Annotated in this window: 48 protein-coding genes and 1 pseudogene (1 of these 49 running past the window's edge); 35 read left to right on the top strand and 14 right to left on the bottom strand. The window is 71.9% G+C overall.

Annotation, left to right across the window (positions count from 1 at the left end; translation table 11 throughout):
• A protein-coding gene (locus tag AB0P17_RS34095) for a polysaccharide deacetylase family protein (protein ID WP_365817186.1) crosses the window boundary here: on the top strand, positions 1-692 show its 3' portion. It extends 82 nt beyond the left edge of the window; the window shows 692 of its 774 coding nt (coding positions 83-774); its start codon lies off the left edge, out of view; it ends in the stop codon at positions 690-692.
• Between the two features lie 115 nt (positions 693-807).
• Here the strand turns inward: AB0P17_RS34095 and AB0P17_RS34090 are convergent, their stop codons facing one another.
• The gene (locus tag AB0P17_RS34090) at positions 808-1407 is read right to left on the bottom strand and encodes a hypothetical protein (protein WP_365817184.1); all 600 of its coding nucleotides are present in this window, start codon (positions 1405-1407) and stop codon (positions 808-810) included.
• A gap of 623 nt (positions 1408-2030) precedes the next feature.
• On the opposite strand from AB0P17_RS34090, the gene AB0P17_RS34085 reads away from it, so the two are divergent.
• The 7 genes from AB0P17_RS34085 to AB0P17_RS34055 are packed head-to-tail and all read left to right on the top strand — an operon-like array spanning position 2031 to position 17038.
• The gene (locus AB0P17_RS34085) at positions 2031-2516 is read left to right on the top strand and encodes a hypothetical protein (protein ID WP_365817182.1); all 486 of its coding nucleotides are present in this window, start codon (positions 2031-2033) and stop codon (positions 2514-2516) included.
• 9 nt (positions 2517-2525) lie between these two features.
• Positions 2526-5843 carry a tetratricopeptide repeat protein gene (locus AB0P17_RS34080; RefSeq protein ID WP_365817180.1) on the top strand — a complete coding sequence of 1106 codons (3318 nt, stop codon included), beginning with the start codon at positions 2526-2528 and terminating at the stop codon, positions 5841-5843.
• Positions 5840-11731, top strand: a complete 5892-nt coding sequence (locus AB0P17_RS34075) for a CHAT domain-containing protein (RefSeq protein WP_365817178.1) — start codon at positions 5840-5842, stop codon at positions 11729-11731. Before AB0P17_RS34080 ends, AB0P17_RS34075 begins: the two co-directional genes overlap by 4 nt.
• Positions 11728-12189 (top strand): hypothetical protein, encoded by a 462-nt coding sequence (locus AB0P17_RS34070; RefSeq protein WP_365817176.1) that lies wholly within the window; start codon positions 11728-11730, stop codon positions 12187-12189. The genes AB0P17_RS34075 and AB0P17_RS34070 overlap by 4 nt, the downstream gene beginning before the upstream one ends.
• 38 nt (positions 12190-12227) lie before the next feature.
• Positions 12228-13109 carry a nucleotide exchange factor GrpE gene (gene grpE, locus AB0P17_RS34065; protein ID WP_365817174.1) on the top strand — a complete coding sequence of 294 codons (882 nt, stop codon included), beginning with the start codon at positions 12228-12230 and terminating at the stop codon, positions 13107-13109.
• The gene (locus tag AB0P17_RS34060) at positions 13106-15241 is read left to right on the top strand and encodes an Hsp70 family protein (RefSeq protein ID WP_365817171.1); all 2136 of its coding nucleotides are present in this window, start codon (positions 13106-13108) and stop codon (positions 15239-15241) included. The genes grpE and AB0P17_RS34060 overlap by 4 nt, the downstream gene beginning before the upstream one ends.
• A gap of 9 nt (positions 15242-15250) precedes the next feature.
• The gene (locus AB0P17_RS34055; RefSeq protein WP_365817170.1) at positions 15251-17038 is read left to right on the top strand and encodes an Hsp70 family protein; all 1788 of its coding nucleotides are present in this window, start codon (positions 15251-15253) and stop codon (positions 17036-17038) included.
• A gap of 323 nt (positions 17039-17361) precedes the next feature.
• On the opposite strand, the gene AB0P17_RS34050 is transcribed toward AB0P17_RS34055, so the two are convergent.
• Entirely contained in the window at positions 17362-17520 is a 159-nt protein-coding gene (locus tag AB0P17_RS34050) for a hypothetical protein (RefSeq protein ID WP_365817194.1), read from the bottom strand.
• Positions 17521-17586: 66 nt separating this feature from the next.
• Here AB0P17_RS34050 and AB0P17_RS34045 point away from each other — a divergent pair, with 66 nt between their 5' ends.
• Complete coding sequence (locus tag AB0P17_RS34045) at positions 17587-18360, top strand: glycosyltransferase (RefSeq protein WP_365817168.1); 774 nt, start codon at positions 17587-17589, stop codon at positions 18358-18360.
• A gap of 291 nt (positions 18361-18651) precedes the next feature.
• Here AB0P17_RS34045 and AB0P17_RS34040 read toward each other — a convergent pair.
• A pseudogene (locus AB0P17_RS34040) lies at positions 18652-18885 on the bottom strand (recombinase family protein); the annotation flags it as partial.
• A gap of 395 nt (positions 18886-19280) precedes the next feature.
• Here AB0P17_RS34040 and AB0P17_RS34035 point away from each other — a divergent pair.
• Together AB0P17_RS34035 and AB0P17_RS34030 are read left to right on the top strand one after the other, a co-directional pair.
• Entirely contained in the window at positions 19281-20183 is a 903-nt protein-coding gene (locus AB0P17_RS34035) for an MBL fold metallo-hydrolase (protein ID WP_365817165.1), read from the top strand.
• Between the two features lie 22 nt (positions 20184-20205).
• Positions 20206-21087, top strand: coding sequence for an AraC family transcriptional regulator (locus AB0P17_RS34030; protein WP_365817163.1), 882 nt, complete (start codon positions 20206-20208; stop codon positions 21085-21087).
• Between the two features lie 706 nt (positions 21088-21793).
• Here AB0P17_RS34030 and AB0P17_RS34025 read toward each other — a convergent pair.
• From AB0P17_RS34025 to AB0P17_RS34015, 3 genes are all read right to left on the bottom strand, one after another.
• The gene (locus tag AB0P17_RS34025; protein ID WP_365817161.1) at positions 21794-22084 is read right to left on the bottom strand and encodes a Tn3 family transposase; all 291 of its coding nucleotides are present in this window, start codon (positions 22082-22084) and stop codon (positions 21794-21796) included.
• 323 nt (positions 22085-22407) lie between these two features.
• Positions 22408-22617 carry a DUF397 domain-containing protein gene (locus AB0P17_RS34020; protein ID WP_365817159.1) on the bottom strand — a complete coding sequence of 70 codons (210 nt, stop codon included), beginning with the start codon at positions 22615-22617 and terminating at the stop codon, positions 22408-22410.
• The gene (locus tag AB0P17_RS34015; RefSeq protein WP_365817157.1) at positions 22614-23489 is read right to left on the bottom strand and encodes a helix-turn-helix transcriptional regulator; all 876 of its coding nucleotides are present in this window, start codon (positions 23487-23489) and stop codon (positions 22614-22616) included. Before AB0P17_RS34015 ends, AB0P17_RS34020 begins: the two co-directional genes overlap by 4 nt.
• A gap of 161 nt (positions 23490-23650) precedes the next feature.
• Here AB0P17_RS34015 and AB0P17_RS34010 point away from each other — a divergent pair, with 161 nt between their 5' ends.
• From AB0P17_RS34010 to AB0P17_RS34000, 3 genes are all read left to right on the top strand, one after another.
• Positions 23651-24133 carry an ATP-binding protein gene (locus tag AB0P17_RS34010; protein WP_365817155.1) on the top strand — a complete coding sequence of 161 codons (483 nt, stop codon included), beginning with the start codon at positions 23651-23653 and terminating at the stop codon, positions 24131-24133.
• A 211-nt stretch (positions 24134-24344) separates the two neighbouring features.
• Positions 24345-25406 (top strand): helix-turn-helix domain-containing protein, encoded by a 1062-nt coding sequence (locus tag AB0P17_RS34005; protein ID WP_365817153.1) that lies wholly within the window; start codon positions 24345-24347, stop codon positions 25404-25406.
• On the top strand, positions 25406-25957 hold the full coding sequence (locus AB0P17_RS34000) for a hypothetical protein (RefSeq protein ID WP_365817151.1): 552 nt from the start codon (positions 25406-25408) through the stop codon (positions 25955-25957). The genes AB0P17_RS34005 and AB0P17_RS34000 overlap by 1 nt, the downstream gene beginning before the upstream one ends.
• Positions 25958-26467: 510 nt before the next feature.
• On the opposite strand, the gene AB0P17_RS33995 is transcribed toward AB0P17_RS34000, so the two are convergent.
• Positions 26468-27619, bottom strand: a complete 1152-nt coding sequence (locus AB0P17_RS33995) for a pyridoxal phosphate-dependent aminotransferase (protein ID WP_365817149.1) — start codon at positions 27617-27619, stop codon at positions 26468-26470.
• 920 nt (positions 27620-28539) lie between these two features.
• Between AB0P17_RS33995 and AB0P17_RS33990 the strand changes: the two genes are divergently transcribed.
• The 14 genes from AB0P17_RS33990 to AB0P17_RS33925 all read left to right on the top strand — a co-directional run bounded on the left by AB0P17_RS33990 (position 28540) and on the right by AB0P17_RS33925 (position 43512).
• The gene (locus tag AB0P17_RS33990; protein WP_365817147.1) at positions 28540-29076 is read left to right on the top strand and encodes a DUF2617 family protein; all 537 of its coding nucleotides are present in this window, start codon (positions 28540-28542) and stop codon (positions 29074-29076) included.
• Between the two features lie 36 nt (positions 29077-29112).
• Entirely contained in the window at positions 29113-30726 is a 1614-nt protein-coding gene (locus AB0P17_RS33985; RefSeq protein WP_365817145.1) for a polyamine aminopropyltransferase, read from the top strand.
• Positions 30727-30839: 113 nt separating this feature from the next.
• Positions 30840-31784 (top strand): SRPBCC domain-containing protein, encoded by a 945-nt coding sequence (locus tag AB0P17_RS33980; protein WP_365817143.1) that lies wholly within the window; start codon positions 30840-30842, stop codon positions 31782-31784.
• Positions 31785-31793: 9 nt separating this feature from the next.
• Positions 31794-32615: an aldose 1-epimerase gene (locus AB0P17_RS33975; RefSeq protein ID WP_365817141.1), complete on the top strand. Its 822-nt coding sequence runs from the start codon at positions 31794-31796 to the stop codon at positions 32613-32615.
• A gap of 43 nt (positions 32616-32658) precedes the next feature.
• Positions 32659-33195 carry an orotate phosphoribosyltransferase gene (gene pyrE / locus AB0P17_RS33970; protein WP_365817139.1) on the top strand — a complete coding sequence of 179 codons (537 nt, stop codon included), beginning with the start codon at positions 32659-32661 and terminating at the stop codon, positions 33193-33195.
• 226 nt (positions 33196-33421) lie between these two features.
• Positions 33422-34453, top strand: coding sequence for a class II fructose-bisphosphate aldolase (gene fbaA / locus AB0P17_RS33965; RefSeq protein WP_365817137.1), 1032 nt, complete (start codon positions 33422-33424; stop codon positions 34451-34453).
• Positions 34454-34631: 178 nt separating this feature from the next.
• Entirely contained in the window at positions 34632-36104 is a 1473-nt protein-coding gene (locus AB0P17_RS33960; protein ID WP_365817135.1) for an MFS transporter, read from the top strand.
• 145 nt (positions 36105-36249) lie between these two features.
• Positions 36250-36663, top strand: coding sequence for a DUF3151 domain-containing protein (locus AB0P17_RS33955; RefSeq protein WP_365817133.1), 414 nt, complete (start codon positions 36250-36252; stop codon positions 36661-36663).
• A gap of 455 nt (positions 36664-37118) precedes the next feature.
• Complete coding sequence (locus tag AB0P17_RS33950; protein WP_365817131.1) at positions 37119-37952, top strand: DUF3152 domain-containing protein; 834 nt, start codon at positions 37119-37121, stop codon at positions 37950-37952.
• Between the two features lie 219 nt (positions 37953-38171).
• Complete coding sequence (locus AB0P17_RS33945; protein ID WP_365817128.1) at positions 38172-39017, top strand: tryptophan 2,3-dioxygenase family protein; 846 nt, start codon at positions 38172-38174, stop codon at positions 39015-39017.
• The gene (gene kynU, locus AB0P17_RS33940; protein ID WP_365817126.1) at positions 39010-40317 is read left to right on the top strand and encodes a kynureninase; all 1308 of its coding nucleotides are present in this window, start codon (positions 39010-39012) and stop codon (positions 40315-40317) included. Before AB0P17_RS33945 ends, kynU begins: the two co-directional genes overlap by 8 nt.
• A 77-nt stretch (positions 40318-40394) precedes the next feature.
• Positions 40395-41303: an alpha/beta hydrolase gene (locus tag AB0P17_RS33935; protein WP_365817124.1), complete on the top strand. Its 909-nt coding sequence runs from the start codon at positions 40395-40397 to the stop codon at positions 41301-41303.
• 296 nt (positions 41304-41599) lie between these two features.
• A complete protein-coding gene (locus AB0P17_RS33930) occupies positions 41600-42844 on the top strand; it encodes a histidine kinase (protein ID WP_365817192.1) in 1245 nt (414 codons plus the stop codon).
• A complete protein-coding gene (locus tag AB0P17_RS33925; RefSeq protein WP_365817122.1) occupies positions 42841-43512 on the top strand; it encodes a response regulator transcription factor in 672 nt (223 codons plus the stop codon). Before AB0P17_RS33930 ends, AB0P17_RS33925 begins: the two co-directional genes overlap by 4 nt.
• Before the next feature lie 406 nt (positions 43513-43918).
• Here the strand turns inward: AB0P17_RS33925 and AB0P17_RS33920 are convergent, their stop codons facing one another.
• On the bottom strand, positions 43919-45553 hold the full coding sequence (locus tag AB0P17_RS33920; protein WP_365817120.1) for an ABC transporter permease: 1635 nt from the start codon (positions 45551-45553) through the stop codon (positions 43919-43921).
• Positions 45550-46524, bottom strand: a complete 975-nt coding sequence (locus AB0P17_RS33915) for an ABC transporter ATP-binding protein (RefSeq protein ID WP_365817118.1) — start codon at positions 46522-46524, stop codon at positions 45550-45552. Before AB0P17_RS33915 ends, AB0P17_RS33920 begins: the two co-directional genes overlap by 4 nt.
• Positions 46525-46655: 131 nt before the next feature.
• Here AB0P17_RS33915 and AB0P17_RS33910 point away from each other — a divergent pair, with 131 nt between their 5' ends.
• Positions 46656-47186 carry a MarR family transcriptional regulator gene (locus AB0P17_RS33910; RefSeq protein ID WP_365817116.1) on the top strand — a complete coding sequence of 177 codons (531 nt, stop codon included), beginning with the start codon at positions 46656-46658 and terminating at the stop codon, positions 47184-47186.
• Here the strand turns inward: AB0P17_RS33910 and AB0P17_RS33905 are convergent.
• A complete protein-coding gene (locus tag AB0P17_RS33905) occupies positions 47183-49198 on the bottom strand; it encodes a hypothetical protein (RefSeq protein ID WP_365817114.1) in 2016 nt (671 codons plus the stop codon). The two genes, AB0P17_RS33910 and AB0P17_RS33905, sit on opposite strands and share 4 nt — an antisense overlap.
• An 89-nt stretch (positions 49199-49287) precedes the next feature.
• Positions 49288-50220: a diacylglycerol kinase gene (locus AB0P17_RS33900; protein WP_365817112.1), complete on the bottom strand. Its 933-nt coding sequence runs from the start codon at positions 50218-50220 to the stop codon at positions 49288-49290.
• A 227-nt stretch (positions 50221-50447) separates the two neighbouring features.
• On the opposite strand from AB0P17_RS33900, the gene AB0P17_RS33895 reads away from it, so the two are divergent.
• The 5 genes from AB0P17_RS33895 to AB0P17_RS33875 all read left to right on the top strand — a co-directional run bounded on the left by AB0P17_RS33895 (position 50448) and on the right by AB0P17_RS33875 (position 55178).
• Positions 50448-51731 carry an adenylosuccinate synthase gene (locus AB0P17_RS33895; protein ID WP_365817110.1) on the top strand — a complete coding sequence of 428 codons (1284 nt, stop codon included), beginning with the start codon at positions 50448-50450 and terminating at the stop codon, positions 51729-51731.
• A gap of 199 nt (positions 51732-51930) precedes the next feature.
• Positions 51931-53118 carry a serpin family protein gene (locus tag AB0P17_RS33890; protein ID WP_365817108.1) on the top strand — a complete coding sequence of 396 codons (1188 nt, stop codon included), beginning with the start codon at positions 51931-51933 and terminating at the stop codon, positions 53116-53118.
• A 783-nt stretch (positions 53119-53901) separates the two neighbouring features.
• The gene (locus AB0P17_RS33885) at positions 53902-54366 is read left to right on the top strand and encodes a hypothetical protein (protein ID WP_365817106.1); all 465 of its coding nucleotides are present in this window, start codon (positions 53902-53904) and stop codon (positions 54364-54366) included.
• Positions 54367-54492: 126 nt separating this feature from the next.
• On the top strand, positions 54493-54762 hold the full coding sequence (locus AB0P17_RS33880; RefSeq protein ID WP_365817104.1) for a hypothetical protein: 270 nt from the start codon (positions 54493-54495) through the stop codon (positions 54760-54762).
• Positions 54759-55178, top strand: a complete 420-nt coding sequence (locus AB0P17_RS33875; protein ID WP_365817101.1) for a hypothetical protein — start codon at positions 54759-54761, stop codon at positions 55176-55178. Before AB0P17_RS33880 ends, AB0P17_RS33875 begins: the two co-directional genes overlap by 4 nt.
• A 175-nt stretch (positions 55179-55353) precedes the next feature.
• Here the strand turns inward: AB0P17_RS33875 and AB0P17_RS33870 are convergent, their stop codons facing one another.
• A complete protein-coding gene (locus AB0P17_RS33870) occupies positions 55354-55611 on the bottom strand; it encodes a hypothetical protein (protein WP_365817099.1) in 258 nt (85 codons plus the stop codon).
• A 199-nt stretch (positions 55612-55810) separates the two neighbouring features.
• On the opposite strand from AB0P17_RS33870, the gene AB0P17_RS33865 reads away from it, so the two are divergent.
• Positions 55811-56887, top strand: a complete 1077-nt coding sequence (locus AB0P17_RS33865; protein WP_365817190.1) for a protein kinase family protein — start codon at positions 55811-55813, stop codon at positions 56885-56887.
• On the opposite strand, the gene AB0P17_RS33860 is transcribed toward AB0P17_RS33865, so the two are convergent.
• Together AB0P17_RS33860 and AB0P17_RS33855 are read right to left on the bottom strand one after the other, a co-directional pair.
• Positions 56821-57030 (bottom strand): Scr1 family TA system antitoxin-like transcriptional regulator, encoded by a 210-nt coding sequence (locus tag AB0P17_RS33860; RefSeq protein ID WP_365817097.1) that lies wholly within the window; start codon positions 57028-57030, stop codon positions 56821-56823. The genes AB0P17_RS33865 and AB0P17_RS33860 overlap by 67 nt on opposite strands.
• A 108-nt stretch (positions 57031-57138) precedes the next feature.
• Entirely contained in the window at positions 57139-57558 is a 420-nt protein-coding gene (locus AB0P17_RS33855; RefSeq protein ID WP_365817095.1) for a hypothetical protein, read from the bottom strand.
• Between the last annotated feature and the right edge of the window lie 113 nt (positions 57559-57671).

Below are 57671 nucleotides of genomic sequence, written 5' to 3'. Positions count from 1 at the left end.
CCTCGGTGTGGACCGCGCAGGCCGGTGCCGTGGATGACGCGGCACCGAAGCCGACCGCGTCGGCCTCGCCGAGCACGGACGTCAAGCCCGTCTCGAAGGAGATCGTGCACGCCTCGGACAAGGGGGCGCGCGGCGTCAACATCACCATCGACGACGGCCCGGACCCCGTGTGGACCCCTCCGATGCTGGACCTGCTGGAGAAGTACGAGGTGAAGGCCACGTTCTGCATGGTGGGGACGCAGGCGCAGGCCCACCCGGACCTGGTGAAGAAGGTGGTCGCGGCCGGGCACCGGCTGTGCGACCACTCGGTGTCGCACGACACCGGCATGGACAAGAAGTCCGAGGCCTACCAGTCGCAGCAGATCCTCGACACCGAACGCATGATCACCGAGGCGTCCGGGGGTGTACGGCCGATGTACTACCGGGCGCCCGGCGGGGCCTTCACCCCGTACAGCCGGGAGCTCGCCGCCTCCCGGGGCATGCGACCGCTGGGCTGGAACGTGGACACCAAGGACTTCGAGCGGCCGGGCGCGGACGCCATCGTCGCCACCGTCCAGCGGGAGCTGTCGAACGGCCCGACGCTCCTCTTCCACGACGCGGGCGGCGACCGCTCCCAGACCGTCGAGGCCCTGCGCCGGGTCCTCCCCTGGCTCACGGAGCAGGGCTATTCCTTCGGCTTCCCGGTGCGCTGACCCGGAGCCGTCTCCACCGGCCGGGCCACGCCCGCCCCTCGCGCGGGACGCGAGGCCTATGGGAAAACGCCGCACGGGGAACCCCGTGCGGCGTCCACACGTCTGCGGCGTGCCGTCAGATCGTCGGTGTGTCGTCCACGATCTCCTTGTGCGGCTCGACGATGAACTTCCAGCCCTCGCTGGGCTCCAGGAACCGCACCCGGGTCGGGTAGATGTCCAGGGCGCGGCGGTCGCGGTTCTGGCCGTTCGCGCTCTTCCGCCCGCGGACCGGCTCCTCGTACAGGTCGACCTTGACGTCCGGCACCTCGGCGACCTCCTCGCTCCAGCGCTGGACGATCCCCACGCCGAAGGCGTCCCGCGCCGCGGAGTAGAGCGCCTCCAGGGATTCCTTGTTCCCGTTGGGCACGAAGAGGGCGAGGTTCAGGAGGACGCCGGCGCTCTGGAGGACCTCGATCTCCTCCCCCTGCTTGTCGGCGATCCAGATCCCGCTCTCCTCGGCATTGTCCGGGAGGACATGGATTTCCTCGCCGAAGGCCGTCCTCGCGACGAAGGACCCTCCCTCGAAGTTCTTACCCGGCCCCGTGAGGAAAGCCGGGGCATAGCAGTCGAGAGGAAGGCCGTCCGTCCCTGCCGAGACGAAGATGCCGTCCTGGGGGCCCAACTCCGCAACCTCCACGGCCGTAAGACGCCGAGCCGTAACCTTCTCGGTATTCACGCCATTCCCCTTTTTTCGTGGCGTCCTGTGAATTCATCAAGACTCTATCATGAGAACGGCCAACCAGTTCCCGTTACGGGGGACTTGGCGCTCGCGCGAGTAAGGCCGACCGGCCGGATAATTTCATTCGGCGAACAATGGACGAATCCCCTCACGGGCAACAGAAATCGGTCCCCGGATGGAATTCGAGCGCCGATCTCGCGGGCGTCCGGCCACTGCGGCGCGCATCGGTGCCGGGGGCTGCTCGGCGGCCACCGCGCGGCGGCGGACAGGGCGCCGCCGCCGGGGGCGGGTGCCGTGCCGACGCCTGAGGGCTTTCGCGGCGCGCCGCCTCGACAAGCCGCGGCGGGCGTGCCGGAGATATCGATCTTCATTCTTTCTCCGTCGCGCCTCCATTCCGCCACCCCCTCGCAACGAACGCGTCAACATCACCGGGCCGCAGGCAACCCTTCGAAGACGCGGCCGCACGCCGGGGCTCCGAAGGCCTCGTACCGAGCGCGGGGAAGTCTCCGCGAACTCATGGTGGAACCAGGCGCCCGGTCTTATGGTCCTTATCAGTGCCAGTGTGTCGGGAGTTCGGCGGTACACCGGTTCAGAAGCGGTTGTTACGGGGGAGTCATCGGATGATCGGCAATTCTTTGCCTGCCGAGTTATTGCTCGACCGGGATGTCACCGACGCGCAGAAAGATCAGCTCGTCTCCATGCTGGGCGACCTGGGGGTACGGGCGGACGCGCGCCGGGCGCTGGCGCATCGGGGGCCCGCGGAGCTCGGGTGGGTGGTGCTGCTCGCGCTGCCGCTGCACTCGTTCCTCAGCGGGCTGGGGGCGGAGGCGGTCAAGGACGTCTACACCGGTGTCAAGTCGCTGCTGCGGCGCGGGCCCCGGGGCGACGGGGCCGGGAGCGGGGGCGGGGACGCGGGCGAGGACGGGGCGCCGCTGGTGCTGCACGACTCGGTCAGCGGGCTGCGCGTCGTACTGGAGGCGGACCTGCCGGCGGAGGCGTACCGGCAGCTCGTCGCGCTCGATCTGACGGCTTACCGGATCGGCCCGCTCCACTACGACCGGCACCGCGGCACCTGGCGCTCCGAGCTCGACGAAGCCACGGGGTGACCGGCCGCCATGGGGCCGAACCTCGGGATCGGGAGACGTCAGGCACAGCAGGCGGTGGCCGCCGCGTGGCTGGCCTGGGACGAGGGTGAACTGGACCTGGCCGAGCAGCACTTCGACCGGGCTCTGCGGAAGCTGCGGCGTACGGCGGACCGGGACCCGGAGGCCGCCGAGACCGCCGCGGAGGCCCATACCGGCATGGGGCGGATCTGCCTGGCCCGGGAGAACTTCCGGGCCGCCGACCCCTGGTTCCACGAGGCGCGGCGGCTGGCGCCGTCCGCCGCCGACGGTTTCTACTGGGGCGGCTGCGGCGCCGCGCACCAGGCCGACTTCGAGCGCGCCGAGTGGCTCTTCGGGCGGGCGCTGGAGTGCGGCGGCCAACGGGGCCGTACCCATGCCCAGCGGGCGTACGTCCGGATCCGCCAGGGCCGGCCCGACCTGGCGCTGGTGGATCTGTACGCCGCGGACCAGCACGACGCGCTCGACGACAGAGGCCTGCTGCTCGCCGCGTGCCTGCTGCTCCGGCAGGGCCGCCCCGAGCAGGCGGAGATGTTCGCGGCCCGCGTCGAGCCCGCCGCGCGGACCCCGAGGACGGCCGCGGTGCTGGGCTTCGCGCTCCAGGAGCAGAACAAGCTCCCGGCCGCGTACGACGCGTACGCGCGGGCCCTGGCCGGCGGGTACGCCGACGACGAGGTCCTGCTCCAGTACTGCCTGACCGCGTACCGGCTCCGCCGTTTCGACACGTACCTCGACTCCTGGACCGAGTTACGGGCCCGCCATCCCGACGATCCGCGGTTCGCCGCCCCGCTGGCGGCCGCGCACTGGACGTACGCCCGCGAACTCACCGCCCGGCGCGACTTCGCGGAGGCGATCGAGCACCTGGAGGCGGCCCGGCGCACCGGGGTGCCCGTACCGCCCGACGCGCTCGTCGCGGAGCTGCATCTGCACGCCGCCGCGCGGGCGATCGCCCGCGGTGACCTCGACGGCGCGGCCCGCGCGCACCTGACGGCGAGCCGGCGGCTGCGCCCCGGGGATCCGCGACCGGCGCACTATCTCGCGGTGCTGGCGGCCGCGGCCGGGCGGCTCGACGAGGCGGCGGATCTGTGGCGCCGGATCGACGGCGCGGGGCCTGACGGTGCCGAGCCTGATGACGGGGGGCCCGGCGGCTCGAAGTCCGCCCGTACGGGGCCCGTACGCCCGGAACCCGCACGTGTACGAGCCGGACGGGTGCGAGCCGGACGGGTGCGCCTCGGTCTGGCGCTGTGCGCGGCCGGCTCGGGCCCGGCGGAGGACGCCGCCGAGGAGCTGGGCGGCTGTCTGGTGGCGGACCCCGCGTGGGCGGATGTCGTACGGCAGGCGAGATACGCGCTGGCCGCGCTGCGCTTCCGGGACGGCGGCTGGCCGGGCGTGCTGGAGGCCCTGGCTCCGGCCCCGGGCCACGGGGAGTGGGACGGCCTCCACGCCGAAGGGCTGTACCGCGCGGGGCGGTTCGACGAACTGCTGGCCCTGCCGGCGCGCGGCGCCCGGCGCCCCTGGCAGGCGATGGCGCGGCTGCGCACCCGCCCTCCCGACGGCGGGCCACCGGACGAGGCGGAGATCGCCGCCGCCGTGGCGAGCGACCGTACCCGCCCCGAACTGGCCCCACTGCTGCGGGACATCGCGTACGGCCACGCCGAACGGGCGGAGTGGGAGCGGGCCGCGTCCTGGCTGGCCCACGCCGACGAGGCCGCGCCGGACGACCGGACACCGACGCTGATCGAGGCGCTCGTTCACGGCCTCGGCGGCGACCGGGTCACCGCCGTGGACCGGCTCGAACGAGCCACCGCCCACGACCCCGCCGACCACCGGACCGGCCACGTCAGGGCGCTGATGCTGCTCCACACGATCAGCGCGGACGTCCGGCCGCGCGGCGGGCGCGCCGACTGGGGGACCTGCGTCGGCACCTGGATGTCGGTGCTGCACGACGACGCGTTCTGGGCACGGTGGCGGGAACGGGCCGAGCGCCGTTACGGCGAGCCCGTCGCCCCCGGGATGCTGGAGACGCTGCGCGCGGACGTCCAGGAGCTGATCGAGCGGCGCATCGTGGCCGACCGGTCCGGCACCGCCGCGACCACGGCCCTGCTGCTCCGCCGGGAGGAAAGGGCCGCCAGGGCCCTGCGCGACCACGGCGGGCTGCCGCTGCCCGGCGCGACGGAGACCAACAGCGGCGAAAACGCCGCCGGCGACAGCGGCGGAAACGCCGCCGGCGACAGCGGCGGAAACGCCGCCGGCGACAGCGGCGGAAACGCCGCCGGTACCGGCGCCCGGCTGGTCTGCGGGCCGCTGCGTCTCGCCGAACTCGGCCTGGAACGGCACTTCGGCGCCTTCACCGAGGCGCTGACCACGGCGGACACGGACATCGAGGACCTCTACTTCCACTTCACCCAACTCGGCCTCGCCCGGGTCCAGCTGACCGCGGGCCGGCTCGACGAGGCGCTGGAACTGGCCCTGGACACCCGCTGCGCGCGCTGCCGCGCCGCCGACGAGGAGCGCCGCACCGCGGCGGAGCGCCGTTACGTCACCCGACCGGTCCGTGCCACCGACGAACCGCGGATATGCCGGCCGGACTGCGCCATGTTCGACCAGCTCAACCCGGCCCTCGCGGGGCTGCCCACCGGACGCGAGGACCTGCTCAGGGGGAGCGCGGTCCTGGCCGTCGAGGCGCTGCTCGACAAGGCGATGCGCGCGCTCTCGGCGCGCGAACCGGACGGCGCCGAGGTGGCGCGCTCCTGGCAGCGGGCGGTGCGGTACGCCGACCGGGTGGACCAGAGCGGCCCGGTGCGGCGGACCGTCGTGGACGCCGCGCTCGGCAGGGCGGACGTGCTGCACCGCAAGAAGAAGGGGGACGACGCCATCACGGTCCTCGACGCCGCGCTGAGCGCGGTCGGCGGGCGCGACCCGGCGCAGCGGGAGCGGGTGGTCACCCACCTCTCCCAGGCACTGACCACGCGGGCCATCCTGACGGTCAACGAGGACAGCTCCCGCACCGCGCCCGCGCGCGCCGATCTGGTGCGCGCGGTGGAACTCAACCCACGCTCGGTACGGGCACGGCTCAATCTCGGCATCGTGCTGCGCATCGCGGCGTTCGAGGCGCTGGACGCCGGTGACATCTCCGTACTCGTCGAACTGCTCACCAAGGCGGTCGAGCAGTTCGACCTGGCCCTGCTGGACCGGCCGGACGACCCTCGCATCCTGGAGGAGCGGACCGCGGCGAGCCAGAGCCTCAACCAGGTCTTCGCCGGGCTGCGGTCCGCGCCGGACCGGTCCGCGCCGAACCGGCAGAGGCGGTGACCGTGCTCGAATACGAGGAACTGCGCGTCCGGGTACGTCAAGTGGGGCCCCAGCGGTATCTGGTGCTCGCCAACGGCCCCGTGTCCGGGGTGGCCGTACGCACCGTGGACGGCGAACCGGGGCGGCTGAGCGGCGAGTTCGCCGAGCTGATCGACATCGAGCTGGGCCATGCGCCGGCCGGTGGGCGGGACGTCGTGACGCGGCTGCGCGCCCTCGGCCGGGCCACGTACGGCCTGCTCTTCGACGACGGGCTCGTGGAGTGCATCGCCGAGGCGCTGAGCCGGGCGCAGAGCACCGAGGACCACCACCGCTTCCGCGGTCTGCGGCTCCGCTTCGACCTGCCGATGGAGCTGCACGGGCTGCCCGTCGAGGCGCTGGCCTCACCCGCCCACCGGGGCGAGCAGGTCCTGGCGCTGAACTACAACATGTCGCTGGCCCGTTCGCTGCCGGGCAACCCCCTGCACGGCCGGCTGCCGGGCGCGGAGGACCAGCCGGCGGCGATCCACCTCCTGGTCGCGGTCGCCTCCCCGGCCGGACTCCCGGCGATCGACGCGGGACCGGAACTGGCCGCGCTGCGCAAGGACCTGTCCGAACTGGTCGTCAAGACGACCGTACGGGAGCACGCGACCCGGCGGTCCATCGAGACCTGGCTGGCCCAGCACGCGAACGAGCCCGTCGCGGTCCTGCTCATCGCGCACGGCGGTTACGACACGCCGCGCAACGAGGGCGTGGTGTATCTGGAGGCCGAGGACGGCACCGCGGACCGCGTTCCCGCGACCCTGCTCAGCGGCATCATGGTCCGGGCGCAGCGGCTGCGCCTGGTCGTGCTGAACCTGTGCTCCGGCGCCCGGAACAGCAGCGCGGAGCCGTTCTCCGGGCTGGCCCAGGCGCTGATCGGGCGGGGTGTGCCCGCGGTGGTCGGGATGCGGACCACCGTCACCGAGCGGGCGGCCGGTGTGTTCGGCCCGGTGCTGATGGAGGGGCTGTCGGCGAACAAGACCATCGACGAGGCGGTGACCTCGGCCCGGCAGCGCATCTCCGACCTGCCGGGCCACACCTCGATCGAATGGGCCACGCCGGCGCTGTTCCTGCACGAGTCGTACGCGCACGGCTGGCTCTTCAAGGCGCGCGAGGTGCACGACGACGAGGACGAGGTCCTCGACCCGCTGGTCGAGGGCGAGGCGGCGCTGGTCCGGCTGGACGCCCCCGGCAACATGAAATGGACCAGTGTGCTGGCCGCCGCCCGCTTCCTGCGCACCCGGCAGGACTGGGAAGGCGTGCTGCGTACGGTGCGGACGGGCCGGCTGAGCGAGGAGCGGAGCCGGCTGATCTCCGAGGCGCGGCTCGAACTGGCCTGGCCCGCGATCGACCAGCTGTGCGCCGCGCTCGCCGACCGGCTGGACCCCGACGCCGCGGAACGGATTCTCGACGGGATCACCGAGCCGCATCTGCCGCGGCCGGTACGGGAGTGTCTGCGCGGCGAGATCGAGGAGACCCGGCTCGCCGTCATGTACGGAGAGGCGCGGGCGTGCCAGGAGGCGGAGGACTGGCCGGCGGCGCGGCGCGGGTACGCGGCGGTCCTCGCGCTGCGCCCGGACGGCTACCGCGACGCGCGGCAGGGCGCCCGCTACGTGGACGGCCGGCACGCCGAGACGGACCGCGCCTGGACCGAGGCGGCGGCGGCGTACGGCGAGTGCCCCGCCGTCGCGGACGCGCCGCTCCGTGCGGCGTACGCGCGGGGCCGCGCGGCGGCGGAGTCCGGCGACTGGGCGCCGGCCGACCGGGAGCTGACGGCGGCGGTCGGGCTCGGCCTGACGCCCGACGAGTGGTGCCTGTACGCCGCGGCCAGAACCGCCGAGGACCGCCGGGACTGGCCCCCCGCGGCGGCGGCGTTCGAGCGCCTGGCCGACTTCCTGGACAGCGCGCACCGGGCGCTGTACGCGGCCGGGCGGGCGGCGGCCGAGGAGGCGGACTGGGGGACCGCGCACCGGGCGTTCGGCAAGCTGGCGGACGGGGGCGGGGATCCGGGCGACTGGCTGGACCGGGCCGGGGACAGCCTGTACGAGCAGGGGCTGGCCGCGGAGGCGTCCCTGGACTGGGCGAGTGCGGCGGCCTGTTACGGGGCGCTCCCGCCGGATCACGGCGGTGAGGGGAGTCGCGGCCGTGACGGGGGTCACGGAGATCCTGGCAACAGCTCGGGCTCTGACGCGGGCGCCGGGGCCCGCGCGCGGTACGCCGAGGGCCGGCTCGCCGAACTGCGCCAGGACTGGGCAGCGGCGGTGGCCCACTACGCCGGTCCGGCAGAGGGGGATCCGGCGGACGGAGATCCGGTCGCAGAGGACCCGGCCGACGGAGGTCCGCTCGACGACGGTCCGGCCGACGGAGGTCCGCTCGACGGAGGTCCGGTCGACGGAGGTCCGGTCGCCACGGGCGCCGCGGACCCGGGCACCGGCGACACGGGCTCGGCCGACGCGGGCCCGGACCACGGCGGCCCGGCCGACGGGAACACCGCCGACGAAGCCGCTGTCAACACGGGCTCGGCCCCTGGGGATCCGACCGGCGCGGACACCGCCGACAGGGCCCCGGCCGGCACTGGCACTGGCACCGACGCCGACAGCCGGCCCGTACGCACGGATACCGGGCGGCCGGCCCGTACCCGTACCGGCGCCCCTCCGGGGCACGCCGACGCCGCCGAGCGGTGGGGGTACGCCACCGGGCGGATCGCCGAGGCGGCCGGGAACTGGGCAGAGGCGTACGGCTGTTACGCGCCCCTGCCGGCGGATCTGCTCGACTCGGCCGAGCGGGCCAAGTACGCCGCCGGGCGCGCCGCCGATCAGCGGGACGACTGGGCCGGGGTGATCGACGGCTTCGGCCGGCTGCCCGACGACCACGCGGAGGGGGAGGTCGGCCGGCGGCGCAGGTACGCGCGGGCCGAGCTGGCCGCCCGGCGCGACGACTGGGGCTCGGTGCTCGCCCTGCTCGGCGACGCGCGGGACGAGGAACGGGACGGGCAGGTCGGCCTCGTACGCCGGAAGGCCCGTGGCCGGCTGGCCGAGCTGGAGCAGGACTGGACGACCGCGGCGACCGCCTACGCCCCGGTCGCCGGCGCCGATCCGGAACTGGCCCTGGCCCACGGCTACGCGCTGGCCCGGCTGGCCGAGCGGGACGGTGACTGGGCCGGTGCGCTGGAGCGCTACACCGGTCTCCCGGACGGCCACCACGACGTACCGGTACGGCGCGGATACGCGACCGCCCGGCTCGCCGAACTCGGCACGGCCGAGGGCCCCGACGGCTGGCGGGAGGTGGTGGAGCGGTACGCCGCGCTGCCGGACGGCTTCGCCGACGTACCGGCGCGGGCCGGTTACGCGCGGCTGCGGCTGGCCGTCGCGGAACAGGACTGGCCCACCGCCGCCGAGGCCGCCGAGAGCCTGTCCGACCGGGGCTACTCGGACCTCGCGACACTGACCGGTTACGTACGCGGCCGGGCGGCCGAACAGCGCGCGGACTGGCCGGAGGCCGTGGCGGCGTACGCGGGTTGCCTGACGCACGCCGACAGCCGCGCCCGGCAGGCGTACGCCCGGGGCCGCGAGCTGGAGGACGGCGGGCGCTGGCGCTCCGCGGTCCTCGCGTACGCCGCCTCGCCGGGGCCGGTCGCGGACCTGGCCGCGCGGCAGGCCCGGCTGGAGTCGCTGCTGGCCGCGCTGCCCTGGGCCGACCGGGCGGCGAGCGGGCAGCTCCTGGCCGATCCGCTCGCCGAACGCGACCCGGGGTTCCCCTACCGGGCCCTCGACTCGGCCGGGATCAACCCCGGTTCGCCGACCGACACCGTCCAGAACGCCGCGTTCATGCTGATGGAGCGCGGCGGAATGAGCTGGCAGGAGCGGGTCGCCTGGAACCAGCTGCGGTGGCCCGCCCAGCGGCTGCTGGTGGACGCGTTCCTCTACCGGCTGCGCGAACCCGCCGCGCTGGCCGACCGGCTGGGCGCCCTGGAACCGGCCGAGCGGCCGGAGCTGACCGCCCGGCTGTGCGCGGACCTGCCGGACGACGCCCCGCTGCTCACGCTGCTCTCCGGCGACCGCGGCGGGGCCACCGCCGAGTGGCGGCGACGGCTGGCGGCCGCCCCGGGCGACCTGGCGACCGTGCACAGCCTCGCCGTGGCCTCCTTCTGGCAGGCCCGCGAGCTGGAGCACACCGGGGCGTGGGAACAGGCCGAGCCGGTGTGGCGGGAGGTGCTGGCCTGCTGGGCGGTACTGCTCACCGACGACAAACTCTTCTGGGCCGGCTGGCGGCAGGCCAGGGCCGCCTCCTACGGGCAGGCGGTGACCCCCGCCAACACCAACCGGCTGCGGGTGGACCTCGGCCAGCATCTGGTGGCCCTGCTCTCCGGGCACGCGGACCGGCACACCAGCGCAGGCCGCTCGGCACAGGCCGCCAGCTACCAGGAGCTGGTCTCCTTCCTGGAGCGCGAGCTGGAGGGGGCGCGGGCGCTGAGCGAGGCGGGCGGCCTGCCGCTCTCCGAGGACCCGGGGAACCCCCGGCTGGCGTGCGGGCCCGGCTACCTGGAGATGACGGGGCTGCGCCGGCGGTTCGGCCGGTTCGTGGCGCGCGCCACGGAGCAGCGGACCGGGCACGGCGAACCCGAGAGCGAGTCCGCCAGTGTGACGCTGCGCCGGGTGCGCTGGGCGTTCTCCGAGCTGGCCAGGGCCGCCTCCCTCGTCGAGCGGCACCGGTTCGAGTCGGCGCTGCGCGCCCTGCCGGAGTTCCACCGGCAGCGGATGCCGGAGCTGCCGGCCGACTGCGGCGGGCCCGGCGCCGACGGCCACCCCGGCATCGCGGAGTGCCCGCAGTGCCAGGACTTCCTGCGCCGCAACCCGGCCCACACCTACCTGACCCGGCGCCGTCACCATCTCCAGCAGGACGCGGTCGGACTCGCCGTACGGGCCCATCTGTTCATCGCCCGGGGGCTGCTGGCCAACCGCGGTGAGCTGGGCCGGGCCATGGCCGAGCTCACCGAGGCCATCGGCATCGCCGCGAACGCCGCGATGACGGTGCGGGTGAAGGAGGCGGTGCTGCGGCTGATCCTGGGCCGCGTGGACGCGCTGACCGACATGACCGTGCTCCAGATCGATCCGTTGAACGAGTCGATCGCGCTGGTCGAGGCGGCCCTGCCGGTGGTCGGCACCGTGGGCACGCACACCCTCACCGCGCGCTGGGCGGCGCTCCTGGTCGACCGGGGTATCTGGTACAGCTCGCGGTGCCGGGACGTCGGCGTACAGCCGGACCTGCCGCTCGGCCTCGCCGATCTGCGCCGGGCCCTGGAGCTGAACCCGGCGTCGGCCCGGCCCCGGCTCAACCTGGCCCAGGCGCTCATCTTCGAGATGGATGCCCTGTTCGGCGGGAACACCACCGGGGGACGGCTGACCATCGTGCGTGAGGCGCTGATCATCCTGCACCACGGTCTCATCCGGGCGGAGGCGGACAGCCGGCTGCTCGAATGCCAGCTCAGAGCGCTGGAGGAGCTGGAACCGCTGCTGCTGGCGGGCGTGGGCATCGACCAGCTGAACGCAATGATCACGGAGTACGGGGCGGGCGCCCCCGCGGAGACCGACCCGTCGGCGCACGCCGAAACCCTCCTGCGGCAGGCGGAGGAGAAACGTCTGCTGCACGACCGGCCGGGGTTCCTGCACCGGTTGGTACGGGCCTGCCGTACCGATCCGACCAGCGTCCGGGTGCGACAGGCGCTGCTGGACGCGCTGGACGCGGACCTCGGGCCGCGCACCACGGAGAGCGAGCCCGAGAGCGAGCCCGAAAGCGAAGTCGAAGTTGAAGTTGAAAGCGAAGTCGAAGGACACGGCGCAGGCGTAGGCGAAGGGGACCTGGACAGGTGATCAAGGATCCGTTGACCGAGTGGGACGGCCCGTTCCCGTACGACGAGCTGACCGTCGCGGGGGTGACTCCCGACACGACGCACGCCGCGATGGCGGATGTCTCCTTCGATCTGATGACCCGGCGTCTGATGAACGCGCGCACCCAGAACGCCTGGCACGAGCTGCGGGACCTGCGGCGCCGGCTGCTGGCGGACGTACTGCTCTACGACATCGATCCGGCCGAGGAGGTGGCCCGCGCCCGGGCGGACCTGGCGGCCGAACGGGACGCGGCGGGCGGGGGCGGTGAACCTCCGGAGGTGGCACGGGCGTTGTCCGTGCCGCTGGAGTGGCTCGACGCGCTGGCCGGGGAGTTGAGCGCGGTCGAGGTGCCCGTGCCGGATGCGGCCGGTCCCGCGGCCGGGCTCGGGGTGTTCCCGTCGGGGGCTCTGATCGACAGCCTGATCCGGTTCGACCGGTAGATCCTCAAATCGCAGACGCAGATCGCTAGGAGCCTGATGTGAATCACCGCAAGGCCAAGAAGCGGGCCCGGCAGCCGCGGCGCGACACCCCGGCCGCCCGGCCCGCCGAGCAAACGGCCGAGCAGCCGGTCGAGCAGCCGGTCGAGCAGCCGGTCGAGCAGCCGGTCGACCAGCCGGTCGAGCAAACGGCCGAGCAGCCCGTCGAGCAGATGGCCGATCAGACGGCCGGTCCGCCCGCCGACCCTTCGGCGGATCAGCAGATCAAGCAGCTGGCCGGTCAACTCGCCGACAGGGAGGCGCAGGTCGAGCGGCTTCAGGACGCGGTACGCGCCCACGAGGCGTACGTCGGGCGGTTGTTATGGGGCTTCGGCGTCGTCGTGGACTCGTTCGACCGGCTGCTCGAACTCGGCCCCGACGTCGGCGTCGACGCCCACCGGGCCAGCGTCGGCAGGATCCACGCCGCGCTGATTACCATGCTGCGCAAGAACGAGGTCGAGCTGATCGGCGAGCCGGGCGAGATCGCCGAGCCGGAGACCCACGAGGTGCTGCACCCGGAACCCGCCCCGGACCTTCCCGAGGACACGGTGCTCACGGTGGTCCAGCGTGGCATCCGCCACCGGGGCACGCTCATCCGTCCGGCCGTGGTGGTCGTGGCGTCGGGCGAGCCCGCGAAGAAGGAGCAGGCGCCGGACGACGACAAGGCGCCGGACGCACCGTACGACGACGGGACGCGGGACGGACCGTACGACGAGACGCCCTACGACGACGAGACGCCCTACGACGACGAGACGCCCTACGACGACGAGACGCCCTACGACAACGAGACGCCCGCCGAGGTGGCGGACGCCAGGACGGCGGAACCGGTCCCGGCCAGGTCCGGCGGCACCGGCGGCACCGGCGGCAAGGAGGAGCGGCAGTGAAGGCGATCGGCATCGACCTCGGGACCACCAACTCGGCGGTGGCGAAGTACGAGCCCGACCAGAAGCGGGCGAGCGTACTGGTCAACGGCGACGGCAAGCCCCTGACGCCCTCGGTCGTGGGCGTCCGTATCCGCAACGGCGAACACACCCGGCTGATCGGCGGACCGGCGCTCAACTGGGCCAAGCGCGAGCCCAAGGACACCATCGTGTCGGTGAAGCGCCTGATGGGGCGGGACTACGCCGACGCCGACGTGGCGGACGCCCGCGGCCGGCTGAGCTACCGGATCGTGCCGGGCCCCGACCAGGACCCGCGGGCGCACGTGATGATCGCCGGGACCGCGTACACCCCGGCGCAGGTGTCCACGATGATCCTCGAAAAGCTGAAGCAGGACGCCACGGACCGGCTCGGCCAGACGCCGACCCACGCGGTGATCACCGTGCCCGCCTACTTCCGGGAGGCGCAGCGCGCGGCGACCCGGGCGGCGGGCGAGGCGGCCGGTCTCGTCGTGAAGCGGATCATCGACGAACCCACCGCGGCGGCCATCGCGTTCGGCGTCGACCTCCAGCCGGGGGAGCGGCGCCGCATCCTCGTGTACGACCTCGGGGGCGGGACGTTCGACATCTCCATCCTGTACGCCACCAAGGACTCCGAGGGCAACAACCACTTCCAGGTACTGGACTTCGCCGGGGACAACTGGCTCGGTGGCGACGACTTCGACCTCCTCGTCGTGGACCGGATCATCGAGTGGATCAAGCAGAACGCCGGGGTCGACCCGTCCGAGGACCTGAAGTTCCGGTTCACCGCCAAGCAGGAGGCCGAGCTGGCCAAGCGGGAGCTGAGCCAGGCGGCCGAGGTGGACATCATCGTCCCGGCCGCGCTGCGGGCCGACGGCGGCACCGTGGTGGACGTCGACATGACGCTGAGCAGGGCCGAGTTCGAGGAGATGATCGAACCGCTGGTGGCCCGCACGATCCGGCTGGTGCGCGACGCCCTCGAACGGCAGAGCCTGCGGCCCGACGACATCTCGGACGTGCTGCTGGTCGGCGGCTCCACCCTGACGCCGAAGGTCTACCAGACGGTGGAGAGCTTCTTCGGCAAGCAGAAGGTACGGCGCAACATCAACCCGATGGAGTGTGTCGCGCTCGGCGCGGGCATCCTCGCCGGCACGACCCACGGCATGGAGTGCGTCGCCTGCCAGAAGATCAACGAGGAGTCCGCCGAGGCGTGCGCCGAGTGCGGCCACAGCCTCGCCACCGCACGCCCCACCGGCGACACCAACGTGTACGACGTGACGGGCATGGCGCTCGGCGTGGGCGCGGTGCACGGCGCGCAGGCCGACACCTTCGTACCGATCATCCCGCGGGGCACACCGTACAACCCGATGACCGAACCGATGCGGCGCACCTTCGAGGCCACCGACGGCCGCCGCATCCGGGTCCCGGTGTACGAGGGCGACGCCGCGGTCGCCAGCCAGAACTACGAGCAGGGCGTGATCGAGTACGAACTGCCCGAGGAGATCGACGTGCACACCCGCGTCGACGTCGAGTTCGTGTACGACAAGAACCGCGTCCTGAACGTGACGATCACCGTGCCCGGCACCGCGAACCGGTACCAGACCCAGCTCCGTACCGACACCCAGCGGGCGAACGCCGGGACCTCCGCCGAGCCGGAGGAGGACGGCGCGACCTACCGGGAGGACCTCGCCTTCATCGAGGAGGCCACCCGGATGTTCCTGCGCCGGTACGAGCAGTACCTGGAGCCGGCGCACGCCATGAAGATCGCCCAGGACCTGGAGCGCGCCCAGCGGACCCTGGTGTTCTCCGATCCGGCGGAGTGCCGCTTCATGACCAGTGTGCTCCAGTCGGACATCTACAGCGCCGGCCTCGCCTCCGACCTCTACTACGCCGAACGCACCGCCGACCAGGCCTCGCCCGAGGACGCGGAGAAGATCAACCAGGCCATCGCCGCGATCCGCAGGTCGCACCAGGAGGGCAGGCGGGACGCCGCGATGGAGCAGGCGCGCCTGCTGAAACCGGTGCTGGCCAGGGTGGGGCAACAGAACGCGGTGGCCGAGATCGTCGACGCCGAGGAGTTCGACGGTCTGCTCAAGCTTCTCGACCAAGAGCCGTAGGAGCCGTCGATGACCGAGGTCAACCTGGGCCTGGACTTCGGCGCCACCGGCCTGCGGGCCGCCTACTCGGTGTCCGGCCGGCCCACCGGGTTCATGGCGCTGACCGGGGCGGACTGGCCGTGGCTGCTCTGTGTGCCGGCCACGGCGGGACCGGTGCCCGTGGCCTTCCCCAGCCTGAAGAGCATGCTCGGCGACAACACTCCGCTGGACGTGGCGGGCCGGCGGCTGCGCCCCGTGGAGATCGTGGCCCGGGCGCTGGCCCAACTGTCGCGACGGGTCCTCGACACGACCTCGGGAACCATCGGCCAGGTGGTGATCAGCGTGCCGACCAGGTTCGGGACCACACAGCGGGCGGCGCTGCTGGAGGCGGCCGAGACGGCCGGACTGACCAGAGTCTCGCTGATCTCCGATTCGGTGGCCGCGGTGATCGGACACACCGGAGGGGAGGGCAGCGGAACGTATCTGAGTTACGGCATGGGGTACGACGGCTTCGAACTCGGCCTGGTCCGGGTGGTGCGGGGCCGCTACCGGGTGCTCGGTTACGAAGGGGCCGGCACCCCGGGCGGACGCTTCCTGGACAGCCATGTGCTGGGCTCGTGGCTGCACGCGCTGCGCCCGCAGGGGCTCATGCCCGGGGAGGTCCAGCACGGCAAGGCGGGCTGGCTGCGGCTGCGCGCCGTCGCCGAGCAGATCAAGGAGACGCTGTCCGCGGGGGACCGGGCCCTGTTCCCGGTCCTGATGGCCGGTCCCGACAACCAGCAGCCGGTCACCATGGAGATCGAGCGGCAAAGCTTCGCGACCCTGGTCCGCCTGGTGGTGGCCCCCACACTGGACCGCGCCGACCACCTCTTCGACCAGTCCGGGATGCGGCGGGAGGACGTCGACACCGTGGTGCTGAGCGGCGGCAGCACCCGGCTGCCCGAACTGCGCGGGCTGATCTCCGGACTCGGCACCGCCGTGGTCCCGTCCGGGAACGAGCACATCGCCCGCGGGGCCGCGCTGTACGCCAACCGGCTCAGCGGCCGGTCCCCGGGGTACGAGGAACAACTGGGCGCCGACACACGGGACACCGCCGAGCCGCAGATGCAGCCTCCGCCCCTGAACATCACCCTGCTCACCGCGCCCGGAATGACCACACCGGCCGCCACACCGCACCGCCCGACCGGCCTGGACGCGGCCCGGCGGCTGATCGAGGAGGGCCGCCTCGACCAGGCCGGGAAGGAACTGCGCCAGCTGATCGCGGAGGCGCGGGCACTGCTCGACAAGATCTCCACCGCCCCGCCACCGGCGGACGGCGCCCCGGCCGCCGCGCCCCCGCCGGGGCACGATGCCCCCACCACAGCGCTTCCGCCAGGAGACGGCGAGCCCGCCGCCCCACAGGGCCAGGGCCCCAGCGGGGTGGCGCATCTGCTCACCCGGGCGCGCCGGCTGATCGCCCAGGAGCAGTACCAGCAGGCCATCGGCATGGCCCACCTCGCCTGGCAGCGGGAGCCCGACCGGCCGGACGTCTTCGAGGAGATGATCGACCTGCACTGCACCGCCGCGACCGCCGCCCCGGCCGTCGAGACCTACACCCGCGACGAGGAGTGGCTGCGCTGCGCCCTGGGCCACGACCCGAACAACGCCCGGATCCGGGCGCTGCTCGCCGAACGCTCCTACACCCAGGGCAGGGAGCTCAGCCGCCTCGGCCGCCGCACCGAGGCGATGAAGATCCTCGAACAGACCCTCACGTGGGACCCGGACCACAAGCCCGCCCGGGACCTCCTCCACACCCTCGGCCGCTCACGCGGCTCCTGACAGCGTCCCGCTGCACGGGGTAGGGCCGGGCCGCTACTCCGCCTCCGTGCAGAAGGAGGCCGTGCTGTCGCCTCGTTGATCCCGGTCTGGGCGGCGCCCGGCGTCTTCCTGAACGCGGTCCCGCGGTCCGAGTTCGATAGCACGCTGTTCCAGATGCTCCCGTAGGGTTCCTTTGCCGATCACGGTCAAGTGGTGCGGCTGATCGGTTAAAGCGAGGGATTCAACGGCGGTGATCGTGGATTTGTTGTCGTCCAGACGCCCGGCGTGCACCAGAGACAGGGGTCCGGTTCCAGCAGGCGGTTGATCGCGTACCTGGGCATCGCTCAAGAGGAGTCCACGTCCCTCGCGTAGGACTGGCCGGCAGCAAGCTGCTGGACGCGATGCGTGTCCACGTCGTAGCCGACGACACGGTGACCCACCTCGGTGGCGCGTACGGCCGGGGGAAGCCCCACGTAACCCTGACCAGCGACAACGATCTGCATGGCAGCTCCTACTCGATTGCGGTGCTTGAATGGACCGTCGTTCCTGGTCTGGCAAGGAGAAGCGCTGTGCCCCTGGTGTCTGTCGTGATGCCCGTGTACAATTCGGCAGCCACCCTCGGCGCAGCCGTCCGATCGGTCCTCACGCAGACCCACAGCGACTTGGAGCTCCTGGTCACCGATGACCAGTCCTCCGATGGATCCATGGACCTGCTCCGCGAGTTCGCCGAGCAGGACGAGCGCGTCCTGCCGGAGTCGGCGACCGAGCGGGGCGGTGCGGGCCGGGCCCGCAACCTGGCGATCGAGCGGGCACGAGGGGACTACATCGCCTTTCTCGACAGCGACGACATGTGGCTTCCGGAGAAGACCGAGAAGCAGCTCGCCTTCGCTGCGGAGGCCACTGCACCTTTGACGTTCACCTCCTACTTCAAGATGGACGCCGACTACGACGGCGAGAGCACCGACTGGGTCCCGAACGGGCGGGTGATCCGTGCGCGGCAGCACGTGGACTACCGCGCGATGCTGATCCAGGACCACATCGGTGCTCTCACCGCCATGTACGACCGCAATGTCCTGGGCACGAGGCTGATGCCGGAGATGCGCAAGCGCCAGGACTACGCCCTCTGGCTGTCGATCATGCGGAACGGCGCTGACGCCCGGGGCCTGGCTGAGCCGCTTGCGGTGTACAGGGCCCACCAGGCGGGATCGCTGTCCTCCAACAAGCTGTCGCTCGTGCAGTACAACTGGGCCCTGTACCGCGAGCACGAGCATCTGTCGGTCCCGCGGGCGACGCGGGCGCTGACCGGCGCTGTGTGGCAGTCGCTGCGCAACTCGCGCATCTAGGGCGTGTTTCGAAAGTCCCGCCTGGCTCGCGACGCCTGGCACGCACGCTCGCTGCGTTGTCGGAGTCGTCCACGTACGGCCAGGCCATCGAGGGCGCCGATCCTCCGCCTTGCGATCGCGCTCGGCGTCCACAGGACGAATCAATGTGCCAAGACGGAGCGAGCGGAGCGAGTGCAGTGCACCAGACGCCGCAAGCCCCGCCCTGCGGGCGGACGGCGCTACTTTCGAAACACGCCCTAGCCGCTTGTGCTCGTGCACGACGAGGGTGACGGCGACGCCGGAGGATCGGATCTCCCCGGCGAGCTTGACGGCGGCCTCCAGCTCGGGGCGCCGGGTGGCGCGGGTGGAGATCTTCTCCGAGAAGACCCGGGCAACCCCGGCCATCGTGAGGGAGTCGAGCTGTGCGTTGAGGGACTGCCGGGCGGTCGAGGCCCGGGCGTACCCGAGACGTACGTGTCCGACCGGCTCGGCGCCGGCGTCCGCGAGCCGGGGCAACTCGGTCCAGACCGAGCCCGGCTTGCGCACGGCGGGGGTCGGGACGTTCAAGACCTTGGCGAGTTGGGGCACGAGACGAAAAGCGGGCGGTGTGGTACTGGATGGCCACCTTGCCCTTGCCGGTGCGGCACGGGGAGCCGACAAGGGCGGCACAGGTGGACATCGGACAGTCGTGCGATTCCACGCGCTTGAAGTCGTCGTCGCTCACGACCCCGGCTGTTTCATGAGGGCGTTTCAGACGTCCAGTCGTTTGCAACAACTCATGAAACATGATCGCCGCAGGTGGGTCCCCGGACTCGCGGGTGTTTCATGAGCGACCACTCATGAAACGGGCGGCGCCGTACGGGACTGCTGCGAGACGCTGCCTTAACCAGGAGAGACGGTGGAGCATTTCGCGTCTCGCCACCTCTGCCTACGGTGAAGGGGTGAAGAAAATGATTCTCGGTAATGTCGAGGTCTCGCGGGTGGTCGAGTACCACGGTGCTTTCGGCACCACCGATGTCCTGTTCCCGTCCGTGCCGAGCGAGCTGTGGCGTCGGCACGAATCCTGGCTGGCGCCCGACTTCCTGAACGCCAAGACGGGTGAGTGGCAGGCAAGCGTTCAGACCTGGGTGCTGCGTAGCGCGGGCCGCACCGTTCTGGTCGATACCGGTCTGGGCAATGACAAGTCATCGGAATCGGAAGGCGAAGTGTCCGACAAGCGCGACGGCGATTTCCTCGACCAGCTGGCGGCGGCGGGGGTGCGGCCGGAGGACGTGGATCTCGTCGTCAACACCCACCTGCACGACGACCACGTGGGGTGGAACACCCGGCTGGTCGACGGCAAGTGGGTTCCGACGTTCCCCAACGCGCAGTATCTGATCAGCCGTGCCGACTTCGACTTCTGGCACCCCGCAGGCGGCCACGCCCCGAGGTTCGCCGACACCGGGGCGACGTTCAACGACAGCGTTCTGCCCGTCCATCAGGCCGGTCAGGCGGTGCTGTGGGAGGGCGACAGTCACCGCATCGACGAGGACCTGGTGCTGGAATCGGCACCCGGTCACACGCCCGGCTCGGCTGTGCTGCGGCTCGAGTCCGGCACGGATCGGGCGCTGTTCGTCGGCGACGTCATCCACACCCCGCTTCAGATGATCGAACCCGATCACGACATCTGCCTGAGCGAGGACCAGGCCGAGGCCGCCCGGTCCCGGCGTCGTGTCCTAGAGCAGGCAGCCGCGACGAACAGCCTGGTGGTGCCGGCGCACCTGGGCGGATCGGGCGCCGCCGAAGTTGTGCGGTCGAACGGGACTTTCTCGATCAGGAGATGGGCGTCGCTCTCGGACGTCTGATCCAGTAGGGGAGGATTCTCCCATGGATGTGCTCAGCGACGCGATCAGCGCCATGCGGGTGGGTCGCCCCTCCATGTCGCTGACGGCGGCGGACCCGTCGTGGGACATGAAGGTCCAGCCCTTCGAGGGTGCCCGGTTCTACGTGGTCACCACGGGAGGCGTCCGGGTGACAGGACCGGACGAACAGGCCATCCCCCTGGAGCCGGGCGACGCCGTGCTGTTCCCGCACGGGGCTGCGCACACGCTCGCGAACGCCACCGATGGCTCGGCCCAGTTCCTGTCCGGTGATTACCGGCTCGACCAGGCCCGACCTCACCCGCTGTTCCAGAACCTCCCCGATCTGGTGAGTCTTCCCGCGCGAGAGGGCCGCTATCCAAGTCTCCAGGCATCGATCGACTTGTTGCGCGGCGAGCTCGGCGAAGAGATGTACGGCAGGGACTTGGTGCTGCCGGCCCTGCTCGACGTGCTCCTCGTGCACCTGATCCGCGCCTGCCTCATCGAGAGCGCGGGACTGCAGGCCACCGGCTGGTGCGTCGCCCTCCACGACGAGGTGATCGCACGATCACTACGCGCCGTACACGAACGCCCCGCCGATCCATGGACCGTGGAGTCACTGGGCGCGTACGCGGGCCTGTCCCGTGCCGCCTTCGCCCGCAGGTTCGCCGCCATGGTGGGGCAGCCACCGCTCACCTATCTGACGTGGTGGCGGCTCACCACGGCGGCACGCCTGCTTCAGACGACCGACGCCCCACTGTCCGCCGTCGCACAGCGCAGCGGCTACGGCTCCGCGTACGCGTTCGCCAACGCCTTCAAACGCGAGTACGGGATCTCCGCCGGCCGGTACCGGCAGCAACACCGCACCGACCACCAGGGTCATGGCGGTGCCGTGGCCGGACGGAACTGAACGACGTTGCGGGAACGCGTCGGGGTTGTCATGGAGCACGACTCCGTCACGGGCCAGGAAGCCGGTGGCCTTACGTGCGAAGCTTCTGGTGACGGATCGGCCGTCGAAGCCCTCGAAGCGGGGTGTCTGAGCTGCGGCCAGGCCCCGGAGCCGCGAGGTACTGTTTCAGTGCCCGCCTGCCGCAGTGCGGCAGGCGGGCGGGGCTCACGGGCGTCTGCTCAGCCCGTTACATCACACCGAATCTGGCTGCTGGACACTCTCACGGGGGCCTCGGCCAGGCGTCACCATCAGGGCCACAACCGCTGCTGCGGCGGCCACGACGGCGCCGGTGGTGAAGCCGCGCGAGAAGCCCGCCTCATCGATCAGCCGGTCGAAGACCCGCTTGACGGTATGCCGCTGCTTGCGCGCACGCCCCACCCGCCCCCCACACACGCATCTACGCCGTGGGCGTCAAGCCGCTCCACCAGCGCGACTACATACTTGGCCGACATCGAATAATCGCTCACCGCACCAGGGTAGAGGCTGACCCAACCCCGCACCTGACGATTGCTACGGTCACCGGACCGACTCCCGGGGAGAACGGTCCTCCCGATCACCAACCGTCTCGGCTCCACCCGCGCCACCGACCCGGCCAGGATGCCGTTGCCGTTGGTTCCGGTGCCGCCTTCCCCCGTGGGCCGGCACCGGCCCCGACTGCTGAGCCCGGCTATTCCTCCTGGCCCGCGTTCGGATCACGCAGCGCGCGCAGGACACCGTCACCGTGGGAGCGGACGATCGGATAACGTCCGTGGAAATTGATGTGTTCATGGACCAGAGGAGAGAGCCGGGAACGGATCTCCTGTGAGATGGTCAGCCCGCCGGCCTCCAGCTCCTTGACGGCGGCGTCCATGTAGAGGGTGTTCCACCAGACCACGGCGTTCAGGGCCATGACCAGCGCCCCCAGCTGATTCTCCATCCCCTCCCGGTAGGCGTGGCACCCGCCACAGATCCAGCTCACCGGACTTCACCCCGTGGATGTCCCGCGTCCGCTCCAACGCGGCCTTCTGCCCCCGCCCCGACACATCCCGAGGCCCCTTGCGCGAACGCGACACCGGGCCCGGCGGCATCTACGACCTCCTAATCGGATACTCCGTCACCCGCCACTCCTCCGCCGAGCCGGCCAGGTAGGGGACGGTCGGACCGGCTCCCACCCCTTCAAGGAGCGGGAAGTACGGACGAACGGGCTCATCCGGTCAGCAGTTCGACCACCGGTAGGCGAGCGACACCAGCCCGCAGACAGGAAGGTCGAGTCGCCGAGCGCCGGAACGTGCCACTACGCCGTCAGCTTTCCACGGCGTACGTCACGAAGTGCGCCCAGGCACCGGGCGCGAGCGCCAGGTGGGGCCCCTGGACGTCCTTGGAGTCGCGGATGTGCACGGTGCCGGGGGTGGTGGCGATCTCGACACAGGACTCGCCGTTGGTACCGCCGCTGTAGCTGCTCTTGAACCATGCCAGTTCGGAGGCGTCCCCGGCGGAGGCCTTGCGCATCATGTCTCTCCCAGAAGTCTTTCGATGAAGGCCAGCGACTCCCGTGGAGGGAGGGCCTGCGCCCGGATGGTGCCATATTGCAGCTCAAGGATGCGGAGGTGCTTCGGATCGGAGACGGGCCGCCCGTTGAACAGGCCGTCGGAGCGCCCCACCGCTGTACCGTCCGGGAACTTCAGCAGATCGATCCTGCCGTCCAGCCCAGGGTGTGCCTCGGTGTTGGTCGGCATCATCTGAAGCGTGACGTTGTTCAACCGCCCCGCCTCCAGCAGACGTTCGAGCTGCTGTCGCCATACCATTGTGCCCCCAACTTGTCGGCGCAGCGGTGCCTCTTCCAGGACGAAATGGATTGACGGGGCCGGGTCGCGTTCGAAGACCGACTGCCGGGCCAGACGGGCCGCCACCATGCGCTCCACGTCGTCCGGAGAGTACGGCGGCTGCGCGGCCTGGATCACGGCCCGTGCGTGCTCGGGCGTCTGCAACAGCCCGGCGATGATGTTGCATTCGTACACGCCGATCTCGACGGCCTGGGCCTCCAGCTTCCCCAGATCCCGAACCTTCTTCGGGTACCGGACCTTCTTCACGTCCTCCCACGTCGCTGCGATGAGCCCATGCGCCCCCAGCGCCTCGTCGGCCGCGTTGAGGAAGTCCTGCCGAGGGATCCGCTTGCCGCCCTCGATCTTGTACACCATGTCCTCGCCGTAGCCGACGACCCTCCCGAACTCCCCGGCGCGCATCCCCGCCGCCTCCCGCCGGAGCTTCAACTGCCGCCCCACCGTGGTGATGACGGCCACGCCCCACTCGTCGTCCGGGTCCACCTCCCACCCCGGCTCGTCCGCCTCGTCCCTCGGTCGTGCCGCCTCGCTATCCACCGACATCCACATTCCTCCGTCCGGCCGCGCCGTCCCTCGGCGCCCTGCGCCCTACCCGTAGGAACCGCTTGGACAGCCAGGACAGCACCGGACAAGTACCGGACAGTGACCGTACGCAACCGTTCCGTCACTCCTCAGGGTAAGCAGATTCGGCCACGCTCAGTGATGTGAACGATGAAAAAGCCGAGACCACGGCTCAACTCGACCACCCTGTTCCCGTCTTCAGTGTGCTGCTTTCCTCCACGCCCCGGGGCGCCCGGCTCGCGCGGCTGCTCGCGGAGAGTCAACTCCGTGACTGGGGGCTCCCGTCGGACCCGGGCCGCCTGCTCGTGGCCGAGCTGGCGGTCAACGCCGCGAGCCATGGCCGGGTGGCCGGGCGGGACTTCCGGCTCACGCTGCGGCTCACCGGGGACGTCCTCCGTATCGAGGTCGCGGACACACGCCGGGAACGCCTGCCCGTCCTGCAATGGCCGGACCGGGACGCCGAGTCGGGGCGTGGCCTGCTGCTCGTGGACGCGCTCGCCGACCGGTGGGGGGTGACCGAGGGGCTGTTCCCGCGCAAGACCGTCTGGGCCGAACTACGTCTCACGGGACCGGAACCCGCTCCGCCAGGATCCGGTGACGCGGGCGATCCTCCTCAAGAAACGTGAGGGAAAGAACCCCACCAAGCCCCACCCCACCCGCCCGTCGCTCACACTCACTCGGGCGGGTGAACATCCCTGGTTGGGCTGGATTTCCAGTCCCCCGGCTGCCTTACGCTCAGCGGGCAGAGACACACCACCGCAGACATACGTCGGCCCCCGGCCGGGACTAGCGATCCCGATCGAGGGCCTGACCACCGAGGAAGAAAGCACCTTCCTGATGGATAGTCGAAACACTAGCGTGCCCTCCCATGCCCCGTCAGCCGTAGCCGACGGGCCACGCCACTTACGGGCGAACCCGCGTCCCCGCGTTCGGCCCCCGGCCCGGGTGGCGCATCCCGCCGGTGTCACGCACGACAACTCCCGCCACACCACCCGCTTCACGGTGATCGGCAACCACCTCGCCCAGCACGACGAGCTGTCACTGCTCGCGATCGGTCTCGCCGTGCACATCCAGTCGCTGCCCGCCGGAGCCCGCGCCGACATCAAGACCCTCGCCCACCGCTTTCCCGAGAGCCCCGACCGCATCGCCGGCGGGCTGCGCGAACTGGAGGCCCACGGCTACCTGCGCCGCCCCCGCGAGCGCACCCCCGCCGGCCGCATCGTCACCCGCACGATCTCCTGCAACCAGCCGGCGGCGAGCCGTCACCGTGCGACCGCCGCACCCGCCCGCGTTGCACCCCCGGAGCCCCCGGCAGACAGGACGCCCCCGGAGCCCCCGGCGCACGAGACGGACTCCGACGAGAACGAGAACGAGAACCACACGACTCCCGGCACGTGCCCCGAGCCCACCCGCCCCGCACCCGGCAAGAAGCGCCCCCTGCCCGCCGTACCCCAGCCCGGCTACTCCTCCCCGGAGCTGCTCCAGGCGGCCACCGACCTCCTCGCCGACCTGCGCGTCCTCGACCCCCGCCTGCTCCTCTCCGCCTGCGACACGGCCCATCTGGCCCCCGGCGTCGCCGCCTGGCTGGAGCGTGACGTACCGCCCGACGCCGTAACCCGCGCCCTGACCAGCGAACTGCCACCCGGGGGCCCACGCCGCCCCGCCGCCCTGCTGGCCCACCGCCTGACCGCCCAGCTACCACCCCCGCCCCCCTTCCGCGCACCGAAAGCCCCGAAACCCGTCCGGTACCCCCTCCAGAACTGCGACCACTGCGACCGCGCCTTCCGCGCCCCGGAACCCGGCCGCTGCGGCGACTGCCGACCGGCCGTGCGGGCTGACCGTTCCCCGGCGGCGAGGGGTGGCGCTCCGGATCACGATGACCTGAAGGTGCCGCTGTGATGATCGGCGACGGCCGGCGCGACCAGAGGCGGGCCCACCTGGCGGGGGACGCCGAGGCTGCCGAGCGCGCCGCGCGGCGTCTCGACGAGATGGGCACGGAGGAACGCCGCGACGACGAGATCGAGGCCGATCACAGGGCCGCCCGCCTGGCGGCGACCCACGCATACGCTTCCGCCGGATCCCTGAGCCGAGCGCCCACGGCCGCGGTGAACCCGGAAGGCTCGCGCGAGCTGGTACCCCGCCCCGAGCGGACACCGGACGCCCTGCGTGCCGCTCTCGGCATCGTCGCCCCCGGCCGTCTGGCCGAGATGCAGCGGACGAAGGACGAGGCCTTCGCCCAGGCCGTCGAGTGGCAGTCGCTCAGCCCGGTACGGAGTTGGGTCCTGGCCTGGGCACGGTACATCGAGATCGCCCGCCGCCCCGACCTGTCCGCCCGGTACCACCGGGCGAACGGCAACCTGGAGCACGAGGATCCGGCCGTTGCCCAGGAGGCACTACGGGAGCTGACCGCAGTCCTGGACGAAGCGATGAAGGCGGTCGAGCAGCCATGACTCTCGAACGCTGAGCGTGAAGAGTGAGTCACAGTACGTGAGTTCAGTGGGTAGTATCGAGTCGTGACGCAACCGACGGGTGCGTCCTCCCTTCATTCCGGGCCCCTCCTCTTCGGGGCCCGGCCCGACGAGAGCGGCCCCGGGACTGTGTGGTCGGCCGCCTCACGTCGAAGGGAGGGCGCCCCCAGATGGGTTGTCACGAGGAGCGGAAGCCGACTCACGTCGTCCGGCTGATCCGGCTGCTGCCGGAGCGGACGGCGAAGCGCGTGAGGAGGTGGCTGCTCTGGTGGCTCAGCAGGTAGCCGGATGTCCCCACACAGCCTAGGGACATCCGACAGCTCCTGATGAGCCGGGCCCCTGCTCGGATTCGCCGTCCGGTGCGGGGGCCCACCACGTGTTCAAGTACAGCACACGAGGTGCCGGAGCGGCACCACGAAGTGACGGTCCGGGCCCATTCGGACCGCGCGACGGAAAGTGCCTGATCCCGCTGCGGTGCGGTGCGCCGTGAGTTCAGGACGTCAGGCGTCGCAGGCGGTCGGTGGCCTCCTGGAGGACGTCCTTCCGCTTGCAGAACGCGAAGCGTACGAAGGGGGCGCCTTCCTTCTGGTGGTCGTAGAAGACCGCGTTCGGCACCGCGACCACTCCGCACCGTTCCGGCAGCGCGCGGCAGAAGGCGAAGCCGTCGGTTTCGCCGAGGGGGCGGATGTCGGTGGTGACGAAGTAGGTGCCCGCCGGGCGGTAGACCTGGAAGCCGGCGGCAGTCAGGCCCGTACAGAGCAGGTCGCGCTTGGTGCGCAGATCGGCGCGCAGGTCGTCGAAGTAGCTCTGGGGCAGGCGCAGCGCCTCCGCGATGGCGTACTGGAACGGTCCTGAGCTGACGTACGTCAGGAACTGCTTCGCCGAGCGCACCGCCGTGACCAGCGAGGGTGGGCCCGTCACCCAGCCCACCTTCCATCCCGTGAACGAAAAAGTCTTGCCGCCGCTGCTGATCGTCAGGGTGCGCTCCCGCATGCCGGGGAGGGTCGCGATCGGTACGTGCTCGCCGTCGAAGACCAGGTGTTCGTAGACCTCGTCGGTGATGACCAGCAGATCGCGCTCCACGGCGAGTTCGGCGACCGCGGCCAGTTCGGCGGGGCTGAGGACGGTGCCCGTGGGGTTGTGGGGGGTGTTGAGGAGGAGGACGCGGGTGCGGTCGGTGACCGCGTCGCGCAGTTCGTCGAGGTCGAGGTGGTACGCGCCGTCGTGGGGGCGCAGGGTGACCGGGACGCGGGTGGCGCCCGCCATGCCGATGCAGGCGGCGTACGAGTCGTAGTACGGCTCCAGCGCGATCACCTCGTCGCCGGGGCCGGTCAGCGCGAGCAGGGTGGCGGCGATGGCCTCGGTGGCGCCCGCCGTGACCAGGACCTCGGTGTCGGGGTCGTACGTCAGGCCGTAGCGCAGCCGCTGGTGGTCGGCGACCGCGGTGCGCAGTTCGGGGACGCCGGGGCCGGGTGGGTACTGGTTGCCGCGGCCGTCGCGCAGCGCCCGTACCGCGGCTTCCCTGACGGTGTCGGGCCCGTCCGTGTCGGGGAATCCCTGGCCGAGGTTGATCGCCCCGGTGCGGGCGGCCAGGGCCGACATCTCCGCGAAGATCGTTGTGCCGCCGAGCCATTCTTTGGTCATGGCGGCCATCCTGGGCCGAACCTCTGGACTTGCTCAAGTCAGCTTTGGGCGGCGGACGTGGGGGGACAACCTGAGTCACGCACGTCAGTGCGAGGCCCGCCGCCGGGGGGCGGCAGGCCTCGCTTCGGGGGAACAGCCGGGAACGGCTGGGAAGAGTGAGGACGGTGGGGCCCATGCTCGGTATGAGTGTGGTGGTGATTCTGGTCGCGGTCGCGTTCGTCGGGGTTGTGTCGAGTGTGAGCGGGCGGGACAAGCGCCGGAAGGCGAAGGCACGTGACGCGGCGAGGGCGCGGAGCGCGGCGCAGGGCAGGCGTACGGCGGCTTCCGCGCGGTCGAGGAAGAGCGCGAGCGGGGCGAAGCGCCGTCGGTCCGACGGCAGTTGGTGGGCCGGTGGCAGCGGAAACGGAAGCGGCAGCGGGGGCTGTGGGGGTTCGGGCGGCGGTTGGGACTCGGGCGGTGGCTCGGATTCCGGCGGTGGTTCGAGCTCGGGCGGCGGCGGTGGGCATTCGTCCTGCGGCGGTGGCGGGTCCTCCTCCTGTGGTGGTGGCGGGGGCGGGGGATGTGGCGGAGGTAGCTGACACGGGGCAGCTAGTCCGTCGCTGAACAGTTCCGCCACTGATGACGGACAGGTCCCGCGGGGGTTCGCCCCCGCGGGACCTTTCTGTTGGCACCAAATGTCGTAGATCGGCGCCGGATTTGGTTGAACAGTTGAACCCCTGGGCCCCCTAGGGGATGGAAACCCCGTCAAGTTGGGTAAAAACACTGTGAGCGTCGCGTACTTCGTGATTCCCTCCCTCTTGAGAGCTTCCAGCCCTCGGGCCTGATACGGCGCCGAGCCGGCGATCTCCCCCACAAGTTCCGGAGCTCTCCGTCCGGGACGTCCCCGGTCCACCCGTCAAGCGTGTTTGCGGAGCCGACCCATGCTCACCACCCTCAATACCGCCTACACCGACACCAGAGCGGCCGATCTGGCCTGGGAGTTGGGCCGGGAGCCGGTTCCCGCCCTGGCCGTCCTGGACCTCGACCTCGCCGGTGCCGGGCTCCAGTTGCGACTGCTCGGCGCTTCCCACCAGGTGATCCTTGAGGAGCGTGGGGGTACGTGCTCCGAGACCGTCGCCTGTATGCCGGGCAGCAGTACGCCGCTGCCGCTCGGTGTGTCCAAGCGCCTCGGCGAATGGGAGTACGAATTCGCCGCGCGCGTCGAGACGCTCTCGCGCAATTCTTTCGCCGGTCGCGCGCAGGAGCTGCTGGCGCTGGTCGCCGATCACCCGAACGGCTTAGCGGGGACGTTCCCCGGGGCCCCGAACGCCTTCACCGCGATGCTCGCGCAGCGCGACGAGAGCCATGTCCGGTGGCGTACCTGGCACGCGTACCCCCAGGAGGGGCGCCTGGTCGTGACCCGGACGCGCATCAGGGTCCGTATGCCTGCAGCGCGGGAAATTCAACCGTGTGGGTGACAAACCGCAATGAATTCGTGACGTAGCGTTACGGGCATGGTTCAGCAGTCCGTGTCCTCGCCGCCCCAGAGCGAGACACGGCTGCCCGTGCGCGCGGGCGCCGGGCGGTTCCTGATCCTCGCCGTCGTCTTCGTCTGTGCCGCGTGCGGACTGGTATACGAGCTGGAGCTGGTCGCGCTCGCCTCGTATCTGATCGGGGACTCCGTCACCCAGGCGTCCGTCGTGCTCTCCGTGATGGTGTTCGCGATGGGGGTCGGCTCGCTCCTCGCGAAGCGGCTGCGCTGCCGGGCGGCCTTCGGTTTCGGGCTGCTGGAGGCGGCGCTCGCGCTGCTGGGCGGCTGCTCGGCGCTCGTGCTGTACATGAGCTTCGTGTGGGTGGGCGAGTCGCGGTACGCGCTGGTGGGCTTCTCGCTGGCCATCGGTGTGCTCATCGGCGCCGAGATCCCGCTGCTGATGACGCTCATCCAGCGGTTCTCCCGGCAGGACGCGGAGGGGACGGTCGCCGACCTGTTCGCCGCGGACTACGTCGGCGCGCTCGTCGGCGGGCTCGCCTTCCCGTTCCTGCTGCTGCCCTGGCTGGGACAGCTCATGGGGGCGCTGGTGACGGGCGCGGTCAACGCGGTGGCGGGCGCCGCGCTCGTCCTGTGGCTCTTCGGGCGCGATCTGACGCGGCGGTCGCGCCGGCTGCTGCTGGCGGTCAATGTGCTGGTGCTGGCGGTGCTGGCCGCGGCGGCGGCCGGGGTCGACGACTTCGAGCGGGCGGCGCGCCGCGCGCTCTACGGCGACGAGGTGCGGATCGCCCTGCACACCGAGGTCCAGGACGTGGTGCTCACGGGCGCGGGCGAGCGGCGCGAGCCGCTGGAGCTCTATCTGGACGGGCGGCTGCGGGTCAGCGGGCGCGACGAGTTCCGGTACCACGAGGCGCTGGTGCACCCCGCGATGCGCGGGCCCCATGGGCGGGTGCTGATCCTCGGCGGGGGCGACGGACTGGCGGCGCGCGAGGTGCTGCGCTACCGGGATGTCCGCTCGGTCACCCTGGTCGAGCTGGACCCGGGCGTCGTCCGGCTCGCCCGTACGGACCCGGCGCTGGCCGCGCTGAACGGGCACGCGTACGACGACCCGCGGCTGCGGGAGGTCTCGGCGGACGCCTTCAGCTGGCTGCGGGGGGCGGGGGGTGGCGGTGCGGGCGCGTACGACGTGGTCATCTCGGACCTCCCCAACCCCGGCATCACCGCCAGTACGAAGCTCTACTCCGAGGAGTTCTACGGGCTGGCCTCGCGCGTCCTCGCCAAGGGCGGGCGGCTGGCGGTGCACGCGGGATCGCCCACGGCCGAGCCGCGTACGTACTGGACGGTGGACGCGACCCTGCGCGCCGCCGGGTTCGGTACGACGCCGTACCGCGCCACGGGCGGCCCCTCCGGCTTCGCGGCGGGGCCCGACCGGGTGAAGGACGGCAGACCGGCGGCGCGCGACTGGGGGTTCGAGCTGGCGGCCGTGGGCGCGCGCCCCGCGCTCACGCCGATACCGGACGCGCCGAGGCTTCGGTCGTCGGCACCGGCGCTGCTGGGCGCCGGGCGGCGGGAGGTGGAGCGGACGAGGGTGGCGGGGCTCCCGGCGTCGACGCTGGTGCACCCGCGGTACGGCGGATAGTGCCGCGTCGGCGGCGGATATCAGCGCATAGCAGGGGGGCGTTGTGTGTCGTGTGGGGTGGTGTGGGGCAAAGGGGCTGCTTCTGCGGCGACCTCTGAGTAGGCTCGGCTTCCATGGAGCATGAGGTGTTCGTTCCGGTTTCGGCAGAGACCCTTCGGCAGACGCTGCGGGACCCCGCCCGGGTCGCCCGGTGCGTACCGGGACTCCAGCAGGACGCCGATGCTTCGGCCGGGCCGCTCTCCGGGCGGCTCAAGGTCCGCATCGGCGGCCATACGATCACCTACCGCGGCGCGCTGACCCTCGCCGAGCGGGACGAGCGGGACGAGCGGGACGGGCAGGACGGGCGGTTCGAGGCCGAGGGTGCGGGCGCCGAGGTCCGGGGCAGCGGCTCGGCCAAGCTCACCCTCACGATCCGGCTGAGGGAGGTCCCCGGCGGCACGATCGTCACGTTCACGGGTGGCGCACGCGCGGACGGCCGGCTGGCCGAGGTGGGCGCCGGGACGGTGGCGAGCGCGGGGCCCCGGCTGCTGGACCGGTTCGCGGCGCGGCTGGGGGAGGAGTCGGCCCCGGAGAAGCCCGGGAGCGGCGGTGCGGCCGGGCCGGAGTCAGGGACCTCTCGTGCTGCCGCACCCGGCGCGGACTCCGGGACGGATTCGGAGGCGGGTTCCGGGACGGAAGCGGATGCGGGCGCCGACGCGGACGGTGATGCGCAAGGCGGTGCACACGGCGATGCGGACATCGATGGTGCCGCCTCCGTCTTCGACGTCGATGTGCCGCCGTCCTCGCTCGACGGTGAGACCACCTCAGGGGAGGGCGACTTCCGTATCCCCGACGTTCCCTTCGCGGAGCCGCCCGCCGAGGCCGCGCACGCCCGGCGGACCATGATCGGCCGCAGCGCCGAGGAGGTCGACCACGCGCCGCCGCGCGGCCGGTACGCGCCGGTGCCCGCGCCCGACGCGGCCGAGGGCGGCGGCGCGCTCCGCTGGATCGCCCCCGCCGCCGCCCTCGCCCTCGCCTCCGCCGTGGTGGTCGGCCGCGCGCTGCGGCGGCGCAAGTAGTGTCGGAGTGTGAGTAGCAGCGAAGAGAGCATCCGACTGGCGGCGGGCGACGCCGAGTTGACCATCACCCCGGCGAACGGCTGCCGGATCAGCAGTCTGCGCATCGGCGGGACCGAAGTGCTGCGCCAAGGGGAGCGGTACGGCTGTTTCCCGATGGTGCCGTGGTGCGGCCGGATCGAGCACGGGCAGTTCCGCACCGGCGGAGTGCTCCACCAGATGCCCCTGAACTCCCCGCCGCACGCCATCCACGGCACCGGCAGGGACACGGCCTGGCGCACCGCGCGCGTGGGCGAGCGCGAGGCGGCGTTCACGTACGACCTGGTGGAGCCGTGGCCGTACAGCGGAGTGGTGACGCAGGTCGTCGAGCTGACCGCGGACGCGCTGACCCTCCGGCTCGGGGTGGAGACGTACGACACGTCCTTCCCGGCGCAGGCGGGCTGGCACCCATGGTTCCTGCGCACCCTCGAAGAGAGCGGGGCCGGAGCGTCGGCCGAGGGGAGCGGTGTGAAGCTCGACTTCGCCGCCGACTGGCAGGAGGAGCGCGGCCCCGACCACCTGCCCACCGGCCGCCGGATCCCGCCGCGCCCCGGCCCCTGGGACGACTGTTTCGGGATGCCGGACGGCGTGGCCGCCACGCTGACCTGGCCCGGCCGGCTCGAACTCAAGGTGACGAGCCCCGCCGAGTGGGCCGTGATCTACGACGAGCAGGCCGAGGCGGTCTGCGTCGAGCCGCAGTCGGGGCCGCCGAACGGGCTGAACACCGCGCCCCGGCTGGTCACCCCCCTGGAGCCGCTGGAGATCGTCACCACGTGGCAGTGGCGACGGCTCTGAGCGCCGGGAGGGGCGGCGGGGAGGACGGCTTAAGCTCATGGGCATGAGTGACGTACGGGCTGAGCTGCTCCAGCTGATCAAGGACAAGGCCGTGGTGCACGGCAAGGTGACCCTCTCCTCGGGGCAGGAGGCCGACTGGTACATCGACCTGCGCCGGATCACGCTGGACGGCCATGCCGCACCGCTGGTCGGTCAGGTCATGCTGGATGCCACCGCCGAGCTGGACTTCGACTGCGTGGGCGGGCTGACGCTGGGCGCCGACCCGGTGGCGACGTCGATGCTGCACGCCTCCGCCGCGCGCGGGCAGCGGCTCGACGCGTTCGTCGTCCGCAAGGCACAGAAGGCGCACGGCCTCCAGCGCCGGATCGAGGGCACGGACGTCAAGGGCCGGCGCTGCCTCGTGGTCGAGGACACCTCCACCACGGGCGGCTCGCCCCTGACGGCCGTCGAGGCGGTACGGGAGGCCGGTGGCGAGGTCGTCGCGGTCGCCGTCATCGTGGAGCGCGGCGCGGCCCCTGCCGTCGCGGCGGCCGGGCTGCCGTACCTCAACGTCTACGGACTCGCCGAGCTGGGGCTCTGACCCGCGCGCCGGGGCTCTGACCCGCCTCTCCGACCCGCCGCTCCCACCTGGGGATTCCTGCCGGTGACGGCGGCTGTCGGCCGTTTCACGTGAAACGGCCGACAGGGGTGTGCGCGACACTCGCCGTGGACGCCGCGGGAGAGTCTGGAAAGATGGGGCCGACGACGATGTCGCCCCCAGGTCAGGGACAAGCACCTCACACCCGCACATCACAAGGAGCGGCCCGATGCCCATCGCAACCCCCGAGGTCTACGCCGAGATGCTGGACCGGGCGAAGGCAGGCAAGTTCGCCTACCCGGCCATCAATGTGACCTCGTCCCAGACCCTGCACGCCGCGCTGCGCGGCTTCGCCGAGGCCGAGAGTGACGGCATCATCCAGATGTCGACCGGTGGTGCCGAGTTCCTGGGCGGCCAGTACAACAAGGACATGGTGACCGGTGCGGTCGCCCTCGCCGAGTTCGCGCACATCGTCGCCGCCAAGTACGACATCACCGTCGCGCTCCACACCGACCACTGCCCCAAGGACAAGCTCGACGGCTATGTCCGTCCGCTGCTCGACATCTCCGCCGAGCGCGTGAAGGCCGGCCGTAATCCGCTCTTCCAGTCGCACATGTGGGACGGCTCCGCCGAGACCCTCGCGGACAACCTGGCCATCGGTGAGGAACTGCTCGCCCAGGCCGCCGCCGCCAAGATCATCCTTGAGGTCGAGATCACCCCGACCGGCGGCGAGGAGGACGGCGTCAGCCACGAGATCAACGACGAGCTGTACACCACCGTCGAGGACGCCCTGCGGACCGCCGAGGCCCTGGGCCTGGGCGAGAAGGGCCGCTACCTGCTGGCCGCGTCCTTCGGCAATGTCCACGGCGTCTACAAGCCGGGCAATGTCGTGCTCCGTCCCGAGCTGCTCAAGGACCTCCAGGACGGCGTCGGCGCCAAGTACGGCAAGGCCGCCGGCAGCCAGCCGTTCGACTTCGTCTTCCACGGCGGCTCCGGCTCCACGGCCGAGGAGATCGCCACCGCGCTGGAGAACGGCGTCGTGAAGATGAACCTCGACACCGACACGCAGTACGCCTTCACCCGGCCCGTCGCGGACCACATGCTGCGCAACTACGACGGTGTGCTGAAGGTCGACGGCGAGGTCGGTTCCAAGAAGACCTACGACCCGCGCACCTGGGGCAAGCTGGCCGAGGCCGGCATGGCCAAGCGCGTCACCGAGGCGTGCGCCGCGCTGCGCTCCACGGGCACCAAGCTCAAGTAGTCCCCGTTCACGTACGCCGGGCCCGGCACCGTTCCCACGGTGCCGGGCCCGACGTGCGTACGGCCCGCGGGACGCCGGATGCGGCGTGCGGGTGCGGCGGCATGCGCCGGGTGCGGCGGGTGTGGCGCCCGGCGGGTGCCGGGTCGCCTTCCGCGAGTGGTGCGGGGATGATCCCCGTATGGACATCAGGCTGTCCTCGGCCCGGGGACGCTGGGTCATTCTGACGACGGTGCTCGGCTCGACCATGGCCCTGCTCGACTCCACCGTCGTCAATGTCGCGCTGCCGCACATCGGGGACTCCCTGAACGCGGATCTCGCGGCGCTCCAGTGGACCGTCAACGCGTACATGGTCACCCTGGCCGGGCTGATCCTGCTCGGCGGGTCGCTCGGTGACCGGTACGGGCGGCGCCGCGTCTTCGTCATCGGTGTGGTGTGGTTCGCGCTCGGGTCCCTGCTGTGCGGGATCGCGCCGAACGCGGGCATCCTGATCGCGGCGCGCGCCCTCCAGGGCGTGGGCGGCGCGCTGCTCGTCCCGGGCTCGCTCGCGATCATCCAGGCGAGCTTCCACGCGGACGACCGGGCGCGGGCCGTCGGTGTGTGGTCGGGGCTCGGCGGCGTGGGGGCGGCGGTCGGGCCGTTCCTCGGCGGCTGGCTGGTGGACGGTCCCGGCTGGCGCTGGGTGTTCCTGATCAATGTGCCGCTGGCCGCCTTGTGCGTACCGGTGGCGCTGCGCCACGTACCGGAGACCCGGGACACGGCGGCACACGGGAAGTTCGATGTGCTGGGCGCGGTGCTCGGCGCGGCGGCGCTGGCGCTGGTCACGTACGCGCTCATCGCGAGGACCGTCTGGCCGGGCGTGGCGGGGGTGCTGGTCGCCATCGCCTTCGTACGGACCGAACGGCGCCGGGCCGATCCGATGCTGCCACTGTCGATCTTCAGGTCCCGGCTGTTCACCTCGGTGAACGTGGTGACGCTGTGCGTGTACGCGGCGTTCGGCGGCTTCTTCTTCCTCTCCGCGCTCCAGCTCCAGGTCGTCGCCGGGTACTCGGCGCTGCGCGCGGGCGCCGCGCTGCTGCCGACGACGGTGCTGATGCTGCTGCTCTCCGCGCGCTCCGGCGCGCTGGCCCAGCGGATCGGGCCCCGGCTGCCGCTCACGGTGGGGCCGCTGCTGTGTGCCGTGGGCATGCTGCTGATGCTCCGGGTGGGCCCGGGTGCCGGTTACCTGACGGATGTGCTGCCGGCCGTGGTGGTGCTGGGGATGGGCATGGTGACGCTGGTCGCGCCGCTGACGGCGACGGTCCTCGCCTCGGTCGATGTCGCGCGGGCCGGGCTGGCCAGTGGCATCAACAACGCGGCGGCCCGCGCCGCGGGGCTGATCGCGGTGGCCGCGCTGCCGCTGCTGGCGGGCATGGGGCCGGAGGCGTACCGGTCGGCGACGCAGTTCGACGCCACGTTCCGGCGGGCGATGCCGATGCTCGCGGGGGTGCTGGTGGCGGGCGCGCTGATCGCCTGGGCGACGGTACGGACTCCGGCGCGGGAGGCGGTCGAGCGGCGGCCGGAGCCCGAGTGCCGGGTCAACTGCGGGCTGACGCCGCCGCTGGAGGCGCGCCGGTCAGGTGGCCTGCCGGGGGAGCGGGGCGAGGCGGGCTGAGGGGAGCCGTTCCGGTGGCCGCGGGGTGTGGCCGGCGGGGCGGGCGCCGGTGGCCGCGGGGTGTGGCCGGCGGGGCGGGCGCCGGTGGTTGTGCGGGGCGGGCGCCCGTGGTCGCGGGGGGTGGAGGGCAAGGCAGACTGTAGGCATGGGTATCCACGAAAACCTTCTGGGGGGACCGCCCCCCACCGAACTGCCCGACGATCCCGAGCCGCGTGAGCTGCTCGCGAACGGTACGCCGCCCGCCGACGTCGCCGCGAAGTACCCGACCTCCTCGCTGGCCTGGGCGCAGCTCGCCGACAGTGCGTACGAGGGCGGGCGGGTCGTCGAGTCCTACGCGTACGCCAGGACCGGCTACCACCGCGGGCTCGACGCGCTGCGGCGCAGCGGCTGGAAGGGCCACGGCCCGGTGCCGTGGGAGCACGAGCCGAACCGCGGCTTCCTGCGCGCCCTGCACGCCCTCGCGCGCGCCGCGCAGGCGATCGGCGAGGAGGCGGAGTACGAGCGCTGCGCGACGTTCCTGCGGGACTCCTCGCCGCTCGCCGCGGACACCCTCGGCTGAGAGCATTCGCACAGCACATGACGGCGGTCGCCGGTGCCGAACGTGTCTGACCTGCCCGAACATCTCCGGAAGCGGTTGGTGAGGATGAGGCCGGGCAGAGACGGACTGAGTCGGAGCGGGCCGTGCCGCGTATCTCAGGGTGCCGGTATCACTGCCGGGGTGATCTTTTTGAGCCACGTCGTGTCCTGAAACCCAGGATGTGTGTTTCGGAGAGGAACCCTTCGAAGGCCCCGCCCGTCTCTCAGGGCGTGGGCCTTCGCATAAGTGAGCGAATGTCGCTACCGGCATGCCTCGACCGGCATCGATCGTGACCAGGCTCGACCAGGGAGACAGACGTTTTGGGCAAGCGCGCCGCCACCCGTCCGGGCCGCCGTAGAGCGTCCGCCCCTGGTGGCGGCGGTGGCCGAGGCTCCCGCGGCCGCAGGGGCGGGCGTCCCCGGTTCGGCCCCCTGGCGGTGGCCGCCGGGCTCGGCCTCGCCGTCGTGATCATCGGTGGTGTCGTCGTCGCCTCCTGGCCCGGCGCTCCGGCGGAGGCGGATCCCCGGGGAGCGGGCGCCAAGGGCGCCGCCTCGCAGCCGGCCGCCTCCCCGGGCGGGGAGGAGGAGGCGGAGGCCGGCAGGAAGCCGGCCCCTGAGGACCCGGAGGCCTCGCCGTCCGACGCCTCGCCCAAGCCCCCCAAGTCCCCCGAGCCCTCCGAGTCCGCCAAGGAGCCGAAGACCCCGGAGGTCCCCGCCTCCGGTCCGGGTACGTTCACCACCGCCCAGTCGCAGGGCGAGCCGGTCGGCTCCGGGCCGCTGCGCCGTTACCGCGTGCAGGTGGAGGACGGGATAGACATCTCCGCCGCCGACGCCGCGACCGAGATAGAGGAGATCCTCGCCCACTCGCGAGGCTGGGCGGCGCACGGCCGGGGCACCTTCCAGCTCGTCCCGTCCAACGCCGACTTCGTCGTCCGCATAGCCACCCCGGCCACGGCGGACCAGCTCTGCCTCGCCCAGGGGCTGGACACCCACGGCGAGCTGAACTGCGAGACCACCGAGGGCGTCGTGGTCAATCTGCGCCGCTGGATGCTGGGCTCGCCGACGTTCGACGGGCCGGCCTCCGAGTACCGGCATCTCATCATCAACCACGAGGTCGGCCATGAGATCGGCCTCCGCAACCATCTGGGGTGCGCCGGGCCCGGCGAACTCGCCCCGGTGATGATGCAGCAGATCAAGGGGCTCAACGGCTGCCGGTCCAACCCCTGGCCGTACGACGAGGACGGTGCGTACGTCGACGGCCCGACCCTCTGAGTACCGACGGCCCGGCTCTCTGAGTCCGACGGCCCGGCCCTCTGAGGCCCGACGGGCCTGCTCTCCGGATGCCGATGGTGCGGCTCGCCGAATTCCGGGGCCCGCCTGCCCGGGCCGGGCTCCGGGGAGCCGGATTATGATGCCGGGAGGGGACCGGAGCTCCGTAGCCACCCACGGAAAGGGGCGGACCGCTACCCGGCACGTGTCGAGGAGACAGAGATGTCGTACACCCCTGACGCCCCTGGAGCCGGTTCGGACGCCCCGAATCTGGACTTCGCGGGGACGACCCCGTACGAGGACTACGTCCAGGCGGACGTCCTCACCCACTTGCAGCATCCCCGCTCCGACGACCCCGGCGAGATGGTCTTCCTCGTCACCACCCAGGTCATGGAGCTGTGGTTCACCGTCATCGTCCACGAGTGGGAGACCGCCTCCCGCGCGCTGCGCGAGGACCGTACGAAGGCCGCGATCGACGCGCTCGGGCGCTCCGCCCACGAACTGGAGGCGCTCAACGCCTCCTGGCAGCCGCTCGCCCGGCTGACCCCCGCGCAGTTCAACGCGTACCGCGGCGCGCTCGGCGAGGGCTCCGGCTTCCAGTCCGCGATGTACCGGCGCATGGAGTTCCTGCTCGGTGAGAAGTCCGCGTCGATGCTCGTCCCGCACCGGGGCGCGCCGCGCGTCCACGCCGAGTTGGAGAAGGCGCTCCAGCAGCCGAGCCTGTACGACGAGGTGCTGCGGCTCCTCGCCCGGCGCGGGCTGCCGGTGCCGGACGCGGTGCTCGGCCGTGATCTCGCGCTGCGGTACGAACCGGTGCCCGAGGTCGAGGAGATCTGGACCGGGATCTACGGCGACCCGGACGGGAACGCCGAACTCGTCCGGCTCGGCGAGGCGCTGACCGATGTCGCCGAGCTGGTGTGGCGCTGGCGCAACGACCACCTGGTGGCGACCCGGCGCGCGATGGGCTCCAAGACCGGTACGGGCGGCTCCGCGGGCGTCGCGTGGCTGGAGAAACGGGCCACCAAGAACGTGTTCCCCGAGCTGTGGACGGCGCGCAGCCATGTCTGAGCCGCAGGCCGTCTCGCCGGCCGTCTCGCCGGACCTGGTCGCTCGCGCCGCCGCGCTCGACGCCGCCGACGGACTCGCCCCGCTGCGCGGGCTGTTCGCCCTCAACGAGGGATCCGTCTATCTCGACGGGAACTCGCTGGGCGCGCTGCCCCGCCATGTCCCGGAGCGGATCCGCGACGTGATGACCCGCCAATGGGGTGAGCTGGGCATTCGCTCCTGGACCGAGGGCGGCTGGTGGACCGCGCCCGAGCGGATCGGCGACCGGATAGCCCCGCTCGTCGGCGCCGGTCCCGGGCAGATCGTGGTCGGGGACTCCACCAGCGTCAATGTCTTCAAGGCGGTGGTGGCCGCCGTACGCCTCGCCGACGGGGACGCGGACGAGGGCGGGGACGCGGGCGCGGACGGGGGCCAGGAGCGTACGGAGCTGCTGGTCGACGCCACGACCTTCCCCACGGACGGCTACATCGCGCGGTCCGCCGCCCGGATGACCGGCCGGCGGATCGTGCCGCTCGACCCGGCCGAGCTGCCCGGCGCGCTGGGGCCCCGTACCGCCGCCGTGCTCATCAACCACGTCGACTTCCGAACGGGACGCCTCCACGACCTGCCCGGGATCACCGCCGCCGCGCACGCGGCCGGGGCGCTCGCCGTCTGGGACCTGTGCCACAGCGCGGGCGCCCTGCCGGTCGGGCTGGACGAGCACGGCGTGGACCTCGCGGTGGGCTGCACGTACAAGTACCTGAACGGCGGGCCCGGTTCACCGGCCTTCCTCTATGTCGCCGAGCGTCATCAGGGCCGCTTCGACTCCCCGCTGCCCGGGTGGAACGCGCACGCCGACCCGTTCGCGATGGCTCCCGGCTTCGTCGCGGCGGACGGTGCGGTACGGGGCCGGGTCGGCACCCCCGACATCCTCTCCATGCTGGCGCTGGACGCGGCGCTCGACGTCTGGGAGTCCGTACGGATGGCGGACGTCCGGGCCAAGAGCCTGGCGCTGACCGACTTCTTCCTGGAGTGCGTCACGGCGTACGCCCCACCGGGCAGGGTGAGTTCGCTGACCCCCGCCGCCCACGCGGAGCGCGGCAGCCAGGTCGCCCTGCGGTGCCCGGAGGCGCCCGCGGTGATGGAGGCGCTGATCGCCCGCGGGGTGGTCGGGGATCTGCGCAGGCCGGACCTGCTGCGCTTCGGTTTCACCCCGCTGTACGTGGGCTTCGCGGACGCGGAACGGGCGGCGCGGGTACTCGGTGAGGTGCTGGCCGGGGTACCGGGTGAGGTATCGGGTGAGGAGCCGCCGGGTGATCGGTGACGGCCGACGCCCCACGGGGCTGATAGCGTCCCGCTGATCAGGTCAATTCGGCCCCCGTACCGAAAGGTTGGCGCAAGATGCCGGACCCCGCCGCGCACGACGCTGTCGCTCGCGACGCCGCAGAGACCGAAGCGGTCCTCACCCGTCCGGTCGTCCGGCCCGATGCCACCGCCGCGTACGGTGAACACCCTGATCAGGTGATCGACTTCTACGCTCCCCGGGACGGTCAGGAGCGCGTGCCGCTCGTCGTCGTCCTGCACGGGGGCGCGTGGCGCGCGCCGTACGACCGGCGGCACCTCACCCCGTTCGCGGACTTCCTGGCGCGGCGCGGGTTCGCCGTCGCCAACGTCGAGTACCGGCGCGGGGCGGCCGGACCGGCCGCTCCTGACGCGGTCGGCGGTACGAACGGGAGCGGTGGGCCGGTGGCGGGCCGCTGGCCCGAGACGTTCGACGACGTGGCCGCCGCGCTCGACGCCCTCCCGGCGCTCGCCGAGGCCGCGCTGCCACAGGCCGACGTGCGGCGCACGGTGGTGACGGGGCACTCCGCGGGCGGCCACCTCGCGCTCTGGGCGGCGTCCCGCCATGTGCTGCCGGAGGGCTCGCCCTGGCGGCTGGCGGAGCCGCCGCCGCTGCGCGGGGTCGTCGCGCTGGCGCCGATCGCGGACCTCGTACGCGCCGTCGAGCTGGCGGTGTGCGGCGGGGCCGTGCTCCAACTCCTCGGCGGTGAAGCGGAGTTCAAGCTGCGCAGGGAGAGCGCGGACCCGGCCGCGCTGCTGCCGACGGGGATCGCGACGACGGTGGTGCAGGGCCGTACGGACCTCACCGTTCCGTACGAGGTCGCCGAGGCGTACGTGGATGCGGCGGGCCGGGCCGGCGAACTGGTCGGGCTGACGCTGCTGGAGGACGTCGGGCACTTCCCGCTCGTGGACCCGTCGGCGGACGCGTGCGCGGTGGTCGCGGAGGAGATCGCCCAGCTCGCGTGGTGAGCACGCCTGTTCCGCCCCGGTGGGCACGCGCGGTGGGCACGCGCGGTGGGCACGCGCGGTCTGCACGCGCGGTCTGCACGCGCGGTGAGCACGCGCGGTGGGCACGCGCGGTGGGCACGCGCGGTGGGCACGCGCGGTGAGCACGCGCGGCGCCCACGCCGTCACCCCGTAGTACCTGGGACGGACGGGGAAGGATCCGCTTCCGTGCTGACGACCCGGTCCTGCCCTCCCCCTACCTTGAGGGAGTGACCGAAACCCCATCCGGGAAGCCCCGGGACAACGAGTTCCACCACGCCATGGGCGCGCTCGGCGGCCTGCGTCAGGCGCTCATCCAGGACGCCTTCGCCTACCGCCCGCTGCCGCCCATGCGTACGGACGGCCCGTTCACCCGGCGGCTGCCCGGGCGGATACGCGAGTTCGCGGGCTGGACGCCGCACGTCCTGATCGTCGGCGTGGCGCTGGTGATGTTCGCCATCGGGGTCGGGGACCGTGACCTGCGCACCCTCCTGCCGGTCTTCCCGGTCCTGCTCACGCTGGTCAGGCCCGTCGGCGCCTGGTGGCTGGCACTGTGGGTCAGTCTCTTCGTCAATGTCTTCGACCGGCACGACTGGCCCTGGACGCCCACCACCTTCGTCGGATACCTCGTCGTGCTGACGGTGACGGCCATCCGTACCGGCCCGCGCACCGCCGCCTGGATGTGGGCGATGACCGCCGGGTTCGCGGTGTTCTCGGAGTTCTTCTTCAACCGCTCGTACAGCTACGGGTACTCCACCACCATCCCCATGCTCTTCGTCTCCGCGGTCATCCTGCTGGCCGTGAGCATGTGGCAGGTCCGCCGCAGGGCGGATCAGGAGGTCGCCGAGCAGGTGAGCGTCACCGCCGTCGAGCGGGGCCGGCGCACGCTGCTGGAGGAGCGCACCACCATCGCCCGCGAGCTGCACGACGTGGTCGCCCACCACATGTCGGTGGTCGCCATCCAGGCCGAGGCCGCCCCGTACCGGGTGGAGAACCCGCCGCCCGAGCTGGAGCAGGCGTTCGTCACGATCCGTGAGAACGCGGTCGCCGCCCTGACCGAGCTGCGCCGCATCCTCGGTGTCGTACGGGCGGACGACTACGAGGCGCCGGACGCCCCGCAGCCCACGCTCGCCGAGCTCGACGGACTGATCGACAACGTCCGCGAGGCCGGTCTCACCGCGGAGAAGACGATCACCGGCGCGGTGCGCGAGCTGCCGCAGGGCGTGGAGCTGTCGGCGTACCGGATCGTCCAGGAGGCCCTGAGCAACGCGCTGCGCCACGCCCCCGGGTCGACCGCGCGCGTCGAGATCGCGTACGTGCTCGGCGGCCTGGGCCTGCGGATCGTCAACACGCCGCCGCGGGGCCTGGTCAAGCCGTCGCCCGGGGCGGGGCACGGGGTTACCGGCATGCGGGAGCGTGTCACGATGTTGAACGGCGAGATGACCGCGGACCTCACGGAGGACGGCGGGTACGAGGTCGCGGCCTTCATTCCGGTGGCCGCCGTTCGGGACGGGGACGCGTCATGACCAGCGGCAACACCATCAGGGTGCTGATCGTCGACGATCAGGTGATGGTCCGCGAGGGCTTCTCGGTGCTGCTGAACGCGATGCCGGACATCGAGGTGATCGGCGAGGCGGTCAACGGCCGCGAGGCGGTCCGGCAGGTCGCGGTGCTCCGCCCCGACGTCGTCCTGATGGACATCCGGATGCCCGAGCTGAACGGCATCGAGGCGACCCGCGAGATCGTCGCGGCCGACGCCGACGCGAAGGTGCTGGTCCTGACCACGTTCGACCTGGACGAGTACGTGTACCAGGCGCTGCGGGCCGGCGCCTCCGGCTTCCTCCTGAAGGACGCCTCGGCGCGGCAGCTCGCGGACGGCGTACGGGTGGTGGCGTCCGGCGAGGCACTGCTGGCGCCGACGGTCACCCGCCGCCTGATCACGGAGTTCTCCAAGCTCTCGGACACCCCGCGCGGCCCGGCGATGGCCCGGATAGGGGAGCTCACGGAGCGCGAGACGGAGGTCCTGGTACTGATCGCGCAGGGCCTGTCGAACGCGGAGATCGCGGAGCACCTGGTGGTCGCGGAGTCCACGATCAAGACGCACGTGAGCCGGATCCTGGTGAAGCTGGGACTGCGCGACCGGACGCAGGCGGCGGTGTTCGCGTACGAGGCGCGGCTGGTGACGCCGGGGTGAGGTGACGCCGGGGTGAGGTGACGCGCATAGCAGTCCGGTACGCGGTGGCGAGTACTCGTCATTTGATCACTCACGAGGGTGATCGGATCGGGAAGGGCCGTTTCGGCTGCGCGCGGGCCGGTCATGCTGGTGTCCGCCTGACAGGAGGTGCACCATCCCTGATCTTGCGTGGCTATCCCCGGCTTCAGCCGGGGAGGGAAACGCATTTCGGGACTGTTCTGACCGGTAGTTCACAGTGTCACGTGGCGGACTTGGGCAAGAGGATTCTGCTCCCCGAACCCGTCTCCATCGAACTCGACACCGAAGGTCTGACGGATTTCCTCTGCTGACGTGCGCGGGCCGGCCCTGTCCACACCCTGTGGACGGAACCGGCCCGTCATGACCTACGCACCCGGGCCGGCCCGGCTCAGGTCAGCACATCCCGCCGCCGCAGCCCCACCAGTCCCGCCGCCACCAGTGCCACCGACAGCCCCGTCAGCACGAGCACCGGTGGCCACGCCATCTCCGCGCCCGGCAGCTTCGGGAGGTGGCCGAAGGGCGACAGATTCATCACCGCCTGTGAGAGGCCGAGCGCCGGGCCGAGCCAGCCGAGCGCCAGTGCCAGACCGCTCGCCGCCCACGCGCCCACCGCCGCCCTCGGGACGACCCCGTACAGCAGCACCGCCACCGCGCCCAGCAGCCAGATCGCGGGCAGTTGGACGAGCGAGGCGCCGAGGATCCCGGGCAGGTCGTGGCCGTACCCCAGGAACAGGCCCGCCCCGCCGAGCAGCATGATCAGTACGGCGCCGCCGAAGGCGATCAGCAGATGGCCCGCGGCCCAGCGCAGCCGGCCGACCGCGCCCGCGAGGACCGGTTCGGCCCGGCCGCCCGTCTCCTCGGTGCCGAGCCGGAGCACGGAGGAGACCGCGTACAGCGCGGCCACCATCCCGAGCAGGCTCACCATCGTGGCGAGGAACGCCTCCGTCAGCCCCTGCTCGCCGCCCATGCGCTGGATGATCTCGCGGGTCCGCTCGTTGTCGCCGACCAGTTCGGCCGCGCCGTCCGTGATCCCGCCGAACATGATCCCGCTGACCAGGAATCCGGCGCCCCAGCCGGCCACGCTCCCGCGCTGGAGCCGCCACGCCAGTCCGCCCGCCGTGGCGAGCCGGCCCGCCGCCGGGCCCGGCCGCGCGGGCAGGAAGCTCATCCCGATGTCGCGCCGGCCGGCGAGGGTGTACGCGAGCACCGCCTGGACGGCGACGGCGGCGACGAGCAGGAGCAGCACCCACCACCGCTCGTCCGCGTAGGCGCGTACGTGCTCGGCCCAGCCCAGCGGGGAGAGCCAGGTCAGTACGGAGGAGCCGTCGGCGGTCGAGGCGTCGCCCGCCGCCTTGAGGACGAACGCGGCGCCGATGACCGCGGCCGTGAGGCCCTTCGCGAGCCGCGCGTTCTCGGTGATCTGCGCGGCGATCGCGGCGGTGCACGCGAAGAGCATGCCGACCCCGGCGACCGCGAGGCCGAGCGCCAGTGAGCCGGTGGTGTCGCCGGTCGCCCCGGCCAGCCCCGCCGTGATCACCAGCGCCAGCGCGGCATGGGCGATCAGCGCCGTGAGCAGCGCGGCGGTCAGCGGCGCCCGGCGTCCGACCATCGCGGCGGAGAGCATCTCCTGGCGGCCGGTCTCCTCTTCCTCCCGGGTGTGCCGTACGACGAGGGTCAGGCTCAGTACGGCGGCGAGCGCGGTGCCGAACGCCGTCATCCGCAGGGCGGTGAGCCCGCCGATCGAGTCGCTGAAGACCGGCCCGTACAGGGCGCGCAGGGAGCTGTTGGCCCCCAGGGAGCGTGCGAGGTCGGCGCGTTCGGCCGCCGTCCCGGCCACGGAGGTGAGGGAGCGGGCGACGGACATGAAGGAGCCGCCGAGGACGATCACCCAGACGGGGAGCATGATCCGGTCGCGGCGCAGGGCGAGCCGGAGCAGTGGTCCCGTACCGGCGAGCTGCCGGGAGCCGCCGGTACGGGCCACGGGCAGGGCACGCGGGGTGCCGGTGGCGAGCCCGGCGGTCATGACGCCACCCGCTTCTCGCCGGTGCCGGTGCCGGACCGGGTGTCGGACCTGCCGGACCCGTCGGCCCCGTTCGCCGGGGCGGCACCGTCCGCCGCGTAGTGGCGGAGGAACAGCTCCTCCAGCGTCGGCGGCGTACTGCTCAGGGAGCGGATCCCGGCGGCGGACAGGGACCGGAGCACGGCGTCGAGCTTGTCGGTGTCGACCTGGAGCCGTACCCGCGTCCCCTGGACGTCGAGGTCGTGCACCCCGGGCAGCCGGTCGAGCCCGGCGGGCGGCCCCGCCAGCTCCGCGCTCACGCTCGTACGGGTCAGGTGGCGCAGCTCCGCCAGCGAGCCCGTCTCGACGGTCACGCCCTTGCGGATGATGGACACCCGGTCGCACAGCGCCTCGACCTCGCTCAGCACATGGCTGGAGAGGAGGACGGTCCTGCCCCGGTCGCGCTCCTCGGTGACGCAGCTCTGGAAGACCTCCTCCATCAGCGGGTCGAGCCCCGAGGTCGGCTCGTCGAGGATCAGCAGCTCCACGTCCGAGGCGAACGCCGCGACCAGGGCGACCTTCTGGCGGTTGCCCTTGGAGTACGTACGCCCCTTCTTGGTCGGGTCGAGTTCGAACCGCTCGATGAGCGCGGCCCGCCGCCGCGCGTCCAGGTTCCCGCCGCGGAGCCGTCCGTACAGGTCGATGACCTCGCCGCCGGAGAGGTTGCGCCACAGGGTCACGTCACCGGGGACGTACGCCACGCGCCGGTGCAGCTCGACCGCGTCCTGCCACGGGTCCCGGCCGAGGAGCCGGGCCCCGCCGGAGTCGGCGCGCAGAAGCCCGAGGAGGACCCGGATGGTGGTGGACTTCCCGGCTCCGTTGGGGCCGAGGAAGCCGTGGACCTCACCGGTCTCGACGGTGAGATCGAGGCCGTCCAGCGCGTGCGTCCGGCCGAACGACTTGTGCAGTCCGGCGACGCTGATTGCCTTCGTCATGATTTGGAAGCTACGCTACTTTCACAAAATTGTGAAGTTAAGGAAGCGTAAAAAGGATCGGGTTAAGATCGGGACACGGGGCCCGGACACGGACGGCACGCGCAGCGGACAGCAGGGGAGACGAGCAGGCGATGAACGAGAACAGCCCGTCGCGGAACCCGGAAGCGGTGACCCGCTTCGTCGAGCGGTTCGCGGCGGTGATGACCGAGTCCGGGATGCAGCGGACGGCCTCGCGGGTCTTCGCCGCCATCGTCTCCGCGGACGACGGGTCCCTGACCTCCGCGGAGCTGAGCGAGCGGCTCGGTATCAGCCCGGCGGCGGTGTCGGGCGCGATCCGCTACCTCGTCCAGGTCGGGCTGGCCGGCCGGGAGCGCGACCCGGGCACGCGGCGGGACCGCTACCGGGTGCACGACGACGTCTGGTACACGACGTTCACGCAGCGCGACGCGGTGCTCACGCGCTGGGAGAACGCCCTGCGCGAGGGCGCGGACTCGCTGGGGCGGGACACCCCGGCGGGGGCGCGGCTGGCGGAGAGTGTCGAGTTCTTCGAGTTCGTGCAGGAAGAGGTGGCGGCGATGATGGACCGCTGGCGGGCGCTCCAGGAGCAGCGCAGGGCGGCGGTGGCCGGGGCGGCGGCGGTCGGGGCCGGTAAGAAGGGCTAACGCGGCGTGATGTTGGGGGCCAGCAGCTCCAAATAGGTACGGATCCCGGGGTCGTTCGGGTTGATCTCCTCGTACGGGTGCCGGGGCCACAGCGCCCGGCCCTCGATCCACGGCACGACCGCCGGGGACGGGTCCAGCCAGCCGCGCAGTTCCGCCTCCCCGGTGGGGGCGGGCAGCCCGAGCCACGGCCGGCGTGCCGTACCGGGCGGCAGTACGCCGAGCAGCGCCTCCGGCAGGTCGTCGTCACCGCCGTGGGCCGGGAAGAACAGCAGCACGGGACCCGCGCCGTACGGATCGTTCAGCAGGACGTACCGCTTGGGCACGGGCACCGGCGCGAGGGCCGCCCGGACGAGCGCCCGCACCGTGGGCACGCCCCGCCACACCAGCCGGCCCAGCGCCGTCACCCCCGCGGCGGCACAGAAGCCGCCCACCAGCAGGGTCAGCCACGGCATCTCGTCGCCCGGGATCAGCCACAGCACCCCGACCCCCGCCGCCACGCCGAGGCTCTGGAGGACGGCGGTCAGCGAACTCAGCTCACGCAGCGTCCGCACCCGCCACCACCGCACCGCCCGGATGTCGAGGTCGGGGCGGTACCGGCCTCCGGGCCGGGGGACGGGCGCGCGGCGCGCCTCGGCGGCCAGGGCCGCGTACGTGAAGGCGACCGCCGCGCGGCGGTCCGCACGGGCCAGATGATCGGTGACCTTGGCGAGGCTGACGGGCGGGCGCGGCCGCAGGCCCGGCGCCGACGGCGAGGGCAGCGAGGACGGCAGGGGCGCCCGGCCGCCGCCCCCCATCCCGGCCCCGGCCGCGGTTCCGCCGCTCTCCTCCTGGCTCCGCCGCCACCGCCACAGCCGCAGGCCCCCGCCGGCCAGACCGGTCAGGGTGAGCGCGGCCCCGGCCAGGAACACCGCGCCGTTCACGTCGTTGGCGATCGTGCCGCGCTCCTCGGCGTCGTACAGGTCGCCCTTCCACGGGCCGTACGAGACCAGCCACCCCGTCTCCCCGTCGTCGAGGAGAGGATCGCGGTCCGGGTCGCAGTGGTACGTGCCCCGGCGTTCCGCGCCGCTCCACGGCTCGGTCCACCGCACGGCGCAGACACCGTCGGAGCCCGCGTCGATCACGGTGAGCTGGATCCGCGGGTCCTTCATCGAGGCTTCGAGGGAGGCGATGCCCACGCCGAGCGCGATCACGCCGACGAGCAGGACCCAGCGGAAGACGCCCCGGTGGCGGACGGCGGCGGTGAGCGCGCGAAAGGCCGAATCGGCGGAGGAGGCGGAGGACGATTCCGGCGGTACGGGCCGGGCGGCCGGCTGTGGCTGCCGTGGAACCGGCCGGTCCAGCAGACCGCGCTCCGCAGCCGCCCGTACGCTCCTGAGCCGCGCCCGTTCCCCCCGTACCGCCCGCGTCCAGACCAGCTCCCCGCCGCCCGGCGGCGCGATCACCCCGCCGGTCCGCGGATCGCCGGACCACCACAGCACCCCGCCGGGACCCGGCTCGACGAGCTGGTAGCGCTGCTGTACGGCGACCACGGCCATCGGCCACAGATCACCCGTGACCGGGTCACGCAGCACCACCGTCCCCGCGTGCAGCCCGCGCGGTACGGAGACCGCGGCGCAGGCCGTCCACGGCGACCGCGCCAGGCGGTGCCCCATCCGGCGGGCGAGCCGGCGGGCGACCACGCCGAGCCCGGTCGCGAAGAGGCCGAGGCCGCACAGGGACGGCAGCACCTCCTGCGGCCAGGTCAGCCCGCGGCCCCGGGCGGCGAGCGCGATGACCGCGACGCCGGCCAGCAGCGCGAGCCCGCCGCGCGTCCAGGTGCCGGAGCGGGCCCGGTAGCGGGTCAGGGCCTCCGCGGTGTCGGGGAGATCGAGGGCGACGGCCGCCCTCGGACCGCCACCCGCGTCGCTGCCCCCGCCTCCGTCTCCGTCCCTGTCCCCGCCTCCGTCCCTGTCCCCGTCCTCGCCTCCGCCGGGCCCGGGTCTCTGAGCCGCGGTGCCGTACGTGCCGTGCATCTGTTCCGTCCCCCCGGGCGTTGATCGGACGCTGAGGGTAACCGCCTCGCTGACCAGGGAGCAGCCGCACCCCCCGGCGGAGAGAGGTGTCAGCCGCCGCCGGGGCCGCCGCCGGGACCCGCGTACGCCCCCGCCACCGCCGGCCCGCCGCCCGCGCCGGCGGGCAGGGTCAGCCCCCAGGCCCCCGGCCGGAGCGTCCAGGTCCGGGTACGGACCGGACCGGCGACGCGGGCGTCCGCGCGGTAGCGGAAGTCCGCACCCGAGACCGTGACGGAGAGGGCGCTCGCCCTGACCGGTTCCGCCGCACCCTGTGTCCGGATCACCACCTCCGCCCGGCCGCCGCGCGACCGTACGGTCACCGCCTCGACCGGTTCGTCCAGATCGCTCAGCACCACGCCGTCCGCCTCCACGCGCAGCCGGTGCGTGTGCACCGCGAGGGCGTGCGGGACGGGGCGTACGAGCGTACGGACCAGGGAGCGGCAGGTGTGCCAGACCGAGGCGACGGCGGGCGGGACCCCCGTGCCACCGCCCGGTTCCCGGTCCCCGCCCGCCCCCGCGCGCCCGGGGAGCGCGGGGAGGGCCGGGATACGGAGATCGCCCAGCACCACCCCGTCGCTGTCGTCGACCAGCAGGTCCAGCCTGCGCACCGCGCCGTCCAGCACCGCCCGCGCCGCCGCCACCGCGCCTATGGGCACGCCCAGTGAACGCGCCAGCTCCACGGAGGCGCCCACCGGCACCAGCGAGAGGGCGCCCGCGGTCAGCTCGCGCTCCCGGTGGAGCAGCGAGACCATCCGCAGCAGCGCCCGGTCGTCGCCCACCAGCACGGGGCGCCGGCTGCCGCGCCGGGCCAGCGCCCGCGCCAGCTCCTCGGGGCCTTCCGGGAAGCAGAGTTTGACCGCCGCGCCCCCGCTGAGCACGTCTCTCGCGATCCGCACCGATTCGCCGTCGGTCCGGCCTGCCACCGGGTCGATGACCACCAGAAGCTGCTGCGCGCCGTTCTCGGCGGGCTCCGGAGCCGACACCTCGGTCCTTCCTCGGGTAGCATCTTTGTGCAAGAGCCCCTTGCGCTATTGCGCCAGGGGCTTCGTCTATTCCGGGGCATCCGGTTCGACGGTCAGGTCTGTGTCGTACAACGCTGTGCGATGTCGCAGGCACGGATCACGCGTGGTGACGGCGTACTCACGCCGTACGAACGGCGTTTGTGCGTCCCTGACCTTGGACATGCCCCGCCCGGAAGGGGTGTACGCCTGTGCCCGCACTTGTGCTGCTCGGTGCTCAGTGGGGTGACGAAGGCAAGGGAAAGGCCACCGACCTGCTCGGTGGTTCCGTGGACTATGTCGTGCGCTATCAGGGCGGCAACAACGCCGGCCACACGGTCGTCGTGGGCGACCAGAAGTACGCACTGCATCTCCTCCCTTCCGGAATCCTCTCCCCGGGGTGCACCCCGGTGATCGGTAACGGTGTGGTGGTCGACCCGGCTGTCCTGTTCTCCGAGCTGAACGGTCTTGGCGAGCGCGGTGTCGACACGTCGAAGCTGCTGATCAGCGGCAACGCACACCTGATCACGCCGTACAACGTCACGGTCGACAAGGTGACGGAACGGTTCCTCGGCAAGCGGAAGATCGGCACGACCGGGCGCGGCATCGGCCCGACCTACGCCGACAAGATCAACCGCACCGGCATCCGTGTCCAGGACCTCTACGACGAGTCGATCCTGGAGCAGAAGGTCGACGCGGCGCTGGAGTCCAAGAACCAGCTCCTCGCCAAGGTCTTCAACCGGCGGGCCATAGAGTCCGGCAAGATCGTCGAGGAGCTGCTGACCTTCGCGGACCAGCTCAAGCCGTACGTGGCCGACACGACGCTGATCCTGAACAACGCGATCGACGAGGGCAAGGTCGTCCTCTTCGAGGGCGGCCAGGGCACCCTGCTCGACGTCGACCACGGCACGTATCCCTTCGTCACCTCGTCCAACCCGACGGCGGGCGGCGCCTGCACCGGCTCGGGTGTCGGGCCGACGAAGATCAACCGGGTCATCGGCATCCTCAAGGCCTATACGACGCGCGTCGGCGCCGGACCGTTCCCCACGGAACTCTTCGACGACGACGGCGAGGCCCTGCGCCGCATCGGCGGCGAGCGGGGCGTCACCACGGGCCGCGACCGCCGCTGCGGCTGGTTCGACGCGGTGATCGCGCGCTACGCGACGCGGGTCAACGGCCTGACGGACTTCTTCCTCACCAAGCTGGACGTGCTGACCGGCTGGGAGCGGATCCCGGTGTGCGTGGCGTACGAGATCGACGGCAAGCGCGTCGAGGAACTCCCGTACAGCCAGACGGACTTCCACCACGCGAAGCCGGTGTACGAGTACCTGCCCGGCTGGTCGGAGGACATCACGAAGGCGAAGACGTTCGCCGACCTGCCGAAGAACGCGCAGGCGTACGTGAAGGCGCTGGAGGAGATGTCGGGAGCGCCGATCTCGGCGATCGGCGTCGGCCCGGGCCGCACGGAGACGATCGAGATCAACTCGTTCCTGTAGCAGCGCGCAACCGAACACAACACCGCCCCGGAGCCCCGAACGGCCGCCGGGGCGGCGTCTTTTGCGGCGTGGCAGCGGCGCTGCTCCAGTCGGCGGGGCTGGAGGCGGGGCCGCGCCCGTAACCTCATCAGGAACACCGTGGAACGCACTGTCATGCCACGATGTCGCTCCCTGTGGAGCTGCCGGCAGGAGGACTGTTGTGCGCACGGAAACCGACGTCGCCGAGGCGATCACGGCCTTGGGCGAGCTGTGGCTGGAGTTGCTTTTCGACGATCCGGTGGTCCGTGGTGCCAGGGGTGACGTGATCTGCTCGCCTGCCGGTCTGTGGCTGGCGCTGGCAGCCCTGGAGGCCTGCGCGGACGGGGCGACTCGCGAAGAGCTGCGGGGGGTCGTCGGCCCGGTTCGTGCCCGGAAGGTGGAAGCCACCGCGGTCCGCGCACTCGGACGGGAGGGCGCGTTCATCGCCTCGGCCAGGATGTCGAGCCGGCTTCCGGCGCGGCCGGAGTTCGGCACGCCCTCGTACGCGATCGAGGTCGGGCAGCCCGGCCTCGACGGCCCGCACGGGCTCCACCGGTGGAGTCACGGCACGGACGCCCTGCTCGGCCAGGCGGCAGAGTGCGCTGATCCCGCACACTGTGCCCTCCTCGTCAGCACGGTCGCGCTGCGAGCCGAGTGGGAGCGGCCCTTTGAGCCGTCCTTCACCCGTGAGCTCCCCTTCACCGATGCGGAGGGCGTGACGCACCGCGTCCCCGCCATGGTCGCGGAAGTACCGGTCGAGGACGCCTGGACCCTCGCGCGGCCGCACGGCCGGGTCACGGTGGTCGAACTGCGGGCTCGCGCCGGGGACAGGAGCGCGGCGCCCGCCACACCGCCGGTCAGGGTCCGCTTCGCACTGGGTGAGGACCGGCAAGTCCCGCCCGCGGAGGTGATATCGGCCTCGTGGGCCCCGGCCGCCCAGGGGAGTGCGATCCGCGGGAGCCGCGGCAGCAGACGTCCCGAGGCGGTGCTGCTGGAGCTACCGCGTCTGTGGCTCTCCGGCGACATCGACATGTCGCCCCAACTGGCAGCGCTCGGGGTGAAGCGCCTCTTCTCGCCATCGGCCGAACTCCCCCGGATGTTCTCCGAGCCGGTCCACTGCGACCGGGCCGTCCAGAGCTGCCTCGTACGGTTCGACGAGGAAGGCCTGACCTCCGAGACCTCGGCCGGCACCGCCACGGACCGGCCCTGGGCGAACCGGGCCCATTTCGACGGCCCGGGGCAGCTGCTGCGGACGGCCCCGGTGCGCCTCGACCGGCCGTTCGCCGTTTCAGTGCTGGACGGGAGTGGCACGGTCCCCCTTCTCGCGGGTTACCAGGCCGACCGCCCGGGAGGACTTGGCGAGTCCTGAACGGCGGTATCACTCCGATGGGTGAACTCCGGTTGCCGTCACGGAGCGCTCGGCCTCGTGGCTGAACGGTTCTGCCCGGAAGATATCCGCAGGTCAACACTGGTTCGGTGGGTGATCTGCGGTATATCGAACGCAGGTCCCGGGCGACATCGTCGGCACTTGCGCTCGTCACAGTGCGTGGCGTTACAGTCACGGCAGTCCTTCAGGTCTGCGATCAGGCCCGAGCTTGGGACATGAAATACCCCCGCGGTGATTGGGTCACCCGGGGGCTCGACACCAGGAGTGACCCTCCGGATGCGGATTTACCGTACAACGCCCACGCGTTCCTTCTCCACCTTCGCCAACGCGCTCCTGCGCGATCGCAGCATCTCGTGGTGCGCGGCAGGCGTACTCATGTACTTACTCAGTCTGCCGCCCGGCGCCCGCGCCTCGATCCGCTCGCTTGCCGATCAGCGCAAGGAAGGCCGCACGCGGATCGGCGAAGCCCTGCGTGAGCTGGAGGAATCCTGCTATCTGCGCCGGTCGGTCGTGAAGGACCGGGAATCCGGTCAACTCTCCACGGTGTACGAAGTATTCGATCACCCTTACACGAACGAAGTACCGGGAGCCGTCGACGGCGACGCTGCCGGCGGTGATGAAAATGGCCGAAACCTGGCCTCCGGTGAGGAGGCCACCGGCGTGTCGGGCCCGCTCCCTATGGGAGAAACGACTGGGGAACAAGAACCTCCCTCCCCTTCCCCGAGTCCGACTCCGAGCCCGACCCCGAAGCGACGGGCGCGGGCGGTGCGCCGGGAGAAACTGTCCATTCCCGAACAGCTCAGGTCCGCCACGGAGTTGCTGCTCTCCCTCGGTCGCCGGGAGCCCCGGCTCGCCCTCGGAACCGTCGAAGCGGTACGGCTCGCACCGCTGGTGGAGGAATGGCGGGGCTGCGGCGCGAGTGACGCGCAGGTGAGGCAGGCGCTGACGGCGGGGCTGCCGACGCCGGTGCTCTCCGCGCCGGGCCTGATCGCGGACCGGTTGCGCCGCAAGATGCCGACGCCGCTGCCACCGGCGGGGCCGCCCCGGACGGTCCCCGAATGCGAGGAGTGCCGCGCCCCGCTCCCGCCCTCGGGCACCTGCCGCGCCTGCGCCCCGCCACCCCTGAACGCGGCGGCCCGCGGCTTCGTGGCCGCCGCGAAGAGGGGCGGCGCCAAGGCCCGCGCGGCCCTGACGGCCCCGCACGCGCCCGCCGCACCCGGCCTCGCCTGACCGGCCTCGGCCCGGCTTGAAGCTCCCGATCCCGATTTCATGGGTCGGCTACCTGCAGCGATACGGAGTGTCATGACCGTCACGCTCGAACGCCCCGAGATGGTATACCGCAGGTATACTGTCGATGTGGCCGACACAACGATCAAGGTTGACCCCGCCGTCCGCGACCGGCTCCAGGAGCTGGCCAGGGATCGCGGCATCACCATGCGCGACCTGCTGGCCGAACTGGCGGGCGCGACCCCCACGAAGGAGGAGTTGGCTCAGCGGTACGAGGAGACGAAGGCGTACATCGAGGAGCACCTCCTCGGCAGGCCGTACACCGAGGAGGACGAGAAGGCCGGCGAAGACCTCTGGGCGGGCATCGTCTCCGGGCGCCTCGGGGAGGTCCAGGAGTGAAGAAGGACCAGTACCCGTTGCCGCGTGCGGTGGTGCTCGATGACACGGCGGCCCTCGCACTCGGCGCGGGAAACCGCATGGCGTCCCGCTTGGTGGTCGAGGCGGAGAAGGACCCGACCTTACGGATCTACCTTCCCGCGCTGTGCCTCGCGGTCGCCGAGAGCGACCGGGCGGGCGTCGCGGAGCATGTCGGGGCCCTGCCGTCCGTCGACATCACGGAACTGGACTTCGCGGGCGCCGCAGCGGTCGGAAAGCACCTCCGCGAGCAGAAGACGACCGAGACCGACTGGAGCGGCGCGCACGCGCTGCATCTCGCCCGCCCCTCGGTGGAGTGGCCGAGGGGACGTCCCGTACTCACCCGTGATCCGGTGCGGTACCGGGGCACGGGGGTGCGTGTGATCCGTATCGAGGAGTAGCCACAAGGCCGTCCCCCTGCATGCCGTCACCTGCACCTGCACCTGCGCCTGGGTGCGGGTGACGGCTTGTCAAGGTGCGAAGATCGGTACCGCCGCCGTCTGGACGATCGCACCCTGGACCCTCACCGCCGCGCTGAATCAGCAGCCCAGGGATACAGCTTCGTTCGTTCTGATGTCAGGCGTCTTCGGGATCCAGCTCGAACGTGAAATAGATGCTCAGCGTGTAGGGCTCGTCCTCGTCATACGCGAAATCCCATGACACATCCACCAGGAAGACCTTTTGCTCTCCCACCCACTCACAGGCTTTCCTGAAGGCTTCCGCGGCAGTGGTGGCGGGGAACAGCTTCCTGGCCATGGGATGCACCTGAGTCTCGGCATCCGAATCGTCGAAACCCTCCGGAACATCCAGGCAGAGGCCGGGATCGAGCTCCATGGACTACGCCCTCTCACGTCGGTTCACCGGTACGAGTCGACAGAGGCCGGCCCTCTGCGCACCACACCCGGTAAGACCACCGCACACCCGGAAGGGTTGCTTCCGCCGACTCGTGGCCTGAGCATCGGCTCTCCGTGGACCGCAACCATTGCGGAGTCGATCTCGGCGCCCAGTGGAGGCCACAGTGAAGTGCCGTGAAGTGTCGCGCGGTGCGCGTCTGACCGCTCATAGTGCCGCCTCCACATCCCTGGCCTTGTGCAGTGATCGCACCCTGCGCGAGCTCGTGGAGGCGGCCGTGCCGATCGGATCCGGCATCGGCGGGAAGTCGGCCCTGCTGGAGGTCGCCGGAACCCCGGTCTTCGTCAAGCGGGTGCCCCTCACCGATCCGGAGAGGCAACCCGAGCACCTCCGGTCCACGGCGAACCTGTTCGAGCTGCCTGTCTTCTGCCAGTACGGCATCGGCGGGCCGGGCTTCGGGGTCTGGCGAGAGCTCGCCGTGCACACCATGACGACGAACTGGGTACTCGCGGGGGAGTACGAGGGCTTCCCCCTCATGTACCACTGGCGGGTGCTGCCGGACTCGACGCCCCTGCCCGAAGAACTGGCCGACATCGAACAGGCCGTCGCCTACTGGGGCGGCGGACCGCAGGTGCGCCGCCGGATCCAGGCTCTCCAGCAGTCCTCGGCGAGCGTCGCGCTGTTCCTGGAGTACATTCCACAGAACCTGCACCAGTGGCTGGGCACCCAGGTCGAAGCAGGAGACGAGACCGCCAACCGGGCCTGCGCCATGGTGGAGGCGGATCTGGCAGCCGGCACCTCGTTCATGAACAGCCGCGGACTCCTGCACTTCGACGCGCACTTCGAGAACATCCTGACCGACGGCCGGCGCCTCTACTTCGCGGACTACGGCCTCGCCATGCACTCCGCGTTCGAGCTGTCGCAGGACGAGGCCGACTTCTTCGACCGGCATCAGACCTACGATCGCTGTTACACCGCCACGTATCTGGTGAACTGGCTGGTCACCGCTCTGCACGGTTACCAGAGAGAGGACCGGGAGGGCCGCTACGCACTGGTGCGCGCCTACGCGGAGGGCAAACGCCCCACAGGAATCCCGCAGAAGGCCGCAGCGATCCTCGCCCGGCACGCTCCGATCGCCGCGGTGATGTCCGACTTCAACCGCAAGCTCCAGCACCAGAGCAGGCAAACCCCCTACCCGCTGGAGGAGATCCGCCGGCTTGGCGGGACGTACAGCTCCTCCACCGGCAGCGGCGGATAGCCCCCGCCGATCAGCGCCCGCGCGTGCTCCTCCGTCTGGAAGAAGCCCTGGATGGCGTGCATCGCGTACAGCTGGAGCCCCACCGCCTTCTGCTCCAGCAGTACGTAGTCCTTGAACTGGTCCGGCGGCCTCAGGCTGTCCACGGTGGTGAGTGAAGGCGTCGGGGACGCAGGGCACATAGGAGACGGGCGCCACGCTTGAAGCGTGGCGCCCATGGCATTCGCTGTCTCAGGGACCGCAGGAGGGACAGCTCATCCGTGCGGCGAGGCCGACCGGAGCAGCGAGAAGGGGGACGCCCAACTCGGCAATCGCTGCCCGTCGTTCGAGAGGTCATCGGGACCGTCGACAAAGTCGGGAGGGGTGTCGCCGAGACCGGGGGCATCCACGACGTAGAACTCCGCGCAGCCCGGTACGGGACGGGCCACGATGTCACCACCGTCGTCCGTGGCCTTCTGCATCTCCCATCCGTTGGCGGACGGGCGGCTGGTGTCGAGGCGGCGCCGCCGGGCTTCGACGCGGCGCAGCGCTTCCTTGAGTTCGTCGTTCCTGAGGGGCGCCGGCGCGGCGGCGGCCGGCGTCGTGAGAAGGCCGGTGGAGGTGAGGCTTGTGGCGGCGGTGACAGCGGCGGCAGCGGTGAGAGCGTGTCTGCGGGTCAGGTCGCTGGAGCTCAACGGTTCAGCCTTTCTTCTGTGTTGTCGTGGCGCTGCTTGCGGTACAGCACGGCGGAGACGGTGGCGCAGCCGAGCGCGAGCAGCAGCAGGACGGCGAGGGACGGATTGATGTA

Source organism: Streptomyces sp. NPDC088124, from assembly GCF_040685895.1.
Lineage (GTDB): Bacteria > Actinomycetota > Actinomycetes > Streptomycetales > Streptomycetaceae > Streptomyces.
This window is presented reverse-complemented; position numbering and strand designations above follow the sequence as displayed.

Excerpts from the sequence above, each read along its gene's own strand:
- AB0P17_RS33980 (WP_365817143.1), top strand. The coding sequence starts at position 30,840 with ATGGAGCATGAGGTGTTCGTTCCGGTTTCGGCAGAGACCCTTCGGCAG.
- AB0P17_RS34085 (WP_365817182.1), top strand. The coding sequence starts at position 2,031 with ATGATCGGCAATTCTTTGCCTGCCGAGTTATTGCTCGACCGGGATGTC.
- AB0P17_RS33995 (WP_365817149.1), bottom strand. The coding sequence starts at position 27,619 with ATGACCAAAGAATGGCTCGGCGGCACAACGATCTTCGCGGAGATGTCG.
- fbaA (WP_365817137.1), top strand. The coding sequence starts at position 33,422 with ATGCCCATCGCAACCCCCGAGGTCTACGCCGAGATGCTGGACCGGGCG.
- AB0P17_RS33990 (WP_365817147.1), top strand. The coding sequence starts at position 28,540 with ATGCTCACCACCCTCAATACCGCCTACACCGACACCAGAGCGGCCGAT.
- AB0P17_RS34020 (WP_365817159.1), bottom strand. The coding sequence starts at position 22,617 with ATGATGCGCAAGGCCTCCGCCGGGGACGCCTCCGAACTGGCATGGTTC.
- AB0P17_RS33955 (WP_365817133.1), top strand. The coding sequence starts at position 36,250 with ATGGGTATCCACGAAAACCTTCTGGGGGGACCGCCCCCCACCGAACTG.
- pyrE (WP_365817139.1), top strand. The coding sequence starts at position 32,659 with ATGAGTGACGTACGGGCTGAGCTGCTCCAGCTGATCAAGGACAAGGCC.
- AB0P17_RS33960 (WP_365817135.1), top strand. The coding sequence starts at position 34,632 with ATGGACATCAGGCTGTCCTCGGCCCGGGGACGCTGGGTCATTCTGACG.
- AB0P17_RS33985 (WP_365817145.1), top strand. The coding sequence starts at position 29,113 with ATGGTTCAGCAGTCCGTGTCCTCGCCGCCCCAGAGCGAGACACGGCTG.
- AB0P17_RS33945 (WP_365817128.1), top strand. The coding sequence starts at position 38,172 with ATGTCGTACACCCCTGACGCCCCTGGAGCCGGTTCGGACGCCCCGAAT.
- AB0P17_RS33905 (WP_365817114.1), bottom strand. The coding sequence starts at position 49,198 with ATGCACGGCACGTACGGCACCGCGGCTCAGAGACCCGGGCCCGGCGGA.
- AB0P17_RS33870 (WP_365817099.1), bottom strand. The coding sequence starts at position 55,611 with ATGGAGCTCGATCCCGGCCTCTGCCTGGATGTTCCGGAGGGTTTCGAC.
- AB0P17_RS34030 (WP_365817163.1), top strand. The coding sequence starts at position 20,206 with ATGGATGTGCTCAGCGACGCGATCAGCGCCATGCGGGTGGGTCGCCCC.
- AB0P17_RS34000 (WP_365817151.1), top strand. The coding sequence starts at position 25,406 with ATGATCGGCGACGGCCGGCGCGACCAGAGGCGGGCCCACCTGGCGGGG.
- AB0P17_RS33920 (WP_365817120.1), bottom strand. The coding sequence starts at position 45,553 with ATGACCGCCGGGCTCGCCACCGGCACCCCGCGTGCCCTGCCCGTGGCC.
- AB0P17_RS33910 (WP_365817116.1), top strand. The coding sequence starts at position 46,656 with ATGAACGAGAACAGCCCGTCGCGGAACCCGGAAGCGGTGACCCGCTTC.
- AB0P17_RS33930 (WP_365817192.1), top strand. The coding sequence starts at position 41,600 with ATGGGCGCGCTCGGCGGCCTGCGTCAGGCGCTCATCCAGGACGCCTTC.
- AB0P17_RS34005 (WP_365817153.1), top strand. The coding sequence starts at position 24,345 with ATGGATAGTCGAAACACTAGCGTGCCCTCCCATGCCCCGTCAGCCGTA.
- AB0P17_RS34050 (WP_365817194.1), bottom strand. The coding sequence starts at position 17,520 with ATGCAGATCGTTGTCGCTGGTCAGGGTTACGTGGGGCTTCCCCCGGCC.
- kynU (WP_365817126.1), top strand. The coding sequence starts at position 39,010 with ATGTCTGAGCCGCAGGCCGTCTCGCCGGCCGTCTCGCCGGACCTGGTC.
- AB0P17_RS33935 (WP_365817124.1), top strand. The coding sequence starts at position 40,395 with ATGCCGGACCCCGCCGCGCACGACGCTGTCGCTCGCGACGCCGCAGAG.
- AB0P17_RS34015 (WP_365817157.1), bottom strand. The coding sequence starts at position 23,489 with ATGTCGGTGGATAGCGAGGCGGCACGACCGAGGGACGAGGCGGACGAG.
- AB0P17_RS33925 (WP_365817122.1), top strand. The coding sequence starts at position 42,841 with ATGACCAGCGGCAACACCATCAGGGTGCTGATCGTCGACGATCAGGTG.
- AB0P17_RS33915 (WP_365817118.1), bottom strand. The coding sequence starts at position 46,524 with ATGACGAAGGCAATCAGCGTCGCCGGACTGCACAAGTCGTTCGGCCGG.
- AB0P17_RS34080 (WP_365817180.1), top strand. The coding sequence starts at position 2,526 with ATGGGGCCGAACCTCGGGATCGGGAGACGTCAGGCACAGCAGGCGGTG.
- AB0P17_RS34055 (WP_365817170.1), top strand. The coding sequence starts at position 15,251 with ATGACCGAGGTCAACCTGGGCCTGGACTTCGGCGCCACCGGCCTGCGG.